This is a genomic window from Microbispora sp. KK1-11, from assembly GCF_006874435.1.
GTDB lineage: Bacteria > Actinomycetota > Actinomycetes > Streptosporangiales > Streptosporangiaceae > Microbispora > Microbispora catharanthi.
Map to the genome: position 1 here is coordinate 111,055 of NZ_VIRJ01000024.1, position 47,448 is coordinate 158,502.

47 protein-coding genes and 1 pseudogene (1 of these 48 only partly in view) are annotated in these 47,448 nt (G+C 71.7%); 16 read left to right on the forward strand and 32 right to left on the reverse strand.

Going from position 1 to position 47,448, the window contains the following annotated elements:
* Both FLW16_RS29335 and FLW16_RS29340 read right to left on the reverse strand, forming a co-directional pair.
* Window positions 1–237, reverse strand: partial view of a TetR family transcriptional regulator gene (locus FLW16_RS29335; RefSeq protein WP_312847162.1) — the beginning only. It extends 333 nt beyond the left edge of the window; the window shows 237 of its 570 coding nt (coding positions 1–237); its start codon is at window positions 235–237; the stop codon falls past the left edge of the window.
* A gap of 281 nt (window positions 238–518) precedes the next feature.
* Window positions 519–1,607, reverse strand: coding sequence for a CapA family protein (locus tag FLW16_RS29340; RefSeq protein WP_142563370.1), 1,089 nt, complete (start codon window positions 1,605–1,607; stop codon window positions 519–521).
* 118 nt (window positions 1,608–1,725) lie between these two features.
* Here FLW16_RS29340 and FLW16_RS29345 point away from each other — a divergent pair, with 118 nt between their 5' ends.
* Window positions 1,726–2,169, forward strand: coding sequence for a Fur family transcriptional regulator (locus FLW16_RS29345; protein WP_142563371.1), 444 nt, complete (start codon window positions 1,726–1,728; stop codon window positions 2,167–2,169).
* 68 nt (window positions 2,170–2,237) lie between these two features.
* Window positions 2,238–3,686: a catalase gene (locus tag FLW16_RS29350; RefSeq protein ID WP_142563372.1), complete on the forward strand. Its 1,449-nt coding sequence runs from the start codon at window positions 2,238–2,240 to the stop codon at window positions 3,684–3,686.
* Between the two features lie 191 nt (window positions 3,687–3,877).
* On the opposite strand, the gene FLW16_RS29355 is transcribed toward FLW16_RS29350, so the two are convergent.
* Window positions 3,878–4,084, reverse strand: a complete 207-nt coding sequence (locus tag FLW16_RS29355; RefSeq protein WP_185949640.1) for a DUF397 domain-containing protein — start codon at window positions 4,082–4,084, stop codon at window positions 3,878–3,880.
* 63 nt (window positions 4,085–4,147) lie between these two features.
* On the reverse strand, window positions 4,148–5,005 hold the full coding sequence (locus FLW16_RS29360) for a helix-turn-helix transcriptional regulator (protein ID WP_142563374.1): 858 nt from the start codon (window positions 5,003–5,005) through the stop codon (window positions 4,148–4,150).
* Window positions 5,006–5,523: 518 nt separating this feature from the next.
* On the opposite strand from FLW16_RS29360, the gene FLW16_RS29365 reads away from it, so the two are divergent.
* The 3 genes from FLW16_RS29365 to FLW16_RS29375 all read left to right on the forward strand — a co-directional run bounded on the left by FLW16_RS29365 (window position 5,524) and on the right by FLW16_RS29375 (window position 7,470).
* Window positions 5,524–5,730 carry a hypothetical protein gene (locus FLW16_RS29365; RefSeq protein ID WP_142563375.1) on the forward strand — a complete coding sequence of 69 codons (207 nt, stop codon included), beginning with the start codon at window positions 5,524–5,526 and terminating at the stop codon, window positions 5,728–5,730.
* A gap of 179 nt (window positions 5,731–5,909) precedes the next feature.
* Window positions 5,910–6,461: an HD family hydrolase gene (locus FLW16_RS29370; protein WP_142563416.1), complete on the forward strand. Its 552-nt coding sequence runs from the start codon at window positions 5,910–5,912 to the stop codon at window positions 6,459–6,461.
* Window positions 6,462–6,561: 100 nt separating this feature from the next.
* Window positions 6,562–7,470, forward strand: a complete 909-nt coding sequence (locus FLW16_RS29375) for a Rieske (2Fe-2S) protein (RefSeq protein WP_142563376.1) — start codon at window positions 6,562–6,564, stop codon at window positions 7,468–7,470.
* A gap of 50 nt (window positions 7,471–7,520) precedes the next feature.
* Here FLW16_RS29375 and FLW16_RS29380 read toward each other — a convergent pair whose 3' ends face one another.
* From FLW16_RS29380 to FLW16_RS29390, 3 genes are read right to left on the reverse strand one after another with little or no spacing between them, the layout of a single operon-like run.
* Window positions 7,521–7,766, reverse strand: a complete 246-nt coding sequence (locus FLW16_RS29380) for a hypothetical protein (protein ID WP_205830246.1) — start codon at window positions 7,764–7,766, stop codon at window positions 7,521–7,523.
* 6 nt (window positions 7,767–7,772) lie between these two features.
* Window positions 7,773–8,522, reverse strand: coding sequence for a sulfite exporter TauE/SafE family protein (locus FLW16_RS29385; protein ID WP_142563417.1), 750 nt, complete (start codon window positions 8,520–8,522; stop codon window positions 7,773–7,775).
* A 59-nt stretch (window positions 8,523–8,581) separates the two neighbouring features.
* Entirely contained in the window at window positions 8,582–9,370 is a 789-nt protein-coding gene (locus FLW16_RS29390) for an ABC transporter ATP-binding protein (RefSeq protein ID WP_079316427.1), read from the reverse strand.
* A 71-nt stretch (window positions 9,371–9,441) separates the two neighbouring features.
* Between FLW16_RS29390 and FLW16_RS29395 the strand changes: the two genes are divergently transcribed.
* Window positions 9,442–10,167: a hypothetical protein gene (locus FLW16_RS29395; protein ID WP_396686831.1), complete on the forward strand. Its 726-nt coding sequence runs from the start codon at window positions 9,442–9,444 to the stop codon at window positions 10,165–10,167.
* A gap of 17 nt (window positions 10,168–10,184) precedes the next feature.
* On the opposite strand, the gene FLW16_RS29400 is transcribed toward FLW16_RS29395, so the two are convergent.
* From FLW16_RS29400 to FLW16_RS29410, 3 genes are all read right to left on the reverse strand, one after another.
* Window positions 10,185–11,093 (reverse strand): LLM class flavin-dependent oxidoreductase, encoded by a 909-nt coding sequence (locus tag FLW16_RS29400; protein ID WP_142563378.1) that lies wholly within the window; start codon window positions 11,091–11,093, stop codon window positions 10,185–10,187.
* An 81-nt stretch (window positions 11,094–11,174) separates the two neighbouring features.
* The gene (locus tag FLW16_RS29405) at window positions 11,175–11,639 is read right to left on the reverse strand and encodes a MarR family winged helix-turn-helix transcriptional regulator (protein WP_142563379.1); all 465 of its coding nucleotides are present in this window, start codon (window positions 11,637–11,639) and stop codon (window positions 11,175–11,177) included.
* Window positions 11,640–11,669: 30 nt separating this feature from the next.
* Entirely contained in the window at window positions 11,670–12,149 is a 480-nt protein-coding gene (locus tag FLW16_RS29410; protein WP_142563380.1) for a MarR family winged helix-turn-helix transcriptional regulator, read from the reverse strand.
* A gap of 181 nt (window positions 12,150–12,330) precedes the next feature.
* On the opposite strand from FLW16_RS29410, the gene FLW16_RS29415 reads away from it, so the two are divergent.
* Window positions 12,331–13,593 carry an amidohydrolase family protein gene (locus FLW16_RS29415; RefSeq protein WP_142563381.1) on the forward strand — a complete coding sequence of 421 codons (1,263 nt, stop codon included), beginning with the start codon at window positions 12,331–12,333 and terminating at the stop codon, window positions 13,591–13,593.
* A 64-nt stretch (window positions 13,594–13,657) separates the two neighbouring features.
* On the opposite strand, the gene FLW16_RS29420 is transcribed toward FLW16_RS29415, so the two are convergent.
* Window positions 13,658–14,281, reverse strand: coding sequence for a response regulator transcription factor (locus FLW16_RS29420; protein WP_142563382.1), 624 nt, complete (start codon window positions 14,279–14,281; stop codon window positions 13,658–13,660).
* Window positions 14,278–15,456 (reverse strand): GAF domain-containing sensor histidine kinase, encoded by a 1,179-nt coding sequence (locus FLW16_RS29425; RefSeq protein WP_142563383.1) that lies wholly within the window; start codon window positions 15,454–15,456, stop codon window positions 14,278–14,280. The genes FLW16_RS29420 and FLW16_RS29425 overlap by 4 nt, the downstream gene beginning before the upstream one ends.
* A 125-nt stretch (window positions 15,457–15,581) precedes the next feature.
* On the opposite strand from FLW16_RS29425, the gene FLW16_RS29430 reads away from it, so the two are divergent.
* From FLW16_RS29430 to FLW16_RS43965, 3 genes are read left to right on the forward strand one after another with little or no spacing between them, the layout of a single operon-like run.
* Complete coding sequence (locus tag FLW16_RS29430; RefSeq protein WP_142563384.1) at window positions 15,582–16,244, forward strand: SDR family oxidoreductase; 663 nt, start codon at window positions 15,582–15,584, stop codon at window positions 16,242–16,244.
* Window positions 16,241–17,350, forward strand: coding sequence for an S-adenosylmethionine:tRNA ribosyltransferase-isomerase (locus tag FLW16_RS29435; RefSeq protein ID WP_142563385.1), 1,110 nt, complete (start codon window positions 16,241–16,243; stop codon window positions 17,348–17,350). Before FLW16_RS29430 ends, FLW16_RS29435 begins: the two co-directional genes overlap by 4 nt.
* A gap of 41 nt (window positions 17,351–17,391) precedes the next feature.
* A complete protein-coding gene (locus FLW16_RS43965) occupies window positions 17,392–17,955 on the forward strand; it encodes a hypothetical protein (protein ID WP_185949641.1) in 564 nt (187 codons plus the stop codon).
* Window positions 17,956–18,023: 68 nt separating this feature from the next.
* Here the strand turns inward: FLW16_RS43965 and FLW16_RS29445 are convergent, their stop codons facing one another.
* Complete coding sequence (locus FLW16_RS29445; protein WP_221891340.1) at window positions 18,024–19,076, reverse strand: lysophospholipid acyltransferase family protein; 1,053 nt, start codon at window positions 19,074–19,076, stop codon at window positions 18,024–18,026.
* On the reverse strand, window positions 19,073–19,807 hold the full coding sequence (locus FLW16_RS29450) for a GNAT family N-acetyltransferase (protein WP_142563386.1): 735 nt from the start codon (window positions 19,805–19,807) through the stop codon (window positions 19,073–19,075). Before FLW16_RS29450 ends, FLW16_RS29445 begins: the two co-directional genes overlap by 4 nt.
* Before the next feature lie 189 nt (window positions 19,808–19,996).
* Here FLW16_RS29450 and serB point away from each other — a divergent pair, with 189 nt between their 5' ends.
* On the forward strand, window positions 19,997–21,220 hold the full coding sequence (gene serB, locus FLW16_RS29455) for a phosphoserine phosphatase SerB (RefSeq protein ID WP_260615699.1): 1,224 nt from the start codon (window positions 19,997–19,999) through the stop codon (window positions 21,218–21,220).
* Window positions 21,221–21,224: 4 nt separating this feature from the next.
* Here serB and FLW16_RS29460 read toward each other — a convergent pair whose 3' ends face one another.
* From FLW16_RS29460 to FLW16_RS29480, 5 genes are all read right to left on the reverse strand, one after another.
* Entirely contained in the window at window positions 21,225–23,357 is a 2,133-nt protein-coding gene (locus FLW16_RS29460; RefSeq protein WP_142563388.1) for an FUSC family protein, read from the reverse strand.
* The gene (locus FLW16_RS29465; RefSeq protein WP_260615700.1) at window positions 23,358–23,843 is read right to left on the reverse strand and encodes a histidine phosphatase family protein; all 486 of its coding nucleotides are present in this window, start codon (window positions 23,841–23,843) and stop codon (window positions 23,358–23,360) included.
* A gap of 169 nt (window positions 23,844–24,012) precedes the next feature.
* Window positions 24,013–26,346 (reverse strand): sodium-translocating pyrophosphatase, encoded by a 2,334-nt coding sequence (locus tag FLW16_RS29470; RefSeq protein ID WP_142563389.1) that lies wholly within the window; start codon window positions 26,344–26,346, stop codon window positions 24,013–24,015.
* Between the two features lie 510 nt (window positions 26,347–26,856).
* Window positions 26,857–27,285 (reverse strand): ATP-binding protein, encoded by a 429-nt coding sequence (locus FLW16_RS29475; protein ID WP_142563390.1) that lies wholly within the window; start codon window positions 27,283–27,285, stop codon window positions 26,857–26,859.
* A 19-nt stretch (window positions 27,286–27,304) separates the two neighbouring features.
* Entirely contained in the window at window positions 27,305–27,655 is a 351-nt protein-coding gene (locus FLW16_RS29480; RefSeq protein WP_030506779.1) for an STAS domain-containing protein, read from the reverse strand.
* Window positions 27,656–27,800: 145 nt separating this feature from the next.
* Between FLW16_RS29480 and FLW16_RS29485 the strand changes: the two genes are divergently transcribed.
* Window positions 27,801–30,332 carry a DEAD/DEAH box helicase gene (locus tag FLW16_RS29485; RefSeq protein WP_142563391.1) on the forward strand — a complete coding sequence of 844 codons (2,532 nt, stop codon included), beginning with the start codon at window positions 27,801–27,803 and terminating at the stop codon, window positions 30,330–30,332.
* Window positions 30,333–30,463: 131 nt separating this feature from the next.
* Here FLW16_RS29485 and FLW16_RS29490 read toward each other — a convergent pair whose 3' ends face one another.
* From FLW16_RS29490 to FLW16_RS29535, 9 genes are all read right to left on the reverse strand, one after another.
* The gene (locus FLW16_RS29490; protein ID WP_142563392.1) at window positions 30,464–32,326 is read right to left on the reverse strand and encodes a hypothetical protein; all 1,863 of its coding nucleotides are present in this window, start codon (window positions 32,324–32,326) and stop codon (window positions 30,464–30,466) included.
* Window positions 32,327–32,689: 363 nt separating this feature from the next.
* Window positions 32,690–33,076 (reverse strand): Rv3654c family TadE-like protein, encoded by a 387-nt coding sequence (locus FLW16_RS29495; protein WP_142563393.1) that lies wholly within the window; start codon window positions 33,074–33,076, stop codon window positions 32,690–32,692.
* A 163-nt stretch (window positions 33,077–33,239) separates the two neighbouring features.
* A complete protein-coding gene (locus FLW16_RS46010) occupies window positions 33,240–33,839 on the reverse strand; it encodes a TadE family type IV pilus minor pilin (protein WP_312847163.1) in 600 nt (199 codons plus the stop codon).
* Window positions 33,840–33,868: 29 nt separating this feature from the next.
* Window positions 33,869–34,039: a DUF4244 domain-containing protein gene (locus FLW16_RS29505; RefSeq protein WP_260615701.1), complete on the reverse strand. Its 171-nt coding sequence runs from the start codon at window positions 34,037–34,039 to the stop codon at window positions 33,869–33,871.
* Window positions 34,040–34,915: 876 nt separating this feature from the next.
* A complete protein-coding gene (locus FLW16_RS29515; protein ID WP_142563395.1) occupies window positions 34,916–35,662 on the reverse strand; it encodes a type II secretion system F family protein in 747 nt (248 codons plus the stop codon).
* A 321-nt stretch (window positions 35,663–35,983) separates the two neighbouring features.
* The gene (locus FLW16_RS29520; protein ID WP_142563420.1) at window positions 35,984–36,724 is read right to left on the reverse strand and encodes a type II secretion system F family protein; all 741 of its coding nucleotides are present in this window, start codon (window positions 36,722–36,724) and stop codon (window positions 35,984–35,986) included.
* Complete coding sequence (locus FLW16_RS29525; protein WP_260615702.1) at window positions 36,721–37,881, reverse strand: TadA family conjugal transfer-associated ATPase; 1,161 nt, start codon at window positions 37,879–37,881, stop codon at window positions 36,721–36,723. The genes FLW16_RS29520 and FLW16_RS29525 overlap by 4 nt, the downstream gene beginning before the upstream one ends.
* A 14-nt stretch (window positions 37,882–37,895) precedes the next feature.
* On the reverse strand, window positions 37,896–38,984 hold the full coding sequence (gene ssd, locus FLW16_RS29530; protein WP_142563397.1) for a septum site-determining protein Ssd: 1,089 nt from the start codon (window positions 38,982–38,984) through the stop codon (window positions 37,896–37,898).
* 861 nt (window positions 38,985–39,845) lie between these two features.
* The gene (locus tag FLW16_RS29535; protein WP_142563398.1) at window positions 39,846–40,622 is read right to left on the reverse strand and encodes a Fic family protein; all 777 of its coding nucleotides are present in this window, start codon (window positions 40,620–40,622) and stop codon (window positions 39,846–39,848) included.
* Between the two features lie 261 nt (window positions 40,623–40,883).
* On the opposite strand from FLW16_RS29535, the gene acs reads away from it, so the two are divergent.
* The 4 genes from acs to FLW16_RS29555 all read left to right on the forward strand — a co-directional run bounded on the left by acs (window position 40,884) and on the right by FLW16_RS29555 (window position 45,148).
* Window positions 40,884–42,860 (forward strand): acetate--CoA ligase, encoded by a 1,977-nt coding sequence (acs, locus tag FLW16_RS29540; protein ID WP_142563399.1) that lies wholly within the window; start codon window positions 40,884–40,886, stop codon window positions 42,858–42,860.
* Between the two features lie 251 nt (window positions 42,861–43,111).
* Complete coding sequence (locus tag FLW16_RS29545) at window positions 43,112–43,603, forward strand: phage holin family protein (protein WP_142563400.1); 492 nt, start codon at window positions 43,112–43,114, stop codon at window positions 43,601–43,603.
* On the forward strand, window positions 43,593–44,513 hold the full coding sequence (locus tag FLW16_RS29550) for an alpha/beta fold hydrolase (RefSeq protein WP_142563401.1): 921 nt from the start codon (window positions 43,593–43,595) through the stop codon (window positions 44,511–44,513). Before FLW16_RS29545 ends, FLW16_RS29550 begins: the two co-directional genes overlap by 11 nt.
* Before the next feature lie 248 nt (window positions 44,514–44,761).
* Window positions 44,762–45,148, forward strand: a complete 387-nt coding sequence (locus FLW16_RS29555) for a DUF309 domain-containing protein (protein WP_260615703.1) — start codon at window positions 44,762–44,764, stop codon at window positions 45,146–45,148.
* 118 nt (window positions 45,149–45,266) lie between these two features.
* Here FLW16_RS29555 and FLW16_RS29560 read toward each other — a convergent pair whose 3' ends face one another.
* The 4 genes and pseudogenes from FLW16_RS29560 to FLW16_RS29575 form a co-directional block, all read right to left on the reverse strand.
* The gene (locus FLW16_RS29560; protein ID WP_142563403.1) at window positions 45,267–45,899 is read right to left on the reverse strand and encodes a response regulator transcription factor; all 633 of its coding nucleotides are present in this window, start codon (window positions 45,897–45,899) and stop codon (window positions 45,267–45,269) included.
* The gene (locus tag FLW16_RS29565; RefSeq protein WP_142563404.1) at window positions 45,896–46,999 is read right to left on the reverse strand and encodes a sensor histidine kinase; all 1,104 of its coding nucleotides are present in this window, start codon (window positions 46,997–46,999) and stop codon (window positions 45,896–45,898) included. The genes FLW16_RS29560 and FLW16_RS29565 overlap by 4 nt, the downstream gene beginning before the upstream one ends.
* A 3-nt stretch (window positions 47,000–47,002) precedes the next feature.
* Window positions 47,003–47,197 carry a hypothetical protein gene (locus FLW16_RS29570; protein WP_142563405.1) on the reverse strand — a complete coding sequence of 65 codons (195 nt, stop codon included), beginning with the start codon at window positions 47,195–47,197 and terminating at the stop codon, window positions 47,003–47,005.
* A 103-nt stretch (window positions 47,198–47,300) separates the two neighbouring features.
* Window positions 47,301–47,448 (reverse strand): annotated as a pseudogene (locus FLW16_RS29575) (IS5/IS1182 family transposase); the annotation flags it as partial.

A 47,448-nucleotide genomic window follows, 5' to 3' on the forward strand; every position in this document is an offset into this window, starting at 1 on the left:
GATGATGGCGTCGACGGCGTCCCACCAGCCGGCGTAGTCCTCGACCATGAAGCGACCCCCGACCCGCGCGACGAACAACTCGACGTTGCGCCGCGTCAGGGCCTGGCTGAGCGCCCGCTTGTCCGGGAAGAACTGGTAGACCGAGCCGATCGCCACCCCGGCCCGCTCGGCCACCCGGGTGGTCGTCAGCGCGTCGTACCCGCCCTCGTCGAGCAACTCGGCGCAGGCGTCGAGCATCCGCTCCACTCTGCGGGCGCTGCGACGCTGCGAAGGACGCCGGCGCAGCGGCTCACCGGGATGCGACGAGCGCGGCGACATTCCCTCACCACCCCCACGGCCCCATTTCTCGGCGGTGGCACAGGTCTCGACGGCAGCACAACGCTCGACGGCGAAAGCGGGGCCGCCTGCTTCCCTCACGTACCGGCTGGACACTCACCCATCTTGCATGTTTCACGCGCCTGGGTCAGCGCTTATCGACCAGTCGTCTGATTTGCGGCAAGAATCCCGTCGCACCGCCGTCAGGAGTCGGCGGGTGCGGCCGACAGGCCGGTGCAGCCGCGCAGCGCACGGTAGGCGCCGAGCGCCTGCTGCCTGGCGCCGCCCGTCACGGGAATCGGCACGCCCCCGTTGATCCGGGCGGGGGTCCACTGGTCCTTGAGCACCTTCCTGCCGTTGATCGTGAGGGTGAGCACGCCGGTCGTCCCGGTGTCCGGACCCCAGTTGTAGAAGGCGAAGTTGCCCAGGCCGTACTGCACGTACGACTGCCCGGAGTAACCTCCGCCCAGCAGGATGTGCGCGTGGCTGCCCACGATCACGTCGGCCCCCGCGGCCACGAGCTTGTCCGCCAGGCTCCGCTGCACCGGCGTCGGGCACTTGACCAGCTCGGTGCCCCAGTGCAGGAACACGATGACGGTGTCGGAGTTCTTGCGGGCCTGCCGTACGGCACGCAGGAGGCGGGGCTCGTTCTTGGCCGAGGCGAGCCCGCCCTTGTCGCCGGAGGCGGTCCACGCCTGGATGAACTGCTCGTCGAGCACCTGGGTCGCGCCGATGATCGACACCCGGTTGCCGTTGACCGTCCGGCGGTAGGGCCGGTATGCCTCGGTCTCGTTCGCGCCGATGCCGATGACGGGGAACTTCGAGGACCTGATCGCGGCGAGCGTGTCCCGCAGGCCGCTCTCCATGTAGTCCATGCCGTGGTTGTTGGCCATCGTGACGACGTCCACCCCGGCGGCCTTGAGCGCGGCGAACGCCGTGGCCGGGGCGCGGAAGGTGAACTGCTTGCCCGGCGCGGGCGTACCGGCGGTGGTGATGGCGGTCTCGAGGTTGAGCGCGGTGAGGTTGGATCTGCGCAGCACGGCGGCGATCGGCCCGAGCGCCGTACGGGGGTCGGCGTTGAGCCGGTTGCGCAGGACGCCCTCGAAGTGCACGTCGCCCGCGAAGGAGATCGTGAAGGGCCGCCGCTGCGGCTTGGGAGACGGCGTCGTGGTCTTGACCTCCGGTTGCGACGCGCCGGGGACGGGCTCGCTCTCCGCCGGGCTGCACCCCGCGACGAGGAGGGGAGCCGCGAGGAGGGCGAACAGGGACAGGGCGAGGGGCTGACGTCTCACGGCACCCGAGCATGCCACCTTCCGCCGACATCCGGGGAGCCCGCGGGAGATCCCGAGGCAAGTAACTTGGAGAGTTCCTTTACTTGAACCATTCAAGTTTGCTGCTAACGTGGGGGCTGTGGACGACGCCGGGCGCCTTCGTCAGGCCGGACTGCGGGTGACCGCGGCACGGCTGGCGATCATGCAGACCGTGTGCGGGGGTGACCACCTCGACGTGGAAGCCATCCATCGCGGTGTGTGCGAACGCGTCGGCCAGGTGTCCCTGCAAGCCGTCTACGACTCGCTGAACGCGTTGCAGCGCGGCGGACTGCTCCGCCGCATCGAGCCCGCGGGCAGCCCGACGCGGTACGAGACGCGGGTGGGCGACAACCACCACCACCTCGTCTGCCGCAGTTGCGGAAGAGTCACGGACGTCGACTGCGCGGTGGGGCACGCGCCCTGCCTGGAGCCGGCGTCGGACGCCGGCTACCTGGTGGACGAGGCGGACGTCATCTACTGGGGCCTGTGCCCCCCGTGCCGGCCCGAGGCCGGCAGCGCCCAGCCCGATTCCGCCCGCGTCTGAGTCTCGCGTCCCTGCTTTCCGTCGCTTTCCGCACGCAGTTCCATGAAGTGACCCCGGAGGACAGCCCCATGACCGACAGGCCCATCACCACCACCGACGCCGGGATTCCCGCTCCCAGTGACGAGTTCTCGCTGTCCGTCGGCCCCAACGGCCCGCTGCTGCTGCAGGACCACTACCTGATCCAGAAGATGGCCCACTTCAACCGGGAGCGGGTCCCCGAGCGCGTGGTGCACGCCAAGGGCGGCGGCGCGTACGGCGTGCTGCGGATCACCGAGGACGTCAGCCAGTACACCAAGGCCACGCTGTTCCAGAAGGGCAAGGAGACCGAGCTCTTCCTGCGGTTCTCGACCGTCGCCGGCGAGCTGGGCAGCGCCGACACCGTGCGCGACCCCCGCGGCTTCGCGATCAAGTTCTACACGGAGGACGGCAACTACGACATCGTCGGCAACAACACGCCGATCTTCTTCATCCGCGACCCGTCGAAGTTCTCCGACTTCATCCACTCGCAGAAGCGCCGCGCCGACACCCACACGCGTGACAACAACATGCAGTGGGACTTCTGGACGCTGTCGCCCGAGTCGGCCCACCAGGTGTCGTTCCTCATGACCGACCGCGGCACGCCGCGCTCGTGGCGGCACATGCACGGCTTCGGGTCGCACACCTTCCTCTGGTACAACGCCGCCGGCGAGAAGTTCTGGGTCAAGTACCACTTCAAGACCGAGCAGGGCATCGAGAACCTCACCGACGCCGAGGCCAGGGCGCTGGTGGCGGAGGACCCGGACTTCCACATCCGCGACCTGCACACCGCCATCAGGAACGGCGACCATCCGGCCTGGAAGGTCAACGTCCAGATCATGCCGTTCGAGGACGCGGCGGACTACCGGTTCAACCCGTTCGACCTCACCAAGGTCTGGCCGCACTCCGACTACCCGGAGATCACCATCGGCCGGTTCGTGCTGAACCGCAACCCGGAGAACTACTTCGCCGAGGTCGAGCAGGCGGGCTTCGAGCCGGCGAACCTGGTGCCGGGCGTCGGGCCCTCCCCGGACAAGATGCTCCAGGGCCGCCTGTTCTCCTACCCGGACGCCCACCGCTACCGCATCGGGCCGAACTACCTGCAGCTTCCGGTCAACGCGCCGAAGGTGCCCGTGCACAGCTACAACCGCGACGGCCAGATGCGCTACCGCAACCCGGGCGACCCGGTCTACGCGCCGAACAGCGTCAACGGCCCCGCGGCCGACCCGTCGCTCTACGAGGGCGAGAACTACCGGGTCACCGGTGAGATCGTCCGGAGCGCCCACGTCAGGCACCGCGAGGACGACGACTACGTCCAGCCGCGCGCGCTGTGGGAGAACGTGCTCTCGGACGTCGACCGCGACCACATGGTGAGCAACATCGTCGGCCACGCCTCGGCTCCCGAGGTCACCGCCGACATGAAGAAGCGCGTGGTCGACTACTGGACCAACATCCACAAGGACCTCGGCCAGCGCGTCGCGCAGGGGCTCGGCGTCGCCTGACCCCCTCCCCCTCACGTACGGCTCGCGCCCCTTTCCGGGCGCGGGCCGTACGCGCGTCCGCGACCGTCGTCACGAGCGCCCCGCAGGCGCCGTTCTCCGAGGTCGGAATATCCGGCCGGACTCGCCTCGCGGAAGGCCTGCTCACAAAGGCCGGACTCGCTGAAGGTGGAATTCGGCAAAGGCCGAACTCGTCAAAGGTCGAACTCGCCGTCCTTCACGCCACCGATGAACGCGTCCCATTCCGCGGAGGTGAAGACGAGAGCGGGACCGTCCTGGTCCTTGCTGTCGCGCACACCCACGTGGCCGTCGGGCAGTACGGCCACTTCCACACAGGCGCAGTTGTTGGCGCTCCGGCTGCTCTTCCACCAGGCGGCGCCGGACAGGTCAATCGAGTTCATGGACAATGTTTCTCTCCCCCCGGAAATCATTTCGCGCGGGTTTCCGGGGCGGTCTAGAGCTGGCTAGCGCCAGTGACGGACAGTTTTCTCCAAGAACCGGCGGGACTCGTCCACGTCGAGAGCCTTCGTCTCCAGGTAGTCGAATGCCACCTCGTACCGGTAGACGATCGCCTCGTCCTCGACCAGACGCCCGCCCAGGAGTGCCTCCAGGTACACGACGTCGTGGAACTCGGGCAGCTTGAGGTGGGAGAACGCCCCGGTGTTGATCGGGTGGTCCGCGTCGAGCGGCAGGATCCGCAACTCGACGTTCGGCAGCTCTGACACCTCGATCAACCGCCTGAGCTGTTCCCGCATCACCTCGTGGTCGCCGAACCGGCGCAGCAGGACCGACTCCTCCAGAACGGCCGAGATGGCCAGCGGGCTCTCCGCCCTGAGAACCGCCTGCTGGCGCGCCATCCGGACCTCGATCCGGCTGCGGACGCCGCCCGGCGCCTCAAGGGTGCTCCGTTGTCCGCTCTCCATCATGGCTCGGACGTACGCCTCTGTCTGGAACAGACCCGGCACCACCTGGGGTTCCCAGTCACGTGCCGCCGTGGCCTCGGCCTCCAGGCCCAGGAACGTCGTGTATTCCTTGGGCAGGGAGTCGCGGTAATCCTCCCACCAGCCCTTCCGGGTCGCGTCCCGGTGCAGGGCGAGCAGCTCTTGGCGTTGGCGGGAATCTACCATGTAGATCACTAGAAGTGCCTCAACATCGCTCACGCGAGGCGATGTGCGCGCCGTCTCGATTCTGCTGATCTTCGCTGCCGACCAGCCGAGCCGGGCGGCGACCTGGTCGCCCGTCAGATCGGCGCGCTCGCGTAACCGGCGCAGTTCCTGCCCCAGCCGACGGCGGCGGACGGTGGGACTGCCGTGCTCGGGCACCCCTGCCGACCTCCTTCATCCGGTGAATCCGGTGGTTGCGGTGGACGCACGGATGGTGGGCGCGCCCTGGCGGATCGGGCGCTCGGGTGAGGGGCGCCCTGTTCGAAGATTACCGCGCCCGCTCGTGCAACTTGCACCGTGATTTGCAGCGTATCCGCACAAGATTCTTGCGGATTTCTTTTCGTCAAGTATTGCAGGGCATTGCGTCCTGAGTCACGATCGATGCGGGAAGGGTCTTCCGGAGTGTGGGGGCGCCGGCGGTCGCCGGCGAAATACTCCGAGACCCGTTTCCCCATCCGGGGCACGCGCCCGGCGAGGGGCGCCGGCCGCTTCGGGTGCGCGTGACAACGGGAGGCATCCGGGCCAGCGGGATTTCGACATTCGGCGGGCGTCGCGGCGCTCGCATCGCACGAGCAGCGAACACGAATAGGCCGTTCCTGGGATGGAACGCGCCCTCCGTACGACGAATTCAGGACGACGAGATCTCCACTTGGCACCCCTCCGAAAGGAGTCTCTTGGTGAATCCCCCCGGTGCCGCCTGGTTATCACTGATCAAAAGCCGGATGACGATGGCCGACCTGGCGCTGTGCGCCGACCAGGACAGGTGGGCGCGCGAACTGAAATGGACGGTGAGCCGCACCGGCTTCGGCGCCCGCCACTACCGCGACCCCCGCTTCGACCTCGTACGCGAACTGGAGGAGGTCGGCCGCCTCTTCACCGTCTGACGCCCGGTTCACCGTACGACAAGGCGGGCCGCGTCGCCTGGCGGGAGAAGGGCGTGCGTTTCATGGACCGGACGGCGCGCGGCGCCGGATCGGGGACGAACTGATCGTGACCGGTTAGGCTTGCGCGGGTGACGACCGCGCTCATCCACGAACGGCTGCAGTCTCAGCTCGCCTTCCACATGGAGATCGACAAGCTGAAGCGCGTCATCCGCCGGAACTCGCTGATCGACGGCTCGCGCCGGGAGAACGATGCCGAGCACTCCTGGCATCTGGCCATGATGGCGATGACGCTGGCCGAGCACGCTCCCCCGGAAACCGATATCCCCAGGGTGGTCGCGATGCTGCTCGTCCACGACATCGTGGAGATCGACGCCGGCGACACCTTCATCTACGACCCCGTCGCGGTCGAGGGGCAGGCCGCCCTCGAACGCGCGGCGGCCGACCGGATCTTCGGGCTGCTACCGGAGGACCAGGGGGCGCGGCTGCGCGGCCTGTGGGACGAGTTCGAGGAGCGGCGCACACCGGAGGCGAGGTTCGCCAGGGCGCTCGACCGGCTCGCGCCGATCATCGCCAACCACCACAACGAGGGCGGCACCTGGCCGCTCTACAAGGTGACGGCCCGTCAGGTGATGGAGAAGGTGCGGCTCATCGAGGAGGGGTCACCCACGCTCGGCGAGTACGCCGCGAGGCTGGTCGCCGGCTCGGTCGCCCGGGGTCATCTGGCACCCTGACCGGGAGCGTCCCGGCCGAAACTCGCATATACCGTCTCATGCCTGTCCATGTTCACACCTGTGACGCGGGGGTACGTGATCCCGTGTTAGGGGGCGAGATATGGAAGAGACGACCAGGCCGCGTTCGGGCCGGACGGCACGGAGGGTCCCTTCGGCAGAGCTCCTCGACGGGCTCGAGCGGGCCACCGTGCTCGATCGGCCGATCACCGTCATATCCAAGAAGGTCCGCCGCAGACTCGGCCCGGGCAGGCTCCGGGACGTCCTGCACGGCGTGCCCATGGGACACCCGCTGCACCCGGCGCTCGCCGTGACGACCTTCGGCTGCTGGCTGTCGGCGAGCGTGGTGGACATGACCAAGACGGGCTCACGCGCGGCGCGGACGCTGATCCTGGCGGGACTGGGCAGCGCCGTTCCCACGGTGGCGGCCGGCCTCACGGATTGGTCCACCCTCCATCGCGAACAGCAGCGCGTGGGCTTGGTGCACGCCATGACGAACGCCGCCGCGGCGCTCTGCTACACGGGCTCTCTTTTCTTACGGGTGACGGGACGCGAACGCGCCGGGCGCATGCTGGCGTATGCGGGACTTGCGGCGGCCTCCGCGGGTGCGCACCTCGGCAGCCACATGTCCTATCGCCAGGCCGCCGGGGCCAATCACGCGGAGTCGGTCGGCCACCTCATGCCGCTCGGCTGGCACGACCTGTGCGCGCTCAAGGACCTGCCCAACGGGCGGCCGGTCCGGCGGCGGCTCGGCTACATCGACCTTTTCGTCCTGCGCCTCGGCGACGACGTGAGCGTGCTCGCGGACAACTGCTCCCACCTCGCCGGCCCTCTCCACCAGGGGCGGGTCGCGATGGAGGAGGGCCAGGCCTGCATCGTCTGCCCGTGGCACGGCAGCGCCTTCCGCATCTCGGACGGCCGGGTCATGCACGGTCCCGCGACGTCGCGCCAGCCGGCTTTTCAGACCCGGCTGCGGCAGGACGGCGTCGTCCAGGTCCGTCCCGCGGAGTAATCCCACATCGCGTAATCCCACATCGGCGCGTTCCGCGCCCCGGACCCGGGTCAGCCGGTGTCCGGGCCGCGGTCGTCGGCGGGATGTTCGACCAGCGCGAGGACGCGGTTGGACATGAACCTCGCGGTGCGGACGGGAGTGCCCGCCCGCGTGACCTCGGTGACCTCGACCACTCCGCGGCCCGTCGTGATCTCGATCCGGCGGCCCGCCCTGGTCGCGACCACCTCGTAGGTGCGCGGGGTGCCCCCCGCATCGATGACGATCTCCACCCGGTCGCCCTTCACAAGGGCAGACATACCCTTTCAGGACACCAGCTTCACTATCGCCACGATTCCCACGACAACAATGAATCCCCGCAGCAAGGGTGCGGGGAGCCGGCGGCCCAGGCGGGCGCCGAGGAAGCCGCCGACGGCCGAACCGAGCGCGACCATCAGCACGGCGGCCCAGTCCACCGGCGCGATGAACGCGAACAGCACCGCCGCCGTGGCGTTGACCAGCAGCGACAGCAGGTTCTTCGCCGCGTTCACCCGTTGCAGGTCCTCGTCGAGGAAGCTGCCGAGCAGGCCGATCAGCACGATTCCCTGGGCGGCGCCGAAGTAGCCGCCGTACATGCCCGCGCCCAGGACGCCCAGCCACAGCCACGGCCCGCCGTGGGGGTGGGGCCTGCGCCGTACGGCCAGCCACTCGTTGATCCTCGGCTGGAACACCACGAGGAGGCAGGCAACCGCGATGAGCACCGGGACGATGACCTTGAACGCCTCGGCGGGCAGGATCAGGAGCAGCACTCCGCCGGTGAGCGAGCCGATCACGGACGCGACGCCGAGCCGGAGCAGCCGCTCGCGCTGGCCCTTGAGTTCGGCGCGGTAGCCGAGCACCCCGGTCACGCCGCCGGGCACGAGCCCGACGTTGTTGGACACGTTCGCGACGATCGGCGGGAAGCCGACGGCCAGCATCGTCGGGAACGTGATGAGCGAACCCGATCCCACGACGGCGTTGATGGCCCCGGCCCCGACACCGGCCGCGAAGACCGCGGCCGCCTCCCACGGCGTCACTCGCACCTCTCCCTCGTACGGCTATCCGCCAAGGGTAGGCGCCGGGCTCCGCGTGGAGGTCAGAGGGGACGGGCGTACCAGCGGCCCTCCTGGCCGCGGTCGAGGTGCAGCGGCACGCCGAAGGTCGCGGACAGGTTCTCCGGCGTCATCACCGAGTCGATCGGCCCCTGGTCGACCACAGAGCCGTGCCGCAGCAGCAGCACGTGGGTGAACCCGGCCGGGATCTCCTCCACGTGGTGGGTGACCAGCACCATCGTGGGCGACTTCGGGTCCCGGGCCAGCGCGCCGAGGCGGCGTACGAGGTCCTCGCGGCCCGCGACGTCGAGCCCGGCGGCGGGCTCGTCGAGCAGCAGCAGCTCGGGGTCCGGCATAAGCGCCCGGGCGATCTGCACCCGCTTGCGCTCGCCCTCCGACAGGGTCCCGAAGCGCCGCCGGATCAGGTGGGCGCAGCCGAGCTGGTCGATGAGCTCGACCGCCCGGGTGACGTCGTGGGAGTCGTACTCCTCCGTCCACCGGCCCAGGATCGCGTACGACGCGGTGAGCACGAGGTCGATGACCTTCTCGTCCGGCGGGATGCGCTCCGACAGGGCCGCGCTGGCCAGGCCGATCCGGGGCCGCAGGTCGAACACGTCCGTCTGGCCGAGCCGCTCGCCGAGGATCTCCACCGAGCCCTCGGACGGGAACAGCAGCGATGCGGCCACCTGGAGCAGCGTCGTCTTCCCCGCGCCGTTGGGCCCGATCACCACCCAGCGCTCGTCTTCCCGGACGCTCCAGTCGATGCCGCGCAGCAGAGCGGCGCCGTCCCTGCGGACGGCCACGTCCTGCAGCTGAAGCACCTGACCGCCCATGTGGTCCCCCTCCCGTGGTTCGCTGAGATAAAACTATGGCAGTCCGACCACATATCGTGGATCGGGTGCGCATCGATTCACCGATCTCCGCCACGCTCGTCGCCTGGGGCAATGCCTGGCTCGGGGGACACGTGAGCCTGGAGCACGCCCTCGACCGCGTCGAGAGCGAGGCCGGGCCCCAGGTGGTGGCGACGGATGACGTCGAGACCCCCCTGCTCGCCTACCTCGTCGACCGGCGGATCGAAGGCCTCGGCGCGTTCCGGCTGGCCCTGCCGGTGCCCGGCGACCCGCTCGGGCTCACCGGTCCGCCCGCCTTCAACGGCGCCGCGATCGACGCGGGCCAGGCCGTCGTGGCCGTGTTGTCCGGCCGGTGTCTCGGTCTCGTGCCGTCCGCCGACCGGCGCGGCTCGTCGTACTCCGGAATCCGCTGGACCGTGGCCGAGGCCTCGGCCGTCCCGCCCGACGTGCCGTCGCTGGCCGAGGCGGAGCAGGCGCTGCGGACCAGCATGATGGCCGCCACCGAGGCGCTGCTGGGCGTGGGCGGCCCGGCGCAGGGCTTCCCGGTGCCGGACATGCTCGACCGCGCGGGCGAGGCGCTCGCCCCCGGCTATCCCGGCAGGGCGCACCGGGTCGGCGCCCTCGCCGCCCGGCTGTCGGCCGCGCTCCGCCTCGCCGACGAGCGGGGGCTCACCTCCGGGCAGATCGCCGCCCGCGGGCAGGCCCTGCGCGACCTCGACCGTGCCGTACGGCGGGCCAGGGTGGCCGCGCACAACGCGATCGTCGAATCCCAGGTCTGACGCGCGCCCGGACCGGCTCACCGCTTCGCGATCGCCTCGCGGACGGCGGGCACGACGTCCTGGGCCCAGCGGGCCAGGAGGGTGAGGTCGGGGGCGCCGTGGTCGGCGGAGAAGAGCGTGAAGCCCGACGCGCCGTGCTCCAGCACGGCCCCGGTCAGCTCCTCGACCCACTGCCCGACGGAGCCGCCGATCCAGCGGCCCTCGGAGTCACGGGTGGCGGGCAGCGGCCGGTCGGTGATGCGGCCGGGGAAGTTGAAGACCGTGCGGATCTCGCGCGGATCGCGCCCGACGGACGCCGCCGCCTCGTCGATGACCGGCCGCGACGTGCGATAGCGCTCGCTCAGCCAGTCGGCCGCGTGGCCGGGGATCCAGCCGTCGGCCACCCGGCCGGTGGCGGCCAGGGATTTGCGGCCGACCGATCCGGTCCACACGGGCGGCGCGGGCACGGGGGCCGGCTCGATCCGGTTCACCTGGTAGTGCTTGCCCTGATAGGTGACCGGAGGGCCGCCGCCGGACAGCAGCTTGACCAGGACGATCGCCTCCTCGAAGGCGTCCACGGCGTCGCCGGGTGACAGCCGCGGCACCCCCATGTCGGCGATGCGATCCCACAACCCGCCCGCGCCCATGCCGAGCACGACCCGGCCGCCCGACAGCGCCGACAACGACGTCACCGTCCTGGCCAGCATGGGAGCGGGCCGGGTCGGCAGGTTGGTGACGTTGGCGAAGCCGGCGATGTGCCGCGTACGCCCGAGGATGAAACCCAGCGCGGCGTAGGCGTCCACGCGTCCGCCGAGGTAGGGATGGTCCGACAACGTGAAGATGTCGAGCCCGTCCCGGTCGGCCTGCTGGACCATGCGCAACAGCTCGGGTATGTCCTCGATGCCGGAATGCGCGCCGAACCCGAAGACGACGTCATGTGCCGACAAGGTTCCACCTTTCCACGAAGGACCGTAGTTCGTGCCACGAACATAATAGTTCGTGGCACGAACTGCAATCCCTTCTCGGATTCAGCGTGTGGCGTCCGGTTCCAGGAAGACGGTGGGAACCTTGTTGTCGGTCACGACACGGCCGAGCAGGGCGGCGAGCGTGTCGCGCTCCGCCGGCGCCAGCCCCGAGGCCAGTTCCTCGACGCGGCGGCAGGTCTCGGCGTAGAACTCGTCGGCCAGTTCGGCGCCCTGCCCGGTGAGCGACACCCGCACCGCACGGGAGTCCTGCGGGTCGGGAGTGCGTTGCACCAGTCCGTTGCGCTCGCTGCGGTCCACCAGACCGGTCAGGCTCGACTTCGCCAGGCCGAGCACCGCGCCCAGTTCGCTCATGCCGTAGGGCTGCGCCATCAGGACGCACAACAACTGGCCCTGCTGCTGGGTGAGGCCGTACTCCCGGGCGGAATTCGCATACACGGCGTTCACCAGGAACGTGGACCGCACCAGTGCGGCCACCGTCCCGATCTGGCCGCCGACATCCTTGCTCACCGGCCCAGAGTAACCAATTCGCGAGACGAACTACCCTTTTCTCTCGGGTGACTGGAGCGGGGCGGCGGCCCTGTCCACGTTGTCGGCCACCCGCCGGAGCAGCCGGATCAGTTGCTCCGCCTCCTCCCCGGTGAGACCGGACAGCGCGTCCCGCTCCCCCTGGACGAGCGCCTCGCGCACCAGGTCGAGGTGTTCCCGCGCCAGGTCGGTGACGGAGAAGAGACTCCCTCGCCGGTCACGGGGATTGCGCTGCCGGCACACCAGACCGTCGCGCTCCATCCGCGACAGCATCTCGGCCATCGTCGGCTGTTCGACCCGCGCCAACCGGGTGAGGTCCTTCTGCGACAGCGGGCCGCCCTCGGCCAGCGTCAGGAGCACCGCGGCGTTGGCCATGCTCAGCCCGAGGGGACGCAGCCGCAGCTCATGGAGGCGGATCACCTTCCGCGACGAGCTGTTGATCCAGAAGGCGACATAGCGCTCCGGAACCCACCGCTCCTCCTCGCCCTCCATCGGCGCCCCTCTCCCGATCCACCCGGCCGTCCGCCATGGGCACGTGACGGCAGGCCCCCGCGGGCACCCGTCCGCCCCCGCCCGGCAAAAGGCTATCGACACCGGACGCGGCAATTGCATAGGGGCCTATGTATCTGTTTACATAGGTCCCTATGCATCGCCTCGGCAGATCGGAAGGACCATGAAGACAGCCATCGTCAACGCCCGGGTGTTCGACGGCGAGAGGCCGATCGGCCCCGCCGGGGTCCTCGTCGGCGACGGGCGGATCCTCGCCGTGGGAGGGGACATGCCCTCCGACGCCGAGGTCGTCGACGCCGCAGGGGCGACCCTTCTCCCCGGCCTGATCGACGCGCACGTCCACACCAGCGAGGACTCCCTCGCGCTCGCCCTGACGTTCGGCGTGACGACGGAACTCGAGATGCAGGGCGGGCACACCCGGCACAGCCGCGCCCACATCGAGGACGACGACACGTTCGCCGACGTCCGCTCCGCCGGCTTCGGCCTCACGGCGCCGGGCGGGCATCCCAGCGAACTGGTCCCCGAGGACTTCGACATCCGCCCCTTCCTCGGGCGCGGCGGCGAGGCGTCCGCGGAGAACGGCGGGCCCGGTGACCGGTGGCAGGCGGGCCCTCCTCCAGTGCCGCACGTGACCACCCCCGAGGAGGCGGTGGCGTGGATCCCTCGCCTCGTGGCCTCGGGCTCGGACTACATCAAGTTCATGGTCGACGACGGGACGGTCGAGGGGCATCCGGGCCTGCCCATGCTCGACCAGGCGACGCTGAACGCCGGCGTCGCGGAGGCCCACCGGCACGGAATGCTCGCCATCGCCCACGCGCTCACCGTCGACGCCACCCGCATGGCGATCGAGGCGGGTGTGGACGGCCTCGCCCACCTGTTCATGGACCGCCCGCACACCCCCGAGATCATCCGGATGATCGCCGACTCCGGCGCCTTCGTCGTCGCCTGCGTGTGCCTGAACGCCTCGCTGATGGGGATGACCGGCGAGGCGCTGGCCGATGACCCGCGGGTGAGCAGGCGTCTCGACGACCGGTGGGACAAGACCCTGCGCGGCAGCTTCAACCGCTACCCCGAGGGCAGGCTCGACGACGTGCTGGCGTCCGTCGCGGCCCTGCACGAGGCCGGTGTGGACATTCTTGTCGGCACCGACACCTCCATTCCCGTGCCGTTCCTCGGCGGGCTGGCCCACGGCGCGAGCGTGCACCACGAACTGGGGTACCTCGTCCGCGCCGGCCTCGCCCCGTCCGCGGCGCTCCACGCCGCGACCGGCGCCACCGCCCGGCGGTTCCGGCTGGACGACCGCGGGCGCATCGCCCCGGGGCTGCGCGCCGACCTCCTCCTGGTCGACGGCGACCCCACCACGGTCATCGGCGACACCCTGAACATCCGGGCCGTCTGGCGGCGCGGCGCCCGCCTGGCGGGGTGAGCGGGCCGGGTGAGCGGGCCGGGTGAGCGGGCCGGGTGAGTGGGCCGGGTGAGCCGGCGGACGCTCAGGCGAGGCCGTGGCGTACGGCGAAGAGCGCGGCCTGGGTGCGGTCCTGCACGCCGAGCTTCATGAGCACGTTGGAGACGTGGGTCTTCACGGTCTTCTCCGCCACCACGAGCTCACGGGCGATCTCGCGGTTGGAACGGCCGGAGGCGAGCAGCCGCAGCACCTCGCGTTCCCGGTCGGTCAGCGCGGCCCCCGCCCCGTCCTGCTCGCGGTCCGCCGGGCCGGCCAGCATCGCCTCGGCTGCCTCCGGCGCGAGCAGGACCTGCCCGCCGTACACGGCCCGGATCGCCTGGACGAGGGCGCCGGGGTCCACGTCCTTGTAGAGGAAGCCCGCCGCGCCCGCCCGCATGGCCGGAGCCACGTCGCCGCGGTCGCTGACCGAGGTGAGGACGATCACCCGCACGTCCCGGCCGGACAGCTCCGCGAGCGCGCCGAGGCCGTCGAGCACCGGCATCTTCAGATCGAGCAGCAGCACGTCGGGGGCGAGCGCGCCGGTCATCTCGACCGCCTCGGCGCCGTCGGCCGCCTCCCCCACGACGCTGATGTCCTCCTGGATCTCCAGGAACGTACGCAGGCCCTGCCGTACGACGGGGTGGTCGTCGGCGATGAGCACGCGGATCACGCGGGCACCTCCAGTCGTACGGTCGTGCCTCGGCCGGGCGCGGAGGAGACCGTCAGCGTGCCGCCGACGGCCTGGGCCCGGTCGCTCATCGACGGCAGCCCCAAGCCGTGCACGCCTGCCCCGTTGGGTCCGGCGCTGTCGAATCCGACGCCGTCGTCGGTCACCTCGAGCACCAGCGCGTCCTCCCGGTGCGCGAGCCGTATGTCGATTCGGGCGGCCCCGGCGTGCCGTACGGCGTTGTGCAGCGCCTCCTGGGCGACCCGGAGCACGGCGACCTCGATCTCGGGCGCCAGGTCGAGGCCGTGTTCGTCAGGCGCCTCGCCCTCGGCCGAGAACGCGACCGTCATGGGATGCAGGCGGTCGAGGAGGGCCGCCTGCTTGCGCAGGCTCTCCACCAGGCCGTGCCGGTCCAGCTCGGCCGGGCGCAGCTCCACGATCACCGCGCGCAGCTCGGTCAGCGCCTCTCCCGCCATCCGCTCGACCCGCTCGATCGCCTCGGCCGCCCGCTCGGGGTCCGTACGCGCGAGCGCTGCGGCGGTCCGCGCGGTCAGCCGCAGCGAGAACAACTTCTGGCTGACGGCGTCGTGCAGTTCGCGGGCCATCCGGGTGCGTTCCTCGACGACCGTGAGCTCGCGCCCCCGCTCGTACAGCCGAGCGTTGGTGATCGCGATGGCGGCGTGCGCCGCGAACAACGTCAGCAGTTCCTCGTCGGCCTCGTCGAACCCGCCGGGCGTCCGCTTGTTGGACAGGAAGATGATCCCGAGGACCGTGCCGCCGTCCGTGATCGGCACACCGAGGAAGTCCTTGAGGATGGGATGGGCCTTCGGCCACCACTCGAACCGGGGATCTCTTCGGATGTCGGGCAGCCGCACCGGCGTCCCCTCGCGGAGCATCGCGCCCAGCATGCCGTGCTGGCGCGGGGTGGGCCCTATGGCCGCCCACTGCTCGTCGGAGATGCCCTCGGCGACGAACTCGGCGAACGCGCCGTCGTCGTCCGGCACGCCGAGCGCGGCGTATTTCGCGTCGAGCAGCCGCGCCGCGGACCGCACGATCACCTGGAGGACCTCGCGGACCGACAGGTGGCGGGTGACGGCGAGCACGGCCGAGCTGACCGCGTGCAGCACCGCGTCGCGGTCCCGCGCGGAGGCGGCAGCGGGGTCGGCAGGCTCGGACACGGGACACAGACTAGGTGCACGTCCGAGGGGCCCGCGTCGGGCGCAGGACCTAGACCCAACTGCCGAGCGACGGCCGGACCTCGGTCCGATGTGCGCCTGACGTGCTGATTCCTAGCGTGAAGCGCATGAAGCACGCACTCATCACCGGAGCGTCGCGAGGGCTGGGACTGGCTCTCGCCAAGGCACTCGCCGCCGACGGCTGGTCACTCCTGCTCACCGCGCGCGGCGAGGAGGACCTGATGTCGGCGGCCTTCGACCTCGGCGCCCGGGCCATCCCCGGAGACGTCGCCGACCCGGCGCATGTGGCCAGGCTCGCCGAGTCCGTGCCCGAGCTGGACCTTCTGATAAACAACGCGAGCGGGCTCGGCCCCGCCCCGCTGCCCAGGCTCGCCGACTATCCGCTGGACGCGCTGCGCGCGCTGTTCGAGACGAACGTGATCGCGCCGCTCGCGCTGGTGCAGGCGACGCTGCCCGCGCTGCGCAAGCGGCGGGGCGCGATCCTCAACATCTCCTCCGACGCCGCCGTCGAGGCGTACGAGGGCTGGGGCGGCTACGGCGCCACCAAGGCCGCCCTCGACCAGGTGTCGAACGTCCTCGCCGCCGAGGAGCCCGACGTGGCGGTCTGGTGGGTGGACCCGGGCGAGATGCGCACCCGCATGCTGGCCGACGCCGTGGGCCCGGAGGAGGCCGGTGCGGCGCCGCCGCCCGAGAGCGTGGTCCCGGCGCTGCTGCGTCTCGTGGGCACCCGACCCGCCCCCGGCCGCTTCACACGAGGAGAACTGGAATGACCGCCCGAGACCCCCACACCGCCGTCCAGGCCCGGACCGAGCCCCCCGCGACGACCACCGCCCCCGGCCCGGCGATCCGGCCGTACGGGGCGGCGGGGTCGTTCGAGTTCGCGCTGGCGGCGCCGCTGGAGGCGCACGAGCCGCCGGAGGCGCGCGGGCTGCGCCGCGACGAGGTCAGGTTGCTGGTGTCCCGCCGGGACACCGGCGAGGTCAGCCACCACGTCTTCGCCGACCTGCCGACGCTGCTGTCCCCCGGCGACCTGCTGGTGGTCAACAACTCCGCCACCCTGCCCGCGGCGGTGCGGCTCGACCGGCTGGCCGTCCACTTCTCCGGCCGCCTCGCGTCCGGCGAGTGGCTGGTCGAGCTGCGCCGCCGTACGGCGACGGCGACGGAGCCCTACTCCGGCGCCGCGCCCGGCGAGTGGCTGCCGCTCCCGGGAGGGGCCACGCTGCGCCTGCTGGCGCAGGAGACGCCGCGCCTGTGGCGTGCCCACCTGGACCGCGACGTGCTCTCCTACCTCGCCGCGCACGGCGTGCCCATCCGGTACGGCTACGTGCGGCGCGACTGGCCGCTCGCCGACTACCAGACGGTCTTCGGTGTCGAGCCGGGCAGCGCGGAGATGCCCAGCGCCGGCCGGCCGTTCACCCCGGAGCTCGTCACCGAACTCGTCAGCCGGGGGATCGGCGTCGCGCCGATCACGCTGCACACCGGGGTCGCGTCTCCGGAGAAGGACGAACCGCCCTATCCCGAGTGGTTCTCGGTCTCCCCGTGGACGGCACGGCTGGTGAACATCACCCGCGAGCACGGGGGCCGGGTGATCGCCGTCGGCACGACCGTCGTACGGGCGCTGGAGACCGCCGCCCTCGACGCCCCCGCCCCGGGGACGGTGCGGGCGGCGTCGGGCTGGACCTCGCACGTCGTCACGCCGGCGGGAGGCGTGCGAGCGGTGGACGGCCTCGTCACGGGCCTGCACGAGCCCCGCTCCAGCCACCTGATGATGCTGTCGGCGATCACCGGGACCGGCGTGCTGGCCCGCGCGTACGAGGCGGCGCTGGAGGAGGGCTACCTCTGGCACGAGTTCGGCGACAGCCATCTCATCCTCTGATACGTGATCCAACCGTGATCTCGATCGTCAAGGCTGACCGCATGCGTACCCTCATCGGCAAGCCGATCGCGCTGCTGGCCGTGCCACTGGCCGCGGGCGCGCTGGTCGCGTCCGGCGCGCCCGCCTCCGCCGCGTCGTCGGCCGCGGCCACCTCGTCCACGGCGTCCGCGGCGACCACGGCGACCTCGGCGCCCGTCCGCATCCAGGTCAGTTATCCCTACGGCGTCCGCGCCGGGCGGGTGGTTTCGTTCAAGGTCAGGCTCATCAACAACCTCAGGACCAAGACCGACGAGATCTTCCTGGCGGTCAAGTTCCCCAAGAACGTCACCAAGACCCGGATCTACGTCCCGCACGGCTCCAACTACCACGAGCACTGCACGCGGGAGCGGACCCGAGCCCTGTGCGTGCTGCCCGGTCTCAAGAAGGGCAACAGCTACACGTTCTGGGCGAAGGCCCAGGTGAGCGGATCCGCCCGCGGCAAGCTCTACGGCTACTTCGGCGGCGCGGTCGTCGACACGTCGACGAACACCGACCCCAGGGAGCTGCTCAGCGAGTTCGGCGACAGCATCGGCTGGGTGAAGTCGAAGACCTCGATCACCCGCTGACATCCGTCCGTCGTTCACGGCGCCCGCCCGGCCCCCGGGCAGGCGCCGCTATCGTGTGACAGCCCCCGTCAGGCCGCCACGGCCTGCTTCTCGGGTTCCATGAGCCCCGTCCTGACCTGAGCCTCGGCGATACGCGCCAGCGCCGTCCGGGCCTCCCTCCGGTGAACCGGCCCGCCGTACGCGGCCGGGAGGTCCGGCCGTACGGCGGGGAAGACCGTCACCTCCGCGACGAGGTCCCTGGTGGCGACGATCCGCAGGACGGACGCGAGCAGCGTGTCGTTCCCGACGAACGACGGCCGGGTGGAAAGGGCGGCCCGCTCCCCTGTGCCTCCGTGGGCCCCTGTGCCTCCGTGGGCCCCTGTGCCTCCGTGGGCCCCTGTGCCTCGGCCGGCCACTGTGCCTCGGCCGACCACTGTGCCTCGGCGGGCCACTGTGTCTCGGCCGACCGCGGCGTCCTCCAGGAAACGCAGCGCCACCGGCCGCACGGGCACCCCCGCGTCGAGCGCCGCCTGGAACACCGCGGGCCGGAAGCGCCCCATCTCGCGTCCGCACCATGTCGTGCCCTCGGGGAACGCGGCCACGCTCTCGCCGCGCCGCAGCGCGGCGGTCATGTCCGCGACGACCCCTGGCAGGGCGGACAGCCGGTCCCTGTCGATGAACAGCGCGCCGCCCCCGGCGGCGAGCGTGCCGACGATCGGCCACCTGCCCACCTCCGCCTTGGCGAGCGGGCGGCAGGCGAAGGTCGCCGTGACGACCAGGGGGTCGAGCCAGGAGACGTGGTTGCCGACGAGCAGGGCGGGCCCGTCCTCCTCCGGTACGGCTCGCGCCCGCGCCGAACCCCCGATGCAGGAGAACCCGCGGCGCGTCACGATCCTGATGCCGAGGGCCCGCAGCAGCAGACGCGACCAGCGCGTCGTGACCGCCCCGCGCCACGCCGTACGGCCCAGCGCGAGCGCGATCGGCAGACCGGCGAGCAGCACGGCGGCCGCGCCCGCCAGCCGGGCGGCCCGGCGCAGGGGGCCGGCCGTACGCGCCTGCGCGCGCAGGCAGACGTCCGGCGCGCAGGGAGACACCGGCAGCCAGGCGGAGGAGGCCGCCGGCAGGTGCGCGACCGTGCTCACCGCGACTGCCTGAGGAAGTGCCGCAGGTAGCGGGGGTCGGCGTCGGCCACGGAGAGCAGCACGAAGAAGTCCGCGGTGCCGAAGTCCGCATCGTGGGCGGGAGCGCCGCAGATCCACGCGCCGAGTCGCAGGTAACCGCGCAGCAGCGGCGGCAGCACGAACCTGTCGGGGCGGGGGACCCCGGCGTCGCGCCAGGGCGTGTGCGGCGTGACGCGATACTCCTCAGGCCCCAACTGGACCCGGTCGACGACTCCGGCGGCGACCGCGCCGCCGTCGTCCAGGGGCACAGAGCAGCAGCCCGCCAGCCAGGCGTGGCCGCGACTGGTCATGTAGTGCGCGATCCCCGCCCACATCAGGGCGACGACCGTGCCGCCGCGGTGGTCGGGGTGCACGCACGTGCGCCCGGCCTCGACCAGGTCGCCGCGCAGGCCCTTCAGCGCGCCGAGGTCGAACTCCGAGTCGGAGTAGAGCCGGTCGGAACGGCGGGGCGGCAGCAGGCGATAGGTGCCGACCACCGTGTCACCCTCGCGGACGAGGAGGTGGTCGCAGTACGCGTCGAGCGGTTCTGCGTCGAGCCCGCTCAGCGGGGAGTCGAGCCGGGCGCCCATCTCCCCGGCGAACACCTCGTAGCGCAGGCGCTGAGCGGCACGCAGGTCCGCGGCGCTCTCGGCGAACCCGACGGTGTAGCGGCCGGAGCCAAGGGAGTGTTGGGACTGCAGAGAGATCGTCATGCGCGTCGCGTCCTTCCTCGGGGGGTGCCGGCCGCGGTGAGGCGTCCCGTCTCTCCCGGCCCGTTCCGCGGCCCACCACCATGACGACATGCGGAAATGACAGCGGAGCCTCAGGGCGGGGGCATGAAGGCGTCCGCATCGTGAACCTCGTGCGCGCACATGACAAGCGGCGCAGTAACCTCAAACAACGTGAACCAGCGCACGCTCCTGATCACGCTGACCGGTCCGGATCGCCCGGGCGTCACCTCGCGGCTGTTTTCCGTACTGGCCGGGTTCCCGGTCGTCGTGGCCGACGTGGAGCAGGTCGTCATCCGAGGCCGCCTCACCCTGGGCGTGCTCGTCGCCTACGCCGGGGGGCCGCCCACCGGCACCGGAGGCACGATCGGCGGCCTGTGGACGGCCGTCGAGCAGGTCGCCGCCGACCTCGACATGGACCTGGAGATCGCGACCGGCACGACCTCCAAGGAGAAGCGGCGACGCGGACGGCTGCACGTCACCGTCCTGGGCGCGCCGCTGCTGCCCGCCGCCATGGCCGGGATCTCCGGCCGGATCGCGGCGAGCGGCGCCAACATCGACAGGATCGAGCGGCTGTCGAGTTATCCGGTGACGTGCATCGAGCTCGCCGTGTCCGGCGCCGACCCTCAGGCGATGCGCGCGGAGCTGGCCGCGGAGGCGGCGGCGCAGCAGGTGGACGTGGCCGTGCAGCGCAGCGGCCTGCACCGCCGCGCCAAGCGCCTCATCGTGATGGACGTCGACTCGACGCTGATCCAGAACGAGGTCATCGAGCTGCTGGCCCGGCACGCCGGGTGCCTGGACGAGGTCGCCCGGGTCACCGACGAGGCCATGCGCGGCGAGCTCGACTTCGCCGAGTCGCTGGTCAGGCGGGTCGCGCTGCTCGAAGGGCTGTCGGAGGAGGTCTTCGAGAAGGTCGTCAAGGAGGTCGTCCTCACCCCCGGCGCGCGCACGCTGGTGCGGACCCTCAAGCGGCTCGACTACCGCTTCGCCATCGTGAGCGGCGGCTTCACCCAGATCACCGACTCCCTGGTGGCCGACCTCGGCATCGACTACTCGGCCGCCAACACCCTTGAGGTCGTCGACGGCCGGCTCACGGGCCGGGTCGTCGGCGAGATCGTGGACCGGCCGGGCAAGGCACGTGCGCTGGAGCGCTTCGCCGCCGAGTCGGGTATTCCGCTGAGCCAGACCGTCGCGATCGGCGACGGCGCCAACGACCTCGACATGTTCGCCGTCGCCGGGCTCGGCATCGCGTTCAACGCCAAGCCCATCGTGCGGCAGGCCGCCGACACCGCGGTCAACGTGCCCTACCTCGACTCGATCCTCTACCTGCTCGGCATCTCCCGTGAGGAGGTCGAGGCGGCCGACGCCGAGGACGGCATGCCGCCCGCCATGAGCTGAGGCCTCAGGGCCTGTTCGCGAAGGCGTCGGCCGCCGCCGCGCACAGCCGTACGGCGTCGGCGTCCAGCGAGCGCAGCGCCTGGTCGACGGCGGCGGTGCGCAGCAGCGCCCGCCCCGAGCCCGGCTCTGTGGCGTCCGCCTCCAGTTCGCTGAGGCGGCGCTCGGCCTGGGCGCCGACCCACACGGCGTCGTCCGCGAGCCCCCGGCTCACCTCCGCCGCCGGCTCGTACGGCTCCCGCGCCCGCACGGCCTGGCCGGCGGCCCTGAGGTGGTCGGCCACGGCGTCCAGGACGTCGGGGACCGGCCCGGCGCCGTTCGGCTCGTCGCGCAGCACCGAGATCAGCGTCAGCAGGTCGTCGCGGACCCGCTGGGCGGCCTCCAGGGCCTCGTCGACGGCGTCGGGGGCCGTGCCGCCGGGTTCCTTGGCGATGTAGCCGAGCGCCCCCGCGACCATCTCGGCGTCCACCGCGGCCTTCCTGATCCGCTCCTCGACCTGCTCGGCGCCCGCCTTCCCCCTGGCCAGCTGCGCCAGCGTCCGGGCGACCGCCGCGTGCGAGTCGAGCATCCGGCCGACCCGCTCGGCCAGCCGTTCCGTCTCCCCCCGCGGCCACAGCAGCCGCGCGCACGCGATGGCGATGACGCCGCCGACGACGGTCAGCACGACCCGCGACTCGGCGATCCGCGCGGTCTGCGGCACCTGGAAGTCGAGCAGCAGCAGCACGCACATCGTCATGAACGTCGCCCAGTAGGCCTGATGCGTCGGGGCCAGGCCGAACGCCAGCGCGGCCGACACCCCGATCAGCGCGACGAGCGTCCAGTGACCCGGCGCGAAGTGCAGGATCGCGGCCGAGACCAGACCGCCGGCCGTGCTGCCGCCCACCCGCGCCCACACCTTGGCCCGCGTCTCCCCGTACGTCGGCTGGATGGTGACCAGCACCGCGATCACCAGCCAGTGCGGGAACGCGGGCTTGAACAGCACGATGACGATCGAGGCGAAGGCGGTGCCGAGCACGACCCGCAGGGCGTGCCGCACGCGCGGGTCGTCGAAGGCGAGCGACGGGGGAACCGCCAGCGTGGCCAGATCGAGGCCGGGCGCGCACAGGCGGCGCGCCGCCTCGGTGGAGCCGTCGAGCGCCTCCTGGATCCGCCTGGCGCTGTGCGCGATCTGCCGGAGGAGGACGAGCACGACCATCTCGCGCTCGCCGCCCGCGGCCCGGTCGTGCAGCCGGTCGACCCGATCGCCGAAGTCCACAACGGGCACGTGCTCGGGCGGGCACTCGGCCAGGTAGGCCCGCAGCGCTGCGGACAGCGAGCCCACGAGGTCGCAGAGCCCCGCCTGGTCCGCCGCGCCGGGCGCACGCCGGGCCAGCGTGTCGCACAGCCCGCGCAACGCGATGATCTCGTGGAACACCCGGCCCAACGCGAGCGCGACCTCCTCGGCCGCCCGTGACCGCTCCCACCGGACGCGGCGGGCCCGGGCCATGCGGACCTCGGCGATCGCGTCGGCGGCCTTCCTGCGGCGCTCGTCCCACTCGTCCTGGCCCACCGCGGGGTCGGCCACGGCCTCGACCAGCCCGGCCAGGGTGTCGGCCGTCTCGCCCAGCATCGTGACGACCGGGCGGGTGCGCCGCCACGGCCAGGGCAGGGTGAGCAGGACGGCCGCCAGCAGACCGCCGAGCAGTTGCAGGCCCGTGTGCGGCACGGGATCGAGCGGCAGCGGGTTGGCGGCGGTCAGGAGCAGCGTGAGCGCCGGGGTGACGCCGATCGGGCGCACCAGGCCGCCCAGCCCGGCAAGGGCCGAGGCGACCAGGACCATGAGCCAGCTGCTGCCCGACAGCAGGATCCCCAGCGACGTCCCCACGCCGACCGACAGCACGACGCCGAGCAGGTAGGGCGTGCGCATGCCCGCGGGGTTCGCGATGGCCCGCGCCGCGACCAGCCACGCGCCGAGGCCGACCGTCGCGCCGCCCGCTGGGTGCCCCGTGAGCAGGCCCGTGAGCAGCGGGATCACCAGGCAGGCGGCCCCGGTCAGGCCGAAACCGAGCGCGAGGCGTGGATCCTCCAGCCTCGGCGCCCTGGCGAGTACGACGTTCCTGAGCGGCAGGCGTTTCTTACTACCCGCCGTGCCAGGCCGCAATCAGGTGCGGCTCACATGGACCAGCCGTCCGGTGCCGGGGGCGACGTCCTCCCACGGCACGTCCAGCTCGATCACCGCGTACGCGCCGGGCGGGAAGCCGTCGAGCCTGGCGTCGGTCAGGGCGGCGACGAGCTCGTGCACGCCCGGGTTGTGGCCGACGAGCACCACCGACGCGATCTCGCCGTCCGTACGGCGCAGCACGCCGAGCAGGTCGTCGGGGTACGCCTCGTAGATGTCGCGTTCGATCTCGACGGGGGCGTCGAGGCCGAGCAGCTCGGCGGTCCTGCGGGTGCGGACCGACGGCGAGCACAGGACGAGCCCCGGGGTGAGCCCTGAGGTGAGCCCTGGGGCGAATCGCCGGATCTCCTCCCCGGCCGCCCGGGCGTCCCGTTCACCGCCGGGAGTGAGCGGACGTTCGCTGTCCGGGAGACCGGGCGGGTGGCCGGCCTTGGCGTGCCTGACCACGACGAGCGTCCGGGCGCTCATGGCATGGCCCAGATGGCGAGGCCCACGATCACCGCGATCATCACCGCCATGGTCAGCAGGATCAGCGCCAGCGTCCTGCCCCCGTTCGGCTTGTCCATAAGTGCTCAGTGTATGGAGAAGGTCCCCCGCTCCATGAGCGAGGGACCTTCGGGCCGTGCCGGGGGCCGCGTCAGTGGGCGACGGGCTCCGTGGCACGGGAGGCCTCGTCGGCCTCGCCGGACGGGGCGATGCCCGTAGCGCGGCGCTTGGAGACGACCACGGCGCCGACCACGATCGCCACAGCGACGACCGTCGCGGTGGCGCGGACCGCGACGTTGTCGGCGTACGCGACGACGGCCGGGGCGATCAGCAGCGCGACCAGGTTCATCACCTTGATCAGCGGGTTGATGGCCGGGCCCGCGGTGTCCTTGAACGGGTCGCCGACGGTGTCGCCGATCACGGTGGCGGCGTGCGCCTCCGAGCCCTTGCCGCCGTGGTGGCCGTCCTCGACCAGCTTCTTGGCGTTGTCCCAGGCGCCGCCGGAGTTGGCGAGGAACACCGCCATCAGCGTTCCGGCCGCGATGGCGCCGGCCAGGTAGGCACCGAGCGGCGCGTACCCGAGCGCGAAACCGACCGCGATCGGGGTCAGCACGGCGAGCAGGCCGGGGGTAGCGAGCTCGCGCAGCGAGTCGCGGGTGCAGATGTCCACCACGCGGCCGTAGTCCGGCAGCTCGCTGCCGTCCATGATCCCCGGCTTGGTGCGGAACTGCTCGCGCACCTCGTACACGACCCGGCCGGCGGCGCGGCCGACGGCGCTGATCGCGAGGCCGGAGAACAGGAACACCACGGCCGCGCCGACGATGAGGCCGACCAGGGCGTTCGGGGCGTCCACCGACAGGCTGAAGTTGGCGAACGAACCCAGGGCGTCCTTCACGCCCTGCGTCGCCTTGGCGAGCTCGCCCTCGACCGCGGTGCGGAACGAGCCGAACAGTGCGGTCGCCGCGAGCACGGCGGTCGCGATCGCGATGCCCTTGGTGATGGCCTTTGTGGTGTTGCCGACCGCGTCCAGGGAGGTGAGCACGCGGGCGCCCTCGCCCTCGACGTCGCCCGACATCTCGGCGATGCCCTGGGCGTTGTCGGAGACCGGGCCGAAGGTGTCCATCGACACGATCACGCCGACCGTGGTCAGCAGGCCGGTGCCCGCGAGGGCCACGGCGAACAGCGCCACGGTCACGTTGCCGAAGCCGAGCAGGAAGGCGCCGTAGACCGCGCCGCCGATCAGCAGCGCGGAGTAGACCGCGGACTCCAGGCCGACCGAGATGCCGGACAGGATGACGGTGGCGGGACCGGTGAGCGAGCTCTCGCCGATCTCCCGCACCGGGCGCCGGTTGGTCTCGGTGAAGTAGCCGGTGAGGATCTGGATGGCGCTGGCCAGGACAAGGCCCACGAGCACCGCGCCGATGGCGATCAGGCGCGGGTCGGCGGTGAGCGCGGCGACGTCCGCGGAGGCGCCGGACAGTTCGGCGAAGCTCGACGGGAGGTACGCGAACGCCGCGACGGCCACCAGCACGGCCGAGATGGCGGCGGAGATGAAGAAGCCGCGGTTGATGGCGGCCATGCCGGAACGGTCGTTGGAGCGGGGAGCCGTGGTGAAGATGCCGATGACCGCCGTGATCACGCCGATCATCGGGACGATCAGCGGGAAGACCAGTCCCTCGGTGCCGAACGCGGCCTTGCCCAGGATCAGGCTCGCGACCAGGGTGACGGCGTACGACTCGAACAGGTCGGCGGCCATGCCGGCGCAGTCGCCGACGTTGTCGCCCACGTTGTCGGCGATGGTGGCGGCGTTGCGCGGGTCGTCCTCAGGGATGCCCTGCTCGACCTTGCCGACCAGGTCGGCGCCGACGTCGGCGGCCTTGGTGAAGATGCCGCCGCCGACACGCATGAACATAGCGAGCAGCGCGGCGCCGAAGCCGAACCCCTCGAGGACATTCGGCGCGTCGCCCTTGTAGACCAGCACGACGATCGCGGCGCCCAGCAGGCCCAGGCCGACCGTGAACATGCCGGCGACGCCGCCCGTGCGGAACGCGATGCGCATCGCGGTCTTCTCACCCGACTCGCGGGCGGCGGACGCGACGCGGACGTTTCCGCGTACGGCGAGCCACATGCCGATGAAACCGGTCAGCGCGGAGAACACCGCGCCGACGACGAAGAAGACGGACCGCCCGATTCGCTCGCCGGTCGAGCCCGCCGGGAGCAGCAGAAGCAGGAACGGAATGATGACGACGAATATCGCAAGCGTCCGGAACTGCCGCGTGAGATAGGCGGCGGCGCCCTGCTGCACGGCACGCGCGATGTTCTGCATTCGCTCGGTGCCCTGCCCTGCGGCGAGCACCTCGCGCACCAGGCCGCCCGCGACGGCCAGAGCGAGCAGAGCCACGACGGCGACGACTATGACAAGGGTGAGATGGGAACCGTTCAACGCTACCGCTGCGCTCTCGCCAGCGGCGTGATAGGCAGACATCCGTCCTCCTCGGCCAGACGGGGTTTCGGTCCTGCCCGGACGGCGCCGACGATCCGACTGGCCGTGCGGCGCACTTCCGGGCGGTTGGCAAGTGCCGCTTCCGGTTGCATCCGCAATACCTTGGCCGGTGCCGGGAGTCTACGCAGCGACGCCACGGATATGAAGGCCCTTGTGCCCCGTAATCGAGGCGGCGTCCAGTAATGGACCAACATTTGCACCGCTATGAAGGTGCTTTGACCAGCGGAGTCAGAGGCGTCGCGGCGATGGTCGCCCGGGTTACGGTACTCCCTTGTCCCTAGTTTCAGGCCATCCGAAATTAGGCCGGGCATAGCAAAAGATCGAGTGTCACGCCGGGGGCGACACTCGATCTGCTCGAAGGTTCCGCCTCGAGGGCCTCGCCTCGAAGGGGCGCCGAAGGTCTTCGAGGATGCTTGAAGACCCTCCTCGGATCTTTTCGGAGGCTCTGGGCTCTCTTCGGAGGTCCTCGGAGGCTTTCGGAGGCTCTCGGGGTCAGAGGGCGGCGATGCCGTTGGGCGACGCGGGCCAGCTCATGCGGATGCGCATGCCCTTCGGCCCGGGGAGCACCTCGACGTCGTCGGCCAGTCCCGCGATGACCGCGATGCCCAGATTGTCGATCTCGGGCATGAGGTTGCCGTTCGCCTCCAGCACCTGAGGCGTCACGTCCTCGCTCGGGGCGGCGTCGGTGACCGTCACCTCGAAACGCCCCGCGTCATCGCGTAACTCGATGCGTACCGGCTCCCCCGGGCAGTGGAGGCGGTGCGCCTCCACAGCCCGCGAGCACGCCTCTCCGACGGCGAGCCGCACCTCGTCCAGGATCGCCTCCGCCACTCCCGTGCGCCGGGCGATGGCCGTGGCGACCAGCCGGGCCGTACGCACGTGGGCGGGCAGAGCGCTGAACGTCAGCTCGACGGTGGCCATGTTGCTGAGTCCTCGGCCGTCACTTGTCCCGGCCGTGGGCTTCCTTGGCCTCCTCGACCGAGGCATAGATCCCGAAGACCTTCGTCAAGCCGGTGATGCGGAAGATCTTCAGGATGCGCTCCTGCGTGCAGACGAGCTCCAGGGAACCGTCATGCGCCCGCACCCGCTTGAGGCCGCCGACCAGCACGCCAAGGCCCGTCGAGTCGAGGAAGTCCACCTTCTCCATGTTCACGAGCAGGTGGAAGTTGCCCTTGTTGACCAGGTCGATCAGCAGCTCACGCAGTCTGGGCGCGGTGTAGACGTCGATCTCACCCTCGACATCGACGATGGTGAGATTGTCCTCGGAATGGTGGTCCAACTTCAGATCCACAGATCCTCCAGCGCCTTACTTGCGTAGGTCTCGATACAGGTCATGCATCCTGGTAGTCCAGAGGCACGACCCGATGCGCGGCATTCAACCACGCTACGACTCCGTGTCTATACGAAATCACGACTCCGGGCGACTCTCCCCGCAGATGCCAAACTGGAAACCAGTGACTCCGACTTCTTCGTCCTCTGCCCGAACAGGCGACCTTCTCACCCGTCTGCTCGCGGTTCCCGCACGCCGGGGGCGCGTGACTCATGTGGAGCATGTTCCAGCACGTCAGGCAGGTGAGGCAAGGTGGCCGGAATGGGCTCCCGATCTGCTGGTCTCGCGCCTGGGCCTGCAGGGGGTCTCCGGCCTCTGGGAACACCAGCTTATAGCCGCCGAGCTGGTTAAACGTGGCCAAAACGTGATCATTGCCACAGGGACCGCGTCCGGAAAGTCCCTGGCCTACCTGGTGCCGGCCGTCACGGAGATCTTCTCCGGCGGCACCGTGCTGTATCTCACCCCGACCAAGGCACTCGCCGCCGACCAGCTCAGGGCCCTGCGCAAGCTGCGGCTGACGCAGGTGCGCGCCGCGACGTACGACGGCGACACGCCGCCCGAGGAACGCCGATGGGTCCGCCAGAACGCCAACTACGTGCTGACCAACCCGGACATGCTGCACAGGTCGATTCTGCCCCGGCACTCGTCCTGGTCGTCGTTCTGGCGGCGGCTGCGGCTGGTGGTCGTGGACGAGTGCCACGGCTACCGCGGCGTCTTCGGCTCCCACGTCGCCCAGATCCTGCGCCGGCTGCGCCGGGTGGCCGCCAGGTACGGCTCCTCCCCGGTGTTCCTGCTCGCGTCGGCCACCGCGAGCGACCCCGCCGCCGCGGGAGTGCGTCTGACCGGCCTTGAAATGGCCGAGGTGACCACGGACGCCTCCCCCAGGGGTTCGACCACCTTCGCCCTGTGGGAGCCGCCTCTGACCGATTTACGCGGGGAGAGCGGGGCCCCGGTCCGCCGTACGGCCACGGCCGAGGCGGCCGACCTCCTGGCGGATCTCGTGATCGAGGACGTGCGCACCCTCGCGTTCGTCCGCTCCCGCCGGGCCGCGGAAACCGTGGCCCTCACCGCCCGCCGCACGCTGGAGGAGGTCGAGGCCCTCCTCGACGCCGGGCCCGCGCCGTACGGGGAGTACGCCGAGGGCGTAGCGGGAGAGGTCAGCGACTGGGCTTCTGGCGACGCCTCCGCCGGCGTTCCGGGCGAGGCCTTCGACGAGATCGGCGGGCCGGGACGGTCCTCCGCGGAGGCCGCCGAGACCGGAGAGGCGGCTGAGATCGACGCGGGACGCCGGACAGATCGTGGAGCGCGGCTGGCCGACCGGGTGGCGGCCTACCGGGCGGGCTACCTGGCCGACGACCGGCGGGTGCTCGAAAAGGCCCTGCGCTCGGGCGAACTGACCGGCCTGGCCACCACCAACGCGCTCGAACTCGGCGTCGACGTCTCAGGGCTCGACGCGGTCCTCATCGCCGGGTGGCCCGGCACCCGCGCCTCGTTGTGGCAGCAGGCGGGCCGGGCCGGCCGCGCGGGCCAGGACGCGCTGGCCGTGCTGATCGCGCGTGACGACCCGCTGGACACCTACATCGTCCATCATCCGGAGGCGGTGTTCGGACGGCCGGTGGAGGCCATCGTCCTCGATCCCGACAACCCGTACGTGCTGGCGCCCCACCTGTGCGCGGCCGCCGCGGAGATCCCGCTGAGCGAGGACGACCTGGAGATCTTCGGCCCGGCGGCGCGGGGCGTGCTCGACGACCTCGTGAGCCGGGGACTGCTGCGCAGGCGCCCCACGGGGTGGTTCTGGACGAGCCGGGACCACGCGGCGGATCTGGCGGACATCCGCGGCTCGGGCGGCGCTCCGGTGCAGGTCGTGGAGGCGTCCACCGGTCGCCTGCTGGGCACGGTCGACGAGCCGTCGGCGCACACCATGGTCCATCCCGGAGCCGTCTACCTGCACCAGAGCGAGACGTTCGTGGTCGACGTGCTCGATCTGGACGCGGGGGTCGCCCTGGTCACCGCCGCCGAACCGGACTACGCGACCTTCGCGCGGGACGTCACCGACATCCGGGTGATGGAGTCGCTGCGTTCGCGGCCCTTCGGGCCCGGCACTCTGCACTTCGGCTCGGTGGAGGTCACCCGCCAGGTCGTCTCGTACCTCAAACGGCGCACCCAGACCGGGGAGGTCCTCGGCGAGGAGCCGCTCGACCTGCCGCCGCGCACGCTCTGCACACGCGCGGTCTGGTGGACCCTGCCCACGCCCGCACTCGCCGACCTCGTCGAGCCCGGACGCGCCGCGGATCTCGGCGGGGCGGCGCACGCGGCCGAGCACGCCTCGATCGGCCTGCTGCCCCTGTTCGCGACCTGCGACCGCTGGGACATCGGCGGCGTGTCCACCGAACTCCACCCCGACACGGGCCTGCTCACGGTCTTCGTCTACGACGGCCACGACGGAGGCGCGGGCTTCGCCGAGCGCGGGTACGCCCGGGCGTCCGACTGGCTGACGGCGACGCGGGAGGCGATCGCCTCGTGCGAATGCGAACGCGGCTGCCCGTCCTGCATCCAGTCCCCCAAGTGCGGCAACGGCAACGAGCCGCTCGACAAGGCCGGGGCGATCCGCCTCCTCGACATCCTCCTGGGCACCTGACCCGGCGGAGGAACACGTACGAACTCTCTCAGCGGGCGGGCTCACCCCTGCCTCGCAGAGCGAACAGAGGCGGACGGAGCCGGCAGGCGCCGAAGGCACGTGTCCCGGTAGGCGCCCGGAACACGCGACCGTCAGAGGTCGCGGCGGTGGCCGGAGTAGCGGCTGTCGTCCTCCTCCGTCCAGACGTCCGGCTCGGGCTGGCGGAGAGGCCGTTCCGGCATCTGACCGTTGATCGCCGCACCCGCGGGCACCGCCGGCACGGGAACCACCGGCATCTGCCCGGGCAGCGCCGCCGGAGACAGTGATACGTGAGCGGGAGCCGTCCGGCCGCCGTCGTCCGGCCGTGCCGTCAACGGCGGAAGCGGCGCCGACCGGTCCAGCGCAGCCTGCGCAGGCGGCTCGCCTGCGGCGGGGGCGGCCGAGGGCGAAAGGTCACCGGACGATGATCCGGGGAAAGCCTCGACGGCAGAGTCCGCGGAGGCGCCGTCCTCGGCTGTGGGGGCAGCGGAGGTCGCCTCGGCCGCGGACGTCTCGCCAGGGCTGGTTTCAGCGGTAGGGCTGATCTCGTCGGTGGAACCGATTGCAGCGGTAGGGCCGATTTCAGCGGTAACCGGCAGCGGCTCCTGCTGGTCCGGCCAGTCGAGAGGGGCGACCGGCTCGTGATCGGACAACGTGGTCTCCGTGTCCGTGCCCGTGTCCGTGCCCGTGATCGTGCCGGCGCCTGGGATGGTGCCCGTGTCGTCGGTCGTCGAGGAGACCGCGGCCAAGCGGGTTTCGGTGTCGGCCTCCGTCTCCGGGAGATTCTCGCGGGCCTTCGGCCTGGCCAGGATTACGGAGGGACGTCGTACAGGCGCGTTGCCCCGGGCCTTCGCCGTGGCGGCGCCGCCGAACGCGGCCGCGCCACTCGCCACCGTGGCGGCCTCGGGCGAGGCGGCCGTCTTTCCTGTCACCGGCCGCGGCTCCGCGCCTGCGGATCGTCCCTCGCCCGCGCTGTCACTTGTCAGGCCCTTGCGCCGCAGCCAGGCGCCCAGGTTCGCGCCTGTGAGCAGCAGGACGACGGCGAGCGCGACGTACACGCCGAAGCTCAGCCCGCCGAGCGGCAGGAAAGACGACTGAGCCGTCATCTTCGGATCGTCGGTCTTCTCCGGGACGACCACCGGCTCGGTCTGGTCACTGCCGCCGCTCGCCTCCGGCAGCGTGAGCTCGGTGTCCTTCGGCAGCTCGGTGTTCTGCGGCAGTGCCGGTTCCGGATTCGGCACGGCGGTGGACTGATGCGTTTTCGGAGTCGTGGCGGCGGGCGACTTGACCTCCGACTGGGCCGGCTTCCTCGACGGCGACGGGGAGGGGCGCCGGGATGCCTTCGGGGCGGGAACGGTCACGTACGCGGCCGCGGACCGTTGAGATGCCACGGTGCCGCCCATGCCGTCCGATCGGAGCGCGCGGACGGAGACGTCCACCTTCTGGCCGCCCATGCCGGCCGGAAGCGTGAGGCTCGTCTGACAGCTGGAACCGGAGCAGGCGGAGTCGGCGGAGACGGAACCGGACTTGCCGGCCTTAAGCGAGGTGATTTCATACGACTGGAGATCGGGCTCCGCGCCCTTTGCCCAGCTGACCAGGACCGTCGAGGGGTTCTTGAGCCGTGCCTCGACCCCTGAGGGAGCCTCCGGCGGACGGCTGAGCACGAAGGTGGAGGTGGCGTAGGCCTTTTGTGTGACCTCACCGAACAAACTGACCGTGAACGTGCCGTTGGGGGCGTCGCCGGGGTCGAAGGATCCGCTGATCGTCTGGTTCGCGCCACCGGAAGCGACCTTCTGCCGGGATACGGAGGGGCCCTCGACGTACAGGGCCATGCTGACCTGGTACCAGTCCGTCTTCGCGGACACGGCCACCGCGCCGGATGACCTGACGACCTCCCCGTCCGCGGGGGACAGGATCTCGGCGTCGGCCGCGTTCGCGGGTGTGGCGCCGATCATCGGCGTGGCCGCCAGAGCCATCAAAACGATCATCGCCGTTGTGCCCAGCCTACGAACCCTGGTCACGACGCATCCCTTCATGGAGAACCGTCCGCCCCGGCTGCCTCGGCCGAATACGTACGGCGACTGAGAGTACGCGGCACTTTACGTCAGCCGTCCGCTCTTGGACCGAATGTCTAAGAAGTCGTGATTCTATTGCGACACAAGTAGTCTCACATTACGGAAGATCAGAAATGCGCCATATGCCCGGCCGCGCCCGCAGCGACTGGTGATGCCTGATCGAGGCTCGACGGGCGTTGCCACGGCTGTCAAACCTAAGACGGACCCCTAGAGAAGGGCAATCTTGTTCTTTTCACGCGGTGATCCGCCCACGGCGACCGCCCCCTATGCGGCGGCGCCGACCGGACCGGCCGATGCGGAGGCGGTGGCCGTCGCGGGGCCGAGAAGGGGGACCACGAACCGGACGGTTACCGCGACCTCGGCGACACCGTCCGAAAGCGAGCACGACCGCAGTGACGCACCGTTGGCGACCGTGATCGCCTGCGCACGGTCACACGCCTCATCCGGGACCGCCAGCGCCACGCGAGCGGCCCCGAGCGCGCCGAGGTCGGCGGCGCTCTGTGCGCGGTGCCGCGCGACGCGAGCGACACCCACGTGGACGACGACCATCGCCATCGCCCACACGGCGGTCATGAGGGCGATCGTCCAGATGGTCGCCGAGCCCCGCTCCCGCTTGGAGCGCGCCCCGCCCTCGCATGCCTGAAATCTCATTCGCCTGCCCTCATGTCCGCGACGATCAGTAATGACCGTCCTGGCTGTTCTGAGTGATCCCGGCGCTCCCTCGGCTCAGGGCCCGTCCGGCAGCCGCACTCACCCGACTCCCGTGGGATGTCCCGGGGCACCGCTCCCGCGCCTGCGGGTCCGAAGCCATCCGTCATTCGCGTGTCCCCGCTCCCGCGAGCCGCGCTCCCCCGGCTCCTCCGGCTCCTCCGAGTTCAGGGTGACTGCGTTCAGGGTGACTGCGTTCAGGGTGACTGCCGGCCGCGTTCATACGGCTTCGGAGTCGATCGTCATTCGCGTTCGCCTGATCTCGGAGCGACGAGGTCTTCCCGCGGCCCGCAGACCGGGTCGCCTCCGCAGCCGCCGACAGCGACGGAAGGACGCCGGGTTCGGTGGCGGAGACGGCGGCGGCCCGGAGGCGAGCCGGCGGGAGCGGCGACCTGAAGGGCGGCCGGACGGTCGCGATGACCTCGACCCGGGTGGTGTCCGCGCCCACGCGAATGGACACCGTGGCACCCTCGGGCGCCAGTCGCAGGACTGCCGCGCTCACCTCCTCCGCCGCCTCGCCCCGCGCAGCGGCGCGTGCGCCGGCCCGGGCCGCGTCGACGCATCGCAGTTGCGCGCCCACGACCGTCACCGCCCACAGTGAGGCGATCAGCACCACCACGAGGGCCGGAAGTGCGACAGCGGTCTCCGCGGTCACCGACCCTCGCTCCCGGCGAGGCGGCACGTCCACCACACGCCGTCGCGGCATCCAGGCACAGCGGCGCACCGCCGGGAGCCTCAGGCGGCCAGCTTCAGCGCCTTTTGGATGAGCGCGGCGAGCATCGACCTGACTTCGGCACTGGTGACCACCTTCCAGAGCAGTGCGGCGAACCCGCAGGCGGCTATCGTGCCGACGGCGTACTCCGCGGTGGACATGCCCGCGTCGGCCCTCGTTTCGGCCTGCACCACCCACTGGACGCTCAGCTCTCGAGCTCGGCACGAGGCCCGGGCGACCGATCGCCGCAGCGCGGCGGACGACCTCCGCAGGGCGTCGCCCATCGTCCGCGCGGCGGTCCAGAGCCGAGCACCCTGACTCCCGGCACCCTGACTCCCGGCACCCTGACTCCCGGCACCCTGACCCCCGACACCCTGACCCCCGGGAGCCTGACGCCCGGCACTCTGACGCCCTGCACCTTGGGCCCCCGGCCGTCCCACCCTCGGAAGGACGGCCAGAGCGCTGAGAGCGAGGACGCTTCCCACCGCGCCCACGCCAGATCGGCGGCGGCCACCTTCCGTCCACAGCCCGCCTCCCGCCCTCTGGCCGGCAATCGCCCACCGGCCGCCGACCGCCCGGTGTGCCAGGCGGCCGAAGCTCGGCCCCCGACCTGTCGACGACCCCGAGGCTTCGGAAGCGCCGGATCCTGCCCACCGGCCGAAGCGGGTGAACACTGACGCGCGCCCGGAGCGGCCGAGCAGCGCCCACCGTGCCGAGCGCACGAGCGCCGCCCATCGTGCCGGCCGCGCCCTGTGACGGCCCGCGACGTCACCGTCTCGCCGCCGGAGGATCGCGCCCGTCTGGTTCCTCCGGCCGGTCGCGGCGTGCTTGCTCATCGGTCCTCCTGACCCGCTCTGGGCGGCCCCTCCGCCCGTGCTGGGGCCAGACTGCGGGATCGCGGACGGAGGGATTCGGGCCGAGCACGGTTCTGTGGACAAGAGCCCTGCCGCCGCAGTTGTCCACAACCACAGCGCCCTCATCTGTGGATCGACGATCAGCGATTGGGCAGCTTCTGAACCCTTTACCCCACCCACTGTCCACAGCTGTGGATGAGGCTGTCCACAGGTTGTTCATGGCAGGAGGATCTGGCCCGCCAGGCCCGCGACCATGGGGATGATCCCCAGGAAGACGAAGGCCGGCAGGAAGCAGAGCCCGAGCGGTGCGACGGCGTGGACACCCACCCTTCGTGCCGCGGCCGAGGCCGTCGCCTGAGCCGTACGCCGGGCGTCGTCGGCGAGCCGGGTGAGGACGTCGGCGACCGGCGCACCGCTCTGGGCGGCCCGGATCATCGTTCTCGCCAGGGCGGCGAGCGCCGGTTCATCGGACAGAGCGGCCCACGCCTCCTCAGGAGGTGCGCCCAGGCGCATCTGAGCACCGGCCCACGAGAGCCGCTCGCCCACCGGGCCCGCGATCGCGACGGCGGTCGTCTCGACGGCCCCGCTCATCGGTTGTCCTGCCCGGAGACAGGCGACGATCAGGTCGACCGCGAACGGAAGGTCTGCTCCCACACGCTCCCGGCGGCGCCTGACCTCGGCCGGTTCCCGCCTGCTAACGGCGACGAACACACCGACGGCCGCCACCGTCCCTGTGCACGCGCCCACCAGACCACCGAGAAGCAGGAACAGCGCGAATCCCACGGGTGCCGCGACGGCCACCCCCCGGCGTGACGCGCTCGCGCCCATCCCTGGTGATCCCCGGGCCGGCGCCTGCGCCGCCGCCGACGACGCGATGGCGTTCAGCCGCACGGCCGGCGTCCGGGCAACCGGCCACGTCAGCACCGCCAGCGTGGTCAGGAGCCCGGCCAGTACGGCGATCATGTCTCGCCTCCTTTCCAGCAGGACAACCGTCTCCGGCAGGACAATCGGCGTCGCCTCCCACGACGACGGCTGTCCTCTTCACCACGACACCCGCCGCGACCACCACTCGCGACGCGCGCACCACCGGCGACGCCTCCGTCACTTCCGGCAGCCGCCGGCACCACTCGCGGCTTCCGTCCGCGACGTCTCGCGGCGCGCGTGCGATCGGGACCGCCCGGCCCCGGCGCGCGTGCGATCGGGACCGCCCGGGCCCGGCGGGCGTCCGATAGGGACCGTCCGACCACCGCACCGTTCCCGCACGTCGATGACGGCGCCGTCCGATCACGGCACCGTCAGATCCTCCGCCCGGGCGACGAGCCTGCTGGTCCACCAGACGCCGGCGGCGTCGAGGGCGAGCCCGACGACCAGGCAGACGAACCCCGCCGGGCTGCCGAACAGGAACGCCAGCGGATCCATGCCGAGTCCTGCGGCCATCAGCAGGCCGAGCACGGGCAGGCCCGCCAGCATCCGGGCGGTCGCCCGAGGTCCGGAAAGCTGGGCGGCCACCTCCTCCCGATGGGCCTGCGCCTCCCGCAGGGACGCGGACACCCGTTCCACCAGTGCGGTCAGGCCGCCACCCACGGCCACGCTCACCCGCCAGCACGCGGCCAGCCGGACCAGTCCCTCGCCGCCGCGCGCGGGCGCGGCGTTCAGCAGGGCCGCGGCCACGTCGCCGCCATCCCGGGCGGCGGCGACCACAGGGGCGAGCACGGCCGGATCGGGTGGGCCGACCGAGGAGACCGCCCGAGCGAGGGCGTCGCCCGGGGTCCTGCCCGCCGACAGTTCGGCCGCCAGGCTCTGGCACAGCTCGATGCACGCCGCACGCCAGGCCGCCGCCGTCGTCCCTGGCCGTGGACGGCGGGTGAGTACAACCCAGAACCTGCGCAGGTCCTTTGACCGCCGGTTCCGCGTGAGCGACGCCAGCCGTGTCGTCCCGGCGTCGGGCCCGGCCCACACCCAGGCGGCGAGGGCGGCGGCGAGCATCGCGACCAGCCCCGTGACCAGCCCGCCCGGCGACGTCATGACGGCCACGAGGCCGGACAGCGTGCGCGCAGCGCCTCGAAGGACGGGCCCCGCCGCGCCCGGCCGTCCGCATCGAAGGTCAGGGCCGGAGCCGCCGTCACCAGGCCGGACGTGCCGCGATCGAGCACGCAGATCTCCGAAACGCGGCGGCGACCGCCGCCGGCCTCCCGCACAAGGTGGATGACGAGATCGAGCGCGGCGGCGATCTGGCTGTGCACCGCCTCCCGCGACAGCCCCGCCGCACAGGCCAGAGCCTCCAGCCGCGCGGGCACGTCGGCGGCGTTGTTGGCGTGCAGCGTGCCGCAGCCGCCCTCGTGGCCGGTGTTGAGCGCCGCCAGCAGGTCGACCACCTCCGCTCCGCGCACCTCGCCCACCACGAGGCGGTCGGGCCGCATCCGGAGGGCCTGCCGTACGAGATCGCGCAGCCCGACCCCGCCCGCGCCCTCCAGGTTCGGCGGCCGGGCCTCCAGCCGTACGACGTGAGGGTGCAGAGGCTGCAACTCGGCGGAGTCCTCGACCAGCAGCAGGCGCTCCGCGGGACCCGCGAGGGAGAGCATGGCGCTCAGCATGGTCGTCTTTCCGGTGCCGGTTCCTCCGGTGACCAGGAACGCCAGCCGGGCCGCCATGATCGCGCGGAGCACGGCGGCTCCGCCCTCCGCGGCGAGCTCCTCCACTGTGAACGCCCGTCGTGACGGCAGCCGCAGGGACAGGCAGGTCCCCTCCGCCGCGATCGGCGGGAGGACCGCGTGCAGGCGCACGCCGCCGGCGAGCCGGGCGTCCACGTAGGGGCAGGCGTCGTCGAGACGACGCCCGGCCGCCGCGGCCAGGCGCTGGGCAAGCCTGCGGACCTCGTCGTCTCCCGGAAACGTCACGCCCGTCCTGCGCAGACCGTCCCCGTCGTCCACCCACACCTCGCGCGGCCCGTTGACCAGGACGTCCGTGACGCCCGGCTCGGCCAGCAGGGCTTCGAGCGGGCCCGCGCCGATGAGATGGGCCCGCAGCGTTCGAGCGACGGCCAGGACCTCGGCGTCGCCGAGCACGGCCCGCTCCGCGCGCAGGGCCGCCGCCACCTGGGCCTCGCTGGGGGCGGCACCGGTCTGCGACAGCCGTACGCGCACCGCCTCGACCAGGTCCGCACCCACCCCGGGAACGGTCACCGGTCCTTGGCGCGTCACGGGCCACCTGCCCCGGCGGCCGGCCGGCCGGTCCTGCCGCTCTGGGAGAGCCCGCCCAGGAGGGACTCGAGCAGCTCACCGCAGAAGCGGCCCAGCGGGGAGCGGCGCAGCGGCGGCGGGTCTCCCCGATCCAGCGTCTCCACGAGCCCGCGCGCCTCGGGGAGCACACCCGCGCACGGGACCGACAGAGAGGCCGCGACGACCTCCGGATCGAGCGTCCCGGCGCGCATCACCAGGCGCAGGTCACCGGTCCCCGGCCGGAGCAGCGTCACCGTCTGGGCCGCCGCGAGCGCTCCTCGAAGGTCCGCGGGAACGACGACGATCGTCGCGGCGGCCCTGGAGAGCGCCTCGGCCTCGCCCTCGCCGACGTACCGGGGCAGGTCGACCACGACCAGGTCGCAGCCGCGCTGCGCGGCGTCGAGCACGACACGCATCGCCTCCCGGGGGATGCGCACCGGCTCGCCGCGATGCGCCGACAACACCGTGAGCTCCCCGAAGGTGGGCAGCGCCTCCTGGAGGGCGGCGAAGCTCACCCTGCCCTCCCTCCCGACGACGTCGGGCCAGCGGGCGCCCAGGGCCTCCTCCTGACCGAGCAGCACGTCGATGCCGCCGCCGAGCGGGTCGGCGTCGACGAGGAGCGTGCGCAGCCCGCCGCGGGACGCCGTCAGCGCCAGGGACGCCGCGAGGACGGTGGCGCCGGCGCCGCCCTTCCCTCCCGCGACGCACAGGACCGTGCCGGCCCTGGTCACGGGTTCGGTGGCGTCGCCGAACTCCTCCACGAGGAGCCGCTCGGCCTCGGGCAGCTCCAGCACGGTGTGCGCCCCGACCGCGACGCACCTGCGCCACATGTCGGGGTCGTCGGCCGTCCGCGTCACGACGACCACGTTCTGCCGGGGCGGCGGACCCGTGGCGGCCAGATCGTCGGCCAGGTCACTGCCGACCACGACCAGCGGAGCCCGAATCCAGTAGGGCCGGGCGTGGGCCGCCGCGTGGGCGACGTCGAGTTCGACGCCCGCGGCGGCGGCGATGCGGAGCAGATCGTCGAGGAGTTCGTGATCGTCGGTTATGGCCAGTGGGCGCGGCATCGGTGTCTCCCTGTCGTCCGGGACGCCTCGGCGTTTGGGAGGACCACGATGCGAGAGGCCGCGACCGGCGCGGGCGACCGAGCCGCGTTCTGTGGACGAAGCCCGGTCTGTGGACAGGACCGGGCAGTTCGGGTCGTCCATATTGGCCGCAGCCAGGTTGATCAACAAAAAGGGCGACCCCCGCCGGGGGGGAGAGCGGGGGTCGCCTAGCGGTCCGGCTCTGGGGGGGTAGAGCCGGTCCCGTATTACAAGAAAGCTTTAAACAACGGACCAGGACATGGCAAGGGTTCCAACGCCATCAAGCCGCGCACGCCGTTCCGTATGGAGAGACACATCGTATGCTGCCTGATCAAGAGAGGCACGTCGAGAACCCTCTCCAATCTGAGTAAAACTTTTTCCCAGAGTCAGTGTGGCATGTCGACAGTCGCGGTCGCAACGGGTACGGGCACCGGCCACGAGGAGTCACCGCCCCTACCCCTTCATGCCGACAAACGGCATCAATGGGGACAGAGGTACATGAATGACGCAAGTGACGGGGTAAAGCTCTTGGCCGTAGGGGTTTCCATCTCGGGGAAACGGACGTAAAAAGGGATTACGGACCTGCGGGTCCGTGTACGGCATCGGGTACCCACGCGCGACCAGCCGCGGGAGGCGTGTCGAGACGGGCTTGACCCGCTCCGACAGATTCAGGTGCACGCTTGGTAACCCGGTGACACGTACCGGCGACGGCGTTCCACACCAGGGACGCCGTCTGCTTTGTCCACACCGGCGCCGCGCATGGCGGCCCGGACACGGCCCCAGCCAGTCCCAGCGGGCCGGCTCGCCCGCACAGGCGCCGCGTACGGCGGCACGCGAGGCGGATCAGCGGGACATGGCCTCGCAGATCGCCGTCGTCTCGCGGACGCCGTGGACGACCGCCGAGGCGCAGTGCCTCACCCAGGTGCCGACGCCCTCACTCGTGCCCTTGAGATACGCCCTGAGGCCCTCGGCGTACGCGTCGCCGAGGTCGGCGTGGCCCACCTCCACGACGGCGAGCGACTTCGGATCGAGGCCGAGGTCGACCAGCGTGAGCCGCTCGGCGGCGCGGGCGACCAGGCCGTCGGCCACGCCGAACGGACGCAGCACCGCCAGCTCCGCGTGCACGATCGCGGCGAGCACGAGGGCGGGCGCCGCGGTGGAATCCGTGACCAGCCCGGCGAGGGCCGACATGCGGGCCGCGGTCTCCTCCGGCCCGGGCGCGGGGCCGAGCCCAAGCGGATCGGCGGTCGTGGGCGCGGTCCGGGGCCTGCCGGGGTCGGCGGTCATCCCGGCCGCCGCCAGCGCGTGCAGCCGGGCGAGGACCTGCCGCGGCGCCGAGCGCCACGTCGGGGCCAGCCGTCCGAGCTCGGCCGAGGCGCGCAGCGCGCCCTGCACGACGGGATCGGTCACCTCGCCCATGCGCAGCGGCTCGAGCGGCACGTCGACGCCCTCGATCGCGGCGGAGGCGCGCGCGCCGCGCAGGGCCGACTCGGCCGACACCTCGGGACTGCGCCGGCGCAGCACCCGGTGCCGATAGAGCCGGTCGACGGCCTCTCGGGCCTCCTGTACGGCCTCGGGCACGCCGGGCAGCCCGGCGATCACGGCCAGGGGATCGCTCACAGCCCCCGACCATACCCGCCGGTAGAAGGTCGTTCGCCGAGGAGGTACGGCCGTTCAGCGCACCAAGGCGACGCCGGTCTCGGTCAGTTCCTCACCTATCGCTAAGTTGGCAGGTTATAGGCGGTAACCGGACAAAACGCCCCCACCCCGATTACTTGTACTTGACACCGCTCGCCTGGTGAAGTGGGACACGACATACCCCAGCTTGGCCGAGGCGGCCGAACGAGAGACAACCTTTTAGACGCTGTGAAGGAGTACGGAGTGGCCACCGAGACCCCCGGTCAGGAAACCCAGGAGACGCTGTCGAACCTGCTGAGCGAGACGCGCCGGTTCGAGCCCCCCGCGGACCTGGCCTCGGCCGCGAACGTCACGGCGGACGCCTACGAGGAGGCCGCACAGGACCGGCTCGCCTTCTGGGAGCGCGCCGCGGAGCGGCTGACGTGGGCGGAGCGCTGGGACACCACACTTGAGTGGGAGCCGCCCTTCGCCAAGTGGTTCATCGGCGGCAAGCTGAACGTCGCCTACAACTGTGTCGACCGCCACGTGGAGGCCGGCCGGGGTGACAAGGTCGCCTACTACTGGGAGGGCGAGCCGGACGGCGACAGCCGCACGATCACCTATGCCGACCTGCAGAAGGAGGTCGCGAAGGCGGCCAACGCGCTGCAGGAGCTGGGGGTGCGCAAGGGCGACCGGGTCGCGGTCTACATGCCGATGATCCCCGAGCTGCCGATCACCCTGCTGGCCTGCGCCCGGATCGGGGCGATCCACTCGGTGGTCTTCGGCGGCTTCTCCGCCTCCGCCCTGAAGAGCCGCATCCACGACGCGGACGCGAAGGTCGTCGTCACCGCCGACGGCGGCTTCCGCCGCGGCGCGCCCAGCGCGCTGAAGCCGACGGTCGACGAGGCGGTCGCCGAGTGCCCCGGCGTCGAGCACGTCCTCGTGGTGCGCAGGACCAGCCAGGACGTCGCCGTCACCGAGCGGGACGTGTGGTGGCACGACCTCGTGGACCGCCAGCCCACCGAGCACGAGCCGGTGCCGCACGGCGCCGAGGACCCGCTGTACATCCTCTACACCAGCGGCACGACCGGGAAGCCGAAGGGCATCCTGCACACCACCGGCGGCTACCTCACCCAGGTCGCCTGGACCCACCACGCGGTCTTCGACCTCAAGCCCGACAGCGACATCTACTGGTGCACGGCCGACATCGGCTGGGTCACCGGGCACTCCTACATCGTGTACGGCCCGCTCGCCAACGGCGCGACCAGCGTGATCTACGAGGGCACCCCGGACACCCCGCACCGCGGCCGTTTCTGGGAGATCGTGCAGAAGTACAAGGTCACGATCCTCTACACCGCCCCCACCGCGATCCGTACGTTCATGAAGTGGGGCGACGACATCCCCGCGAAGTACGACATGTCGTCCCTGCGGGTGCTCGGGTCGGTCGGGGAGCCCATCAACCCCGAGGCGTACGTCTGGTACCGCGAGCACATCGGCGCCAACCGCTGCCCGGTGGTGGACACGTGGTGGCAGACGGAGACCGGCGGCATCATGATCAGCCCGCTTCCCGGCGTCACGGCCGCCAAGCCCGGCGCCGCCATGCAGCCGCTGCCGGGAATCTCCGCCGACGTGGTCGACGACCAGGGCAACTCGGTGCCGAACGGCGGCGGCGGCTTCCTCGTGGTCCGCGAGCCGTGGCCGTCCATGCTCCGGACGATCTGGGGCGACGACAAGCGCTACGTCGACACCTACTGGTCGCGGTTCGAGGGGATGTACTTCCCCGGCGACGGCGCCAAGCGCGACGAGGACGGCGACCTGTGGCTGCTCGGCCGGGTCGACGACGTCATGCTCGTCTCGGGGCACAACATCTCCACGACCGAGGTCGAAAGCGCGCTGGTCAGCCACCCGAAGGTGGCCGAGGCGGCCGTCGTGGGCGCCACCGACCCGCTGACCGGCCAGGCCATCGTGGCCTTCGTGATCCTGCGCGGCAGCGCGGAGGAGAGCGACGACATCGCCGCCGAGCTGCGCGCCCACGTGGCCAAGACGCTCGGCCCGATCGCCAAGCCGCGGCAGATCCTGGTCGTGCCCGAGCTGCCGAAGACCCGGTCCGGCAAGATCATGCGCCGGCTGCTGCGCGACGTGGCGGAGAACCGGTCGCTCGGCGACGTCACCACGCTGACCGACGGCTCCGTCATGAACCTGATCGCGGAGAAGCTGCCCAGCGCCAAGAGCGACGACTGATCACGAGCCGCCTGATCTCGTGAGGAAGGCGTGGACGAACGGCGTCCACGCCTTCCGCGTCTCCGCACCGGCCACGGCCCGGCGCGACGAGGAGCGTACGGATCGCCTGAGCCGTCATATTCCGACCGCCTGCGGGCAGGTCTTCGCGTGTCGCGTCCTTCGAACCGGGTTATCCACAGGCAAGGGGCTTCAGTGCGCGTGCGCGGACGGGCACGAGATGATGTTTGATAGTCGCAGATAGGAGATCGCTCATGCCCGAGGACGAATCGCTCGGTGCGCTGGTCGCCCAGGCGAGCCATCACATCTCGACCCTCGTACGGTCGGAGATCGAGCTGGCGAAGGCCGAGCTCAAGTTCGACGCGAAGCGGGTCGGCATGGCCGCCGGGCTGTTCGGCGCCGCGGCCTTCATGGGGCACCTGTGCCTGATCCTGGCCTCGTTCGCGATCGCGTACGCCCTCGTGGCCGTGGGGCTGGCCACCTGGCTCGCGTTCACGATCGTCACGGTGTTCTACCTCCTGATGGCCGGGTTGCTGGTCCTCGTCGGCTACCGCCGGCTCAAGGGGCTGACCGGCATGAAGCGCACCAGGCGGAGCCTGCGCGGCCTGGCGGGCCCGGAGGAGGCGGAGGAGGAGCTGCCGGAGAGGATCCCGGCCCCCACCACGGCCCCGGCGCCGCCGCCGTACACGGGCCCGACCGCCGGGCAGGTGGGCGCCCACCGGGAGTCCGTGAGCGATGCCGGTTGACGAGACGCTGATCGAGGTCGACGGCCCCTGGACACACCGGGTGGTGCACGCGGGCGGTGTGCGGTTCCACGTGGCCGAGGCCGGGGAAGGACCGCTGGTCCTGCTGCTGCACGGGTTCCCCCAGTTCTGGTGGACCTGGCGGCACCAGCTTCCGGCGCTGGCGGAGGCCGGTTACCGGGCCGTCGCCGTCGACCTGCGCGGTTACGGCACCAGCGACAAGCCGCCACGCGGCTACGACCTGCCCACGCTGGCCGTCGACGCGGCGGGCCTGGTGCGCGCGCTCGGCGAGACGAGCGCGATCGTGGTGGGCCATGACTGGGGCGGCCTGCTGGGCTGGACGATGGGCGCCCTCGACCCGAAGGTGGTGCGGCGGCTGGTGCCGGTGTCGGCGCCGCATCCGCTGCGCATGCGCTCCGCGCTGTTCACCGACCCCCTCGGGCAGCTCAAGGCCAGCCGCTACGCCCTGGGATACCAGCTCCCCTTCCTGCCGGAGCGGAAGCTGACCCGCAAGGGCGGCGCCGCGGTCGGCAGGCTGGTCGAGAGGTGGGCCGGGCCGCAGTGGCCCGGCGACGGCGTGACGCGGGTGTACCGGGAGGCGATGCGGCTCCCGACCGTGGCGCACTGCGCGCTGGAGTACTACCGCTGGTTCGCCCGGTCTCAGCTCCGCCCTGACGGCTTCCGCTACGCCCGTCAGATGCGTGCGGAGATCGAGGCGCCGACGCTGCAACTGCACGGCGCGCTCGACCCGTGCATCCTCCCGCGGACCGCCCAGGGCTCCAGCAGGTTCGTGGCCGCGCCGTACCGGTGGCGGCTGATCGAGGGCGCCGGGCATTTCCCGCACGAGGAGCGACCCGAGCAGTTCAACGCCGAGCTCATCTCCTGGCTCTCCGACCCGGAGCCCGACCGCTGAACCCGGCCGTCCGGATCGGCACCCGTGATCTAGTAATAGATAGTAGAAATGTGCCCTGAAGTGGCCCAACTTCCTGGTTGATCTCCGGGTGATCCGGGAGATCGCCGACGTTCCGGCCGCTCAGAACCGCCCACGCGCCCTGCGGAGAGACCATGCGTGACCGTGACGAAGCGGGTCGCCCCCGCAATGCACGCCCTCGCGACGAGTACGGCAGGCCGCTCCCCAGAGGCACAGAGGGAGTGCCCCGGGTGCCGGACGACTACGCCCCCGCCGCCGAGGAGGCGCTGGAGGAGGCCAGGAAGCTGCTCGCGGCGGGCCGGCCGTTCCACGCCCACGAGGTGCTGGAGGCCCGCTGGAAGACCGGCCCGGCCGAGGAACGCGAGTTGTGGCAGGGGCTCGCCCAAATGTGCGTCGGTCTGACGCACATCCAGCGCGGCAACCTCTCCGGCGCCGCCGCCCTGCTGACCCGTGGGTCCGCCCGGCTCGGCGCGTACGGCTCCACCCGGCCCTACAGGCTGGACCTGCGGGCCCTGGCCATCGAGGCCGACGCGGTCACGACCGCCATCGACGAGGGGAACGCCGACGCCGGCTCCGCCATCGCCGCCATCCTGGCCCGCCTGACCCCCGAGGAGTAGCGAGGCCGCCCGTCAGCGGTAGCGGTGACGCCGGGGGTGCGGCGGGCAGGGCTGCTCACCGGCACGGCTGCTGCGGGTTCCGGGCCGGAACCGGCCGCGTGATGCCCGGGAGACGCACCTAGAGCAGCTTGTCGCGCGCGTAAGCGGCGGCCTCCGTACGGTTGCGGACGCCGATCTTGGCGAAGGCGTTGTTGATGTGCGTCTTGACGGTCGTCTCCGCGATGAAGAGGGCCGAGCCGATCTCCGCGTTGCTCAGGCCCCCGGCGACGAGCCGCAGCACCTCGGCCTCCCGCACGGTCAGCCCGTCGGGACAGGCCGTGACCGGCGGCGGCGCGGCGCGGGACAGCGCGTCGACCAGCCGCCGGGACACCGCGGCCGAGAACGTCGACTGCCCGGCGGCGGCGGAGCGGAGAGCGGCGGCGATCTCGGCACGTCCGGCGTCCTTGGTGAGGTAGCCGCAGGCACCGGCCAGCAGGGCGGAGTCCACAGACCGGTCGTCGTCGTAGGTCGTCAGCACCACGACGGCCACCTCCGGGTACTCACGACTGATCCGCCGCGTGGCCTCCACGCCGTCCATCACCGGCATGCGCAGGTCCATGAGCACGACGTCGGGACGCAGCTCGGCCACCAGGCTCAGGGCCTCTTCCCCGTTCCCGGCGTCGCCCACCACCTCCACGTGGTCGACCAGGTCCAGCAGCGCCACCAGGCCCTCACGCATGAGCTGCTGGTCGTCCACGACCAGGACCCTCATTCCGGCACCTCCGCCCGCACCTCCCACAGGCCGCCCGCCGGTCCGGCGCTCAACGTCCCGCCCGCGAGCGCCAGCCGCTCACGCATGCCCTGCAGGCCGTGCCCGGATGACACCGCGCGTCCGGCCTCGCACGGGTTGCGTACCACCAGCCGGACGGCGCCCTCACCGTAGCCGAGCTCAACCGTGACCGGCCGGCCCGGGGCATGCCTGGCGGCGTTGGTCAGCGCCTCGCGCGCCGTACGCAGCAGGCATACCTCCGCCGCCGGAGTGATCGGCCGCCGTGTGCCCGCCGTACACAGTTCGGCGGGCGCGTCGTGGTCCCTGCGGTGCTCGGCGACCAGCAGGCTCAGCGCGTCGGGCAGCGGCGGCACGTCCTCACGCAGGGCCGCCACCGCCGAGCGCGCCTCGGTCAGCCCCTCCCTGGCCAGAGCCCGCGACCTGCGGATGCGCGCCACCGCTCCCTCCACATCGCCTCGCTCGGTGAGCAAGGCCTCGGCGACCTCCAGCTGCACCCCCAGGGCGCCGAGGGAGTGCGCGAGCACGTCGTGGAGCTCCCTGGCGATGCGGGCCCGCTCGTCGAGCGCCATGGCCCTGGCCCGGTCCTGCTGGGCCCGGCGGTACTGGCGCCGGTGCAGCGCGAAGAGCACGGTGCAGAGCACGACGGCGGCGCGGACCACGATCGCCGATCGCGGCTGTTCCCACCACAGCATGCTGCCGGCCATGAGCGCCAGGTCGGTCGCGGTGACCGCGACGATCGCTCCCATGCTCGGCGTCACGTGCGCCGCGAACAGCAGCAGCATCGCGAACACGAACACCGTGGGCGCCGCCTCGGCCGATCCCGACACCGCCGCGGCGATCGCCGAACCGGCCGCGAGGAGGGCCACGGCGACTCGCGAGAAGTATCGGTCGAGCAGGACGAAGGCCAGCCAGCATGCCATCGACGCGCAGAGCGCGGACCAGAACAGCGCGGGGGCGCGATCGGGCGACGCGGTCGCCAGCGACCAGGCGAGGACCAGGCTGATCAGCAGCCTGACCATGTGGCCAGTCTCGGGGTCGTCGGCCGCCAGCAGCCGCACGACCCGCCCCCACACCTCCCGCATCGCCTAGCGCGAGTCCGTCAAGGTCAGGATCATGTTCACCACGATAAGCCGGAAGGCCACGAAGCCGGCGATCACCAGCAGGGCCACGATCACGATCGCGAGCAGGAACTTGCCGTTCATCTTCCCCCCGTTGGCGTCCAGGAGCCGGTGCAGCAGGTCGAGCCAGACGCGGCCCGACCCTCCAGTGCGTTTGTCCATGCCGAGGACGGTAGGGACGGGGTGGGGTGGAGCGGCACCTCCGAAAGATGGAGACCGGGGTGGAGCGTCAGGAAGCGGGCACCCCTAGGTCCTGTTTCTTGGATCACGTGCGGAGCCAGATCACCAGGGCTGCCACGGTCACGGTGCCGAGATAGATGTAAGCGCGCTTGTCGTAGCGGGTGGCCACAGCCCGGAAGTTCTTCAGCCGGTTGATCGCCCGCTCGACAACGTTGCGCTTCTTGTAGCGCTCT

Excerpts from the sequence above, each read along its gene's own strand:
- FLW16_RS29435 (WP_142563385.1), top strand. The coding sequence starts at position 16,241 with ATGACCGCCCGAGACCCCCACACCGCCGTCCAGGCCCGGACCGAGCCC.
- FLW16_RS29520 (WP_142563420.1), bottom strand. The coding sequence starts at position 36,724 with ATGACGTCGCCGGGCGGGCTGGTCACGGGGCTGGTCGCGATGCTCGCC.
- FLW16_RS29430 (WP_142563384.1), top strand. The coding sequence starts at position 15,582 with ATGAAGCACGCACTCATCACCGGAGCGTCGCGAGGGCTGGGACTGGCT.
- FLW16_RS29515 (WP_142563395.1), bottom strand. The coding sequence starts at position 35,662 with ATGATCGCCGTACTGGCCGGGCTCCTGACCACGCTGGCGGTGCTGACG.
- FLW16_RS29355 (WP_185949640.1), bottom strand. The coding sequence starts at position 4,084 with ATGAACTCGATTGACCTGTCCGGCGCCGCCTGGTGGAAGAGCAGCCGG.
- FLW16_RS29560 (WP_142563403.1), bottom strand. The coding sequence starts at position 45,899 with ATGAGGGTCCTGGTCGTGGACGACCAGCAGCTCATGCGTGAGGGCCTG.
- FLW16_RS29410 (WP_142563380.1), bottom strand. The coding sequence starts at position 12,149 with ATGGAGGGCGAGGAGGAGCGGTGGGTTCCGGAGCGCTATGTCGCCTTC.
- FLW16_RS29490 (WP_142563392.1), bottom strand. The coding sequence starts at position 32,326 with ATGGCTCTGGCGGCCACGCCGATGATCGGCGCCACACCCGCGAACGCG.
- FLW16_RS29375 (WP_142563376.1), top strand. The coding sequence starts at position 6,562 with ATGGAAGAGACGACCAGGCCGCGTTCGGGCCGGACGGCACGGAGGGTC.
- FLW16_RS29475 (WP_142563390.1), bottom strand. The coding sequence starts at position 27,285 with ATGGCCACCGTCGAGCTGACGTTCAGCGCTCTGCCCGCCCACGTGCGT.
- FLW16_RS29465 (WP_260615700.1), bottom strand. The coding sequence starts at position 23,843 with ATGAGCGCCCGGACGCTCGTCGTGGTCAGGCACGCCAAGGCCGGCCAC.
- FLW16_RS29470 (WP_142563389.1), bottom strand. The coding sequence starts at position 26,346 with ATGTCTGCCTATCACGCCGCTGGCGAGAGCGCAGCGGTAGCGTTGAAC.
- FLW16_RS29380 (WP_205830246.1), bottom strand. The coding sequence starts at position 7,766 with ATGTCTGCCCTTGTGAAGGGCGACCGGGTGGAGATCGTCATCGATGCG.
- FLW16_RS29390 (WP_079316427.1), bottom strand. The coding sequence starts at position 9,370 with ATGGGCGGTCAGGTGCTTCAGCTGCAGGACGTGGCCGTCCGCAGGGAC.
- FLW16_RS29545 (WP_142563400.1), top strand. The coding sequence starts at position 43,112 with ATGCCCGAGGACGAATCGCTCGGTGCGCTGGTCGCCCAGGCGAGCCAT.
- FLW16_RS46010 (WP_312847163.1), bottom strand. The coding sequence starts at position 33,839 with ATGCCGCGACGGCGTGTGGTGGACGTGCCGCCTCGCCGGGAGCGAGGG.
- FLW16_RS29550 (WP_142563401.1), top strand. The coding sequence starts at position 43,593 with ATGCCGGTTGACGAGACGCTGATCGAGGTCGACGGCCCCTGGACACAC.
- FLW16_RS29450 (WP_142563386.1), bottom strand. The coding sequence starts at position 19,807 with ATGACGATCTCTCTGCAGTCCCAACACTCCCTTGGCTCCGGCCGCTAC.
- FLW16_RS29495 (WP_142563393.1), bottom strand. The coding sequence starts at position 33,076 with ATGAGATTTCAGGCATGCGAGGGCGGGGCGCGCTCCAAGCGGGAGCGG.
- FLW16_RS29565 (WP_142563404.1), bottom strand. The coding sequence starts at position 46,999 with ATGCGGGAGGTGTGGGGGCGGGTCGTGCGGCTGCTGGCGGCCGACGAC.
- FLW16_RS29370 (WP_142563416.1), top strand. The coding sequence starts at position 5,910 with ATGGAGATCGACAAGCTGAAGCGCGTCATCCGCCGGAACTCGCTGATC.
- FLW16_RS29415 (WP_142563381.1), top strand. The coding sequence starts at position 12,331 with ATGAAGACAGCCATCGTCAACGCCCGGGTGTTCGACGGCGAGAGGCCG.
- FLW16_RS29485 (WP_142563391.1), top strand. The coding sequence starts at position 27,801 with ATGCCAAACTGGAAACCAGTGACTCCGACTTCTTCGTCCTCTGCCCGA.
- FLW16_RS43965 (WP_185949641.1), top strand. The coding sequence starts at position 17,392 with ATGCGTACCCTCATCGGCAAGCCGATCGCGCTGCTGGCCGTGCCACTG.
- FLW16_RS29570 (WP_142563405.1), bottom strand. The coding sequence starts at position 47,197 with ATGGACAAACGCACTGGAGGGTCGGGCCGCGTCTGGCTCGACCTGCTG.
- FLW16_RS29350 (WP_142563372.1), top strand. The coding sequence starts at position 2,238 with ATGACCGACAGGCCCATCACCACCACCGACGCCGGGATTCCCGCTCCC.
- ssd (WP_142563397.1), bottom strand. The coding sequence starts at position 38,984 with ATGCCGCGCCCACTGGCCATAACCGACGATCACGAACTCCTCGACGAT.